This is a genomic window from Streptomyces sp. NRRL F-5123, assembly GCF_000721495.1.
Lineage (GTDB): Bacteria > Actinomycetota > Actinomycetes > Streptomycetales > Streptomycetaceae > Actinacidiphila.
Genome location: NZ_JOHY01000034.1, coordinates 57,672 through 115,342 on the forward strand (window position 1 = coordinate 57,672; position 57,671 = coordinate 115,342).

Annotated in this window: 49 protein-coding genes and 2 pseudogenes (2 of these 51 cut by a window edge); 22 read left to right on the forward strand and 29 right to left on the reverse strand. The window is 73.3% G+C overall.

From position 1 onward, the window contains the following. The 3 genes from IH54_RS0124280 to IH54_RS0124290 all read right to left on the reverse strand — a co-directional run. Window positions 1–294, reverse strand: the beginning of a protein-coding gene (locus tag IH54_RS0124280; protein WP_043182062.1) for a transglycosylase SLT domain-containing protein. Its footprint begins 402 nt before the window's first position; 294 of the gene's 696 nt are visible here — the first part of the coding sequence; it begins with the start codon at window positions 292–294; its stop codon lies off the left edge, out of view. Between the two features lie 453 nt (window positions 295–747). Continuing rightward, window positions 748–2,067 carry a PhoH family protein gene (locus tag IH54_RS0124285; RefSeq protein WP_031520423.1) on the reverse strand — a complete coding sequence of 440 codons (1,320 nt, stop codon included), beginning with the start codon at window positions 2,065–2,067 and terminating at the stop codon, window positions 748–750. Window positions 2,068–2,325: 258 nt separating this feature from the next. Beyond that, window positions 2,326–3,087 (reverse strand): isoprenyl transferase, encoded by a 762-nt coding sequence (locus IH54_RS0124290; protein WP_031520425.1) that lies wholly within the window; start codon window positions 3,085–3,087, stop codon window positions 2,326–2,328. A gap of 163 nt (window positions 3,088–3,250) precedes the next feature. Between IH54_RS0124290 and mgrA the strand changes: the two genes are divergently transcribed. Beyond that, window positions 3,251–4,279 carry an L-glyceraldehyde 3-phosphate reductase gene (gene mgrA / locus IH54_RS0124295; protein ID WP_031520426.1) on the forward strand — a complete coding sequence of 343 codons (1,029 nt, stop codon included), beginning with the start codon at window positions 3,251–3,253 and terminating at the stop codon, window positions 4,277–4,279. A gap of 63 nt (window positions 4,280–4,342) precedes the next feature. On the opposite strand, the gene IH54_RS0124300 is transcribed toward mgrA, so the two are convergent. Next, the gene (locus tag IH54_RS0124300; protein WP_031520428.1) at window positions 4,343–5,071 is read right to left on the reverse strand and encodes a prepilin peptidase; all 729 of its coding nucleotides are present in this window, start codon (window positions 5,069–5,071) and stop codon (window positions 4,343–4,345) included. Between the two features lie 69 nt (window positions 5,072–5,140). On the opposite strand from IH54_RS0124300, the gene IH54_RS0124305 reads away from it, so the two are divergent. Continuing rightward, window positions 5,141–5,563, forward strand: coding sequence for a DUF192 domain-containing protein (locus tag IH54_RS0124305; RefSeq protein ID WP_043182064.1), 423 nt, complete (start codon window positions 5,141–5,143; stop codon window positions 5,561–5,563). 86 nt (window positions 5,564–5,649) lie between these two features. Beyond that, entirely contained in the window at window positions 5,650–6,408 is a 759-nt protein-coding gene (locus tag IH54_RS40160; RefSeq protein WP_234343773.1) for a GNAT family N-acetyltransferase, read from the forward strand. A 157-nt stretch (window positions 6,409–6,565) separates the two neighbouring features. On the opposite strand, the gene IH54_RS0124315 is transcribed toward IH54_RS40160, so the two are convergent. The 11 genes from IH54_RS0124315 to IH54_RS0124365 form a co-directional block, all read right to left on the reverse strand. Beyond that, complete coding sequence (locus IH54_RS0124315; protein WP_043182067.1) at window positions 6,566–7,240, reverse strand: OmpA family protein; 675 nt, start codon at window positions 7,238–7,240, stop codon at window positions 6,566–6,568. A gap of 5 nt (window positions 7,241–7,245) precedes the next feature. After that, window positions 7,246–7,833, reverse strand: coding sequence for a hypothetical protein (locus tag IH54_RS0124320; RefSeq protein ID WP_031520436.1), 588 nt, complete (start codon window positions 7,831–7,833; stop codon window positions 7,246–7,248). A 34-nt stretch (window positions 7,834–7,867) separates the two neighbouring features. Continuing rightward, entirely contained in the window at window positions 7,868–8,449 is a 582-nt protein-coding gene (locus IH54_RS45660) for a pilus assembly protein TadG-related protein (protein ID WP_031520562.1), read from the reverse strand. 8 nt (window positions 8,450–8,457) lie between these two features. Beyond that, window positions 8,458–8,709, reverse strand: a complete 252-nt coding sequence (locus IH54_RS0124330) for a hypothetical protein (protein ID WP_234343775.1) — start codon at window positions 8,707–8,709, stop codon at window positions 8,458–8,460. Between the two features lie 318 nt (window positions 8,710–9,027). Beyond that, on the reverse strand, window positions 9,028–9,948 hold the full coding sequence (locus IH54_RS0124335; protein ID WP_078862485.1) for a type II secretion system F family protein: 921 nt from the start codon (window positions 9,946–9,948) through the stop codon (window positions 9,028–9,030). After that, a complete protein-coding gene (locus IH54_RS0124340) occupies window positions 9,945–10,874 on the reverse strand; it encodes a type II secretion system F family protein (RefSeq protein WP_031520442.1) in 930 nt (309 codons plus the stop codon). The genes IH54_RS0124335 and IH54_RS0124340 overlap by 4 nt, the downstream gene beginning before the upstream one ends. A gap of 104 nt (window positions 10,875–10,978) precedes the next feature. Next, window positions 10,979–12,313 (reverse strand): CpaF family protein, encoded by a 1,335-nt coding sequence (locus IH54_RS0124345; protein WP_031520444.1) that lies wholly within the window; start codon window positions 12,311–12,313, stop codon window positions 10,979–10,981. Then, window positions 12,310–12,657, reverse strand: coding sequence for a TadE/TadG family type IV pilus assembly protein (locus IH54_RS0124350; RefSeq protein WP_234343777.1), 348 nt, complete (start codon window positions 12,655–12,657; stop codon window positions 12,310–12,312). Before IH54_RS0124350 ends, IH54_RS0124345 begins: the two co-directional genes overlap by 4 nt. A 446-nt stretch (window positions 12,658–13,103) precedes the next feature. Further along, complete coding sequence (locus tag IH54_RS0124355; protein WP_031520449.1) at window positions 13,104–14,726, reverse strand: AAA family ATPase; 1,623 nt, start codon at window positions 14,724–14,726, stop codon at window positions 13,104–13,106. Next, entirely contained in the window at window positions 14,723–15,451 is a 729-nt protein-coding gene (cpaB, locus tag IH54_RS0124360; RefSeq protein ID WP_031520452.1) for a Flp pilus assembly protein CpaB, read from the reverse strand. Before cpaB ends, IH54_RS0124355 begins: the two co-directional genes overlap by 4 nt. A gap of 12 nt (window positions 15,452–15,463) precedes the next feature. Further along, window positions 15,464–16,312: a hypothetical protein gene (locus IH54_RS0124365; RefSeq protein ID WP_199923451.1), complete on the reverse strand. Its 849-nt coding sequence runs from the start codon at window positions 16,310–16,312 to the stop codon at window positions 15,464–15,466. Window positions 16,313–16,556: 244 nt separating this feature from the next. On the opposite strand from IH54_RS0124365, the gene IH54_RS0124370 reads away from it, so the two are divergent. Then, window positions 16,557–17,960, forward strand: coding sequence for a chitinase (locus IH54_RS0124370; protein WP_420711799.1), 1,404 nt, complete (start codon window positions 16,557–16,559; stop codon window positions 17,958–17,960). Window positions 17,961–18,160: 200 nt separating this feature from the next. Here IH54_RS0124370 and IH54_RS0124375 read toward each other — a convergent pair whose 3' ends face one another. Genes IH54_RS0124375 through IH54_RS0124385 form a run of 3 tightly spaced genes read right to left on the reverse strand, consistent with a single transcriptional unit; the run spans window position 18,161 to window position 20,399 of the window. Next, complete coding sequence (locus tag IH54_RS0124375) at window positions 18,161–18,583, reverse strand: RidA family protein (protein ID WP_031520458.1); 423 nt, start codon at window positions 18,581–18,583, stop codon at window positions 18,161–18,163. Next, complete coding sequence (locus tag IH54_RS0124380) at window positions 18,583–19,365, reverse strand: IclR family transcriptional regulator (RefSeq protein WP_031520460.1); 783 nt, start codon at window positions 19,363–19,365, stop codon at window positions 18,583–18,585. The genes IH54_RS0124375 and IH54_RS0124380 overlap by 1 nt, the downstream gene beginning before the upstream one ends. After that, window positions 19,362–20,399 (reverse strand): sugar kinase, encoded by a 1,038-nt coding sequence (locus IH54_RS0124385; protein ID WP_267965224.1) that lies wholly within the window; start codon window positions 20,397–20,399, stop codon window positions 19,362–19,364. The genes IH54_RS0124380 and IH54_RS0124385 overlap by 4 nt, the downstream gene beginning before the upstream one ends. 122 nt (window positions 20,400–20,521) lie before the next feature. On the opposite strand from IH54_RS0124385, the gene IH54_RS0124390 reads away from it, so the two are divergent. The 3 genes from IH54_RS0124390 to IH54_RS0124400 all read left to right on the forward strand — a co-directional run bounded on the left by IH54_RS0124390 (window position 20,522) and on the right by IH54_RS0124400 (window position 25,341). After that, window positions 20,522–21,802: an alanine racemase gene (locus tag IH54_RS0124390; protein ID WP_031520465.1), complete on the forward strand. Its 1,281-nt coding sequence runs from the start codon at window positions 20,522–20,524 to the stop codon at window positions 21,800–21,802. Between the two features lie 641 nt (window positions 21,803–22,443). Continuing rightward, entirely contained in the window at window positions 22,444–24,045 is a 1,602-nt protein-coding gene (locus tag IH54_RS0124395; protein WP_031520467.1) for an N-acyl-D-amino-acid deacylase family protein, read from the forward strand. Between the two features lie 84 nt (window positions 24,046–24,129). After that, a complete protein-coding gene (locus tag IH54_RS0124400) occupies window positions 24,130–25,341 on the forward strand; it encodes a pyridoxal phosphate-dependent aminotransferase (RefSeq protein ID WP_031520469.1) in 1,212 nt (403 codons plus the stop codon). Window positions 25,342–25,414: 73 nt separating this feature from the next. On the opposite strand, the gene IH54_RS0124405 is transcribed toward IH54_RS0124400, so the two are convergent. Beyond that, the gene (locus tag IH54_RS0124405; protein ID WP_031520471.1) at window positions 25,415–27,274 is read right to left on the reverse strand and encodes a phosphoenolpyruvate carboxykinase (GTP); all 1,860 of its coding nucleotides are present in this window, start codon (window positions 27,272–27,274) and stop codon (window positions 25,415–25,417) included. Between the two features lie 330 nt (window positions 27,275–27,604). Between IH54_RS0124405 and trhA the strand changes: the two genes are divergently transcribed. The 3 genes from trhA to IH54_RS43555 all read left to right on the forward strand — a co-directional run bounded on the left by trhA (window position 27,605) and on the right by IH54_RS43555 (window position 30,718). After that, entirely contained in the window at window positions 27,605–28,276 is a 672-nt protein-coding gene (gene trhA, locus IH54_RS0124410) for a PAQR family membrane homeostasis protein TrhA (RefSeq protein ID WP_052397810.1), read from the forward strand. A gap of 134 nt (window positions 28,277–28,410) precedes the next feature. Then, on the forward strand, window positions 28,411–30,069 hold the full coding sequence (locus IH54_RS0124415) for an MFS transporter (RefSeq protein ID WP_078862489.1): 1,659 nt from the start codon (window positions 28,411–28,413) through the stop codon (window positions 30,067–30,069). A gap of 4 nt (window positions 30,070–30,073) precedes the next feature. After that, a complete protein-coding gene (locus IH54_RS43555; protein WP_199923452.1) occupies window positions 30,074–30,718 on the forward strand; it encodes a TetR/AcrR family transcriptional regulator in 645 nt (214 codons plus the stop codon). Between the two features lie 216 nt (window positions 30,719–30,934). On the opposite strand, the pseudogene IH54_RS0124420 reads toward IH54_RS43555, so the two are convergent. After that, window positions 30,935–32,761, reverse strand: a pseudogene (locus IH54_RS0124420) (thioredoxin domain-containing protein); the annotation flags it as partial. A 133-nt stretch (window positions 32,762–32,894) separates the two neighbouring features. On the opposite strand from IH54_RS0124420, the gene IH54_RS0124425 reads away from it, so the two are divergent. The 4 genes from IH54_RS0124425 (at window position 32,895) to IH54_RS0124440 (ending at window position 39,226) form a co-directional block, all read left to right on the forward strand. Continuing rightward, window positions 32,895–33,452 (forward strand): Uma2 family endonuclease, encoded by a 558-nt coding sequence (locus IH54_RS0124425; RefSeq protein WP_420711800.1) that lies wholly within the window; start codon window positions 32,895–32,897, stop codon window positions 33,450–33,452. A 135-nt stretch (window positions 33,453–33,587) separates the two neighbouring features. Next, window positions 33,588–33,935 (forward strand): YciI family protein, encoded by a 348-nt coding sequence (locus tag IH54_RS0124430; RefSeq protein WP_199923453.1) that lies wholly within the window; start codon window positions 33,588–33,590, stop codon window positions 33,933–33,935. Window positions 33,936–33,994: 59 nt separating this feature from the next. Next, entirely contained in the window at window positions 33,995–35,287 is a 1,293-nt protein-coding gene (locus IH54_RS0124435) for an RNA polymerase sigma factor (protein ID WP_031520486.1), read from the forward strand. A 462-nt stretch (window positions 35,288–35,749) separates the two neighbouring features. Continuing rightward, window positions 35,750–39,226, forward strand: a complete 3,477-nt coding sequence (locus IH54_RS0124440) for a tetratricopeptide repeat protein (protein ID WP_031520488.1) — start codon at window positions 35,750–35,752, stop codon at window positions 39,224–39,226. Window positions 39,227–39,538: 312 nt separating this feature from the next. On the opposite strand, the gene IH54_RS0124445 is transcribed toward IH54_RS0124440, so the two are convergent. Both IH54_RS0124445 and mca read right to left on the reverse strand, forming a co-directional pair. Beyond that, a complete protein-coding gene (locus IH54_RS0124445) occupies window positions 39,539–39,784 on the reverse strand; it encodes a hypothetical protein (RefSeq protein ID WP_234343780.1) in 246 nt (81 codons plus the stop codon). A 15-nt stretch (window positions 39,785–39,799) separates the two neighbouring features. After that, complete coding sequence (gene mca / locus IH54_RS0124450) at window positions 39,800–40,672, reverse strand: mycothiol conjugate amidase Mca (RefSeq protein WP_031520492.1); 873 nt, start codon at window positions 40,670–40,672, stop codon at window positions 39,800–39,802. 124 nt (window positions 40,673–40,796) lie between these two features. Here mca and IH54_RS0124455 point away from each other — a divergent pair, with 124 nt between their 5' ends. Then, window positions 40,797–41,225, forward strand: coding sequence for a DUF4307 domain-containing protein (locus tag IH54_RS0124455; RefSeq protein WP_031520494.1), 429 nt, complete (start codon window positions 40,797–40,799; stop codon window positions 41,223–41,225). A 179-nt stretch (window positions 41,226–41,404) separates the two neighbouring features. After that, complete coding sequence (greA, locus tag IH54_RS0124460; protein ID WP_031520497.1) at window positions 41,405–41,902, forward strand: transcription elongation factor GreA; 498 nt, start codon at window positions 41,405–41,407, stop codon at window positions 41,900–41,902. An 87-nt stretch (window positions 41,903–41,989) separates the two neighbouring features. Here the strand turns inward: greA and IH54_RS0124465 are convergent, their stop codons facing one another. From IH54_RS0124465 to ilvA, 3 genes are all read right to left on the reverse strand, one after another. Continuing rightward, window positions 41,990–42,844, reverse strand: coding sequence for an ABC transporter permease (locus tag IH54_RS0124465; RefSeq protein WP_031520499.1), 855 nt, complete (start codon window positions 42,842–42,844; stop codon window positions 41,990–41,992). Further along, the gene (locus tag IH54_RS0124470) at window positions 42,841–43,890 is read right to left on the reverse strand and encodes an ATP-binding cassette domain-containing protein (RefSeq protein WP_052397811.1); all 1,050 of its coding nucleotides are present in this window, start codon (window positions 43,888–43,890) and stop codon (window positions 42,841–42,843) included. The genes IH54_RS0124465 and IH54_RS0124470 overlap by 4 nt, the downstream gene beginning before the upstream one ends. 256 nt (window positions 43,891–44,146) lie before the next feature. Continuing rightward, a complete protein-coding gene (gene ilvA, locus IH54_RS0124475; protein WP_031520505.1) occupies window positions 44,147–45,376 on the reverse strand; it encodes a threonine ammonia-lyase in 1,230 nt (409 codons plus the stop codon). A gap of 283 nt (window positions 45,377–45,659) precedes the next feature. Between ilvA and IH54_RS0124480 the strand changes: the two genes are divergently transcribed. The 3 genes from IH54_RS0124480 to IH54_RS46280 all read left to right on the forward strand — a co-directional run bounded on the left by IH54_RS0124480 (window position 45,660) and on the right by IH54_RS46280 (window position 47,193). Beyond that, window positions 45,660–46,193, forward strand: a complete 534-nt coding sequence (locus IH54_RS0124480; RefSeq protein ID WP_052397812.1) for a MarR family winged helix-turn-helix transcriptional regulator — start codon at window positions 45,660–45,662, stop codon at window positions 46,191–46,193. Window positions 46,194–46,342: 149 nt separating this feature from the next. After that, complete coding sequence (locus IH54_RS46275; RefSeq protein ID WP_063762365.1) at window positions 46,343–46,882, forward strand: sigma factor-like helix-turn-helix DNA-binding protein; 540 nt, start codon at window positions 46,343–46,345, stop codon at window positions 46,880–46,882. Then, on the forward strand, window positions 46,879–47,193 hold the full coding sequence (locus IH54_RS46280; protein WP_063762366.1) for a hypothetical protein: 315 nt from the start codon (window positions 46,879–46,881) through the stop codon (window positions 47,191–47,193). Before IH54_RS46275 ends, IH54_RS46280 begins: the two co-directional genes overlap by 4 nt. A 36-nt stretch (window positions 47,194–47,229) precedes the next feature. Here IH54_RS46280 and IH54_RS0124495 read toward each other — a convergent pair whose 3' ends face one another. From IH54_RS0124495 to IH54_RS0124505, 3 genes and pseudogenes are all read right to left on the reverse strand, one after another. Continuing rightward, window positions 47,230–48,393: a cystathionine gamma-synthase gene (locus IH54_RS0124495; RefSeq protein ID WP_031520514.1), complete on the reverse strand. Its 1,164-nt coding sequence runs from the start codon at window positions 48,391–48,393 to the stop codon at window positions 47,230–47,232. Further along, window positions 48,390–51,074, reverse strand: a complete 2,685-nt coding sequence (locus tag IH54_RS0124500) for a YfhO family protein (RefSeq protein WP_234343794.1) — start codon at window positions 51,072–51,074, stop codon at window positions 48,390–48,392. Before IH54_RS0124500 ends, IH54_RS0124495 begins: the two co-directional genes overlap by 4 nt. A 243-nt stretch (window positions 51,075–51,317) precedes the next feature. After that, window positions 51,318–53,243 (reverse strand): annotated as a pseudogene (locus tag IH54_RS0124505) (glycosyl hydrolase family 28-related protein); the annotation flags it as partial. Window positions 53,244–53,653: 410 nt separating this feature from the next. Between IH54_RS0124505 and IH54_RS0124510 the strand changes: the two are divergent. Then, window positions 53,654–54,691 (forward strand): phosphatase PAP2 family protein, encoded by a 1,038-nt coding sequence (locus IH54_RS0124510; protein WP_234343783.1) that lies wholly within the window; start codon window positions 53,654–53,656, stop codon window positions 54,689–54,691. A 206-nt stretch (window positions 54,692–54,897) separates the two neighbouring features. Further along, window positions 54,898–56,448: a histidine ammonia-lyase gene (hutH, locus tag IH54_RS0124515; RefSeq protein WP_078862492.1), complete on the forward strand. Its 1,551-nt coding sequence runs from the start codon at window positions 54,898–54,900 to the stop codon at window positions 56,446–56,448. Window positions 56,449–56,504: 56 nt separating this feature from the next. On the opposite strand, the gene IH54_RS0124520 is transcribed toward hutH, so the two are convergent. Beyond that, window positions 56,505–56,807 carry a hypothetical protein gene (locus tag IH54_RS0124520; RefSeq protein WP_031520522.1) on the reverse strand — a complete coding sequence of 101 codons (303 nt, stop codon included), beginning with the start codon at window positions 56,805–56,807 and terminating at the stop codon, window positions 56,505–56,507. Between the two features lie 395 nt (window positions 56,808–57,202). Between IH54_RS0124520 and IH54_RS0124525 the strand changes: the two genes are divergently transcribed. Then, window positions 57,203–57,671, forward strand: partial view of a L,D-transpeptidase gene (locus IH54_RS0124525; RefSeq protein ID WP_052397825.1) — the 5' end (the start) only. The gene runs 797 nt beyond the window's last position; the window shows 469 of its 1,266 coding nt (coding positions 1–469); it begins with the start codon at window positions 57,203–57,205; its stop codon lies off the right edge, out of view.

A 57,671-nucleotide genomic window follows, 5' to 3' on the forward strand; every position in this document is an offset into this window, starting at 1 on the left:
GTCCTTGGCCGCCTGCACGCGGGCTGCCTGCTCCGCGCCCTGCCGCGCATGCGCGTCGGCAGCGTCCGACTGGGCCTGTACCTGCTCAGTCAACGACGCCTGCTGGACCTGCTGTCCAGCCGGGATGTCTGCGAGGAGGGTCGTCGTCCCGGCAGCCTCGACGGGTTCGTTGGACCCGCCCTGATCGGCGCCCGACGCGACGCCCACGACGGCGCCCACAGTGGTGACCGCAGTGGCTGACGCCACCGCGAATCCCCGGACCGAGATCCGGCTCACACGGTTTCCTTCCGGCATCGCCCGCTTGGTGACCGCACGGACGAAATCGTGCCCCTGGCGCTGCCCCCTGGTCCGGTCCGCCGTACGGGCCGGTCGGTCACGGGGGTCTGGCCCGGTGCGAAGTCCGTAGCGGATTCGCGTGGTGCTCGGGCGGCTCATGGCGGTCGATGTTGACTTGTCCGGTGGTGCGAACCCGTTCCCCGAGGGGTAGGGGCGTGCCATGAGCGGGGCCTGACAGCCTCACACCCTGCCGTACGCAGACGCCGCGCGGCAATTTCCGGTTGAGTGGCAAAGCTCACATCGGCTAATGCGCGCCGATTTCCGGACGCGGAAGCGGTGAAACGCTAGGCTGCTGCGCCCCTTTCGCGGGGCGCAGCAGCTTCACTTCCGCTCAGATGCGGGCCAAACGGGACCAACGGCCGTACGGAGGCCGCAGGAAGACCGCGTCAGCGGCCGGCCCGCCGCGACGGCTCAGCCGACGCCGTCCTCCAGCATCTCCGTCACGAGGGCGGCGATGGGGGACCGTTCGGAACGCGTGAGCGTCACGTGGGCGAACAGCGGGTGTCCCTTCAGCTTCTCGACCACGGCCACCACGCCGTCGTACCGCCCCACCCGCAGGTTGTCGCGCTGCGCCACGTCGTGGGTCAGGACGACCCGCGAGCCGGAGCCGACGCGGGAGAGCACCGTCAGCAGCACGTTTCGCTCCAGCGACTGCGCCTCGTCGACGATCACGAACGCGTCGTGCAGCGAACGGCCGCGGATGTGGGTGAGCGGCAGCACCTCCAGCATGCCGCGGGCCACGACCTCCTCGATGACCTCCTTGGAGGTGACCGCGGACAGCGTGTCGAAGACCGCCTGCGCCCACGGGCTCATCTTCTCGGCCTCGGTGCCCGGCAGGTAGCCCAGCTCCTGGCCGCCCACCGCGTACAGCGGCCGGAAGACCATCACCTTGCGGTGCTGGCGGCGCTCCAGCACGGCCTCCAGGCCCGCGCACAGCGCGAGCGCGGACTTGCCCGTGCCGGCCCGGCCGCCCATCGAGACGATGCCGATCTCCGGGTCCAGCAGCAGATCCAGGGCGACGCGCTGCTCGGCGCTGCGGCCGTGGATGCCGAACGCCTCCCGGTCGCCGCGCACGAGCTTCACGCGCCCGTCGGCGGTGACCCGGCCCAGCGCCTTGCCGCGCTCGGACTGGAGCACCAGGCCGGTGTGCACGGGCAGTTCGGTCGCCTCCGGGAGCACGATCGACTCCTGCGCGAACAGCGCGTCCACGTCCTCGGCGCCCACCAGCAGCTCGGCCATGCCCGTCCAGCCGGAGGTGATCGCCAGCTCCGCGCGGTACTCCTCGGCCAGCAGGCCGACGGAGGACGCCTTGACCCGCAGCGGCAGGTCCTTGGAGACGACGGTGACGTCGTACCCCTCGGCCTGGAGGTTGCGGGCGACGGCGAGGATCCGCGAGTCGTTGTCACCGAGCCGGAAACCCGCGGGGAGGACCCCGGGATCGGAGTGGTTCAGCTCGACGCGGAGCGTGCCACCGAAGTCGCCGATCGGGATCGGCGCGTCCAGCCGTCCGTGGCGGATCCGGAGCTCGTCGAGCAACCGCAGGGCCTGGCGGGCGAAGTACCCCAGCTCGGGGTGGTGGCGCTTGGCCTCCAACTCCGTCACCACGACGACCGGGAGCACGACCTCGTGCTCGTCGAATCGGGTGAAGGCATTGGGGTCTGCGAGCAGCACGCTGGTGTCGAGTACGTACGTGCGCCGGTCGTGAACACGGCGATTCTTGCTGGTCACCACGTGTGGACGAACCCCCTCGGGGAGAGGTGAGGCTGCAATCCGGCAGCCGCTGGCCGGATGCCGGTCTGCCAGTGGTATGCCCTGGAAATCCGGTACCCATGCGGATGCATATGACAGTCATCCGACGGTCATGATCCGGTCACGGTCCGCTCACCGGCGCCGCGGCGCCGGGCCGGTCGCGACAGATGTCACGGTAACTCCGCACGTCCCGACCACAACAGCCGTTTTTGTCCTGGTCAGCGGAGGGATGCCCGCCGGTTACGCGCCGTAGCGGCGGTGCCGGGCGGCGTAGTCGCGCAGCGCCCGCAGGAAGTCCACCTTGCGGAAGGCGGGCCAGAAGACCTCGCAGAAGTAGTACTCGGAGTGCGCGCTCTGCCAGAGCATGAAACCGGACAGCCGCTGCTCGCCCGAGGTGCGGATCACCAGGTCGGGGTCCGGCTGGCCGCGGGTGTAGAGGTGCTCCGAGATGTGCTCGACGTCCAGGATCTCGGCGAGGTCCTCGATCGTGGTGCCGCGGCTCGCGTGCTCGTACAGCAGCGAACGCACCGCGTCGGCGATCTCCTGCCGGCCGCCGTAGCCGACGGCGACGTTCACCAGCAGGCCGTCGATGCCGTGGGTGTCCTGCTCGGCCTCCTTCAGCACCGCGGCCGTACGGTCCGGCAGCAGGTCCATCGTGCCCACGTGGTGCACCCGCCAGCGGCCGGTCGCCGCCAGGCCCGCGACGCAGTCCTCGATGATGCCCAGCAGCGGGACGAGCTCCTCCTGCGGGCGGTCGAAGTTGTCGGTGGACAGCAGCCACAGCGTGACCACCTCGACACCGGTCTCCTCGCACCAGCCCAGCATCTCGGCGATCTTGTCCGCGCCCGCCTGGTGACCCTGCTCCGCGGTGCCGCCGGCCGCCTTCGCCCAGCGCCGGTTGCCGTCGAGGATCACACCGATGTGCTTGGGGGCCTGCGCCACGTCGAGCCGGCGCTCCACCCTGCGGGAGTACAGCCCGTACACCAGGTCGCGCAGCTTCATCGCGTACCAGCCCCTCCTGCGCATCGTCGCCGGGCGCCAGGGTACTGCCCGAAAGGCCGTCCGGACGAACCGGGTGGCGGCGCGGCCGCGGCCCCCGGACGGCACGTACGACCAGATGGCACCGCACAGTAAGCGGTTAAACCGGCCGTGATAGGGAGAACCCGTGAACATCAGAAACCTCTACCGCGCCGCCGACGAGCGCTACGCCGGCATGGAGTACCGCAGGACCGGCCGCAGCGGGCTCAAGCTGCCCGCGATCTCGCTCGGCCTGTGGCACAACTTCGGCGACGACCGCACCCTCGACTCGCAGCGCGCGATCCTGCGCCGCGCCTTCGACCTCGGCGTCACGCACTTCGACCTCGCCAACAACTACGGACCGCCCTACGGCGGCGCCGAGGCCAACTTCGGCACCCTCTTCGCCCAGGACTTCCGCCCCTACCGCGACGAGCTGGTCATCTCCACCAAGGCCGGCTACGACATGTGGCCCGGCCCGTACGGCGAATGGGGCTCGCGCAAGTACCTGCTCTCCTCGCTCGACCAGTCGCTGGGCCGCATGGGCCTGGACTACGTCGACATCTTCTACTCCCACCGCTTCGACCCGGAGACCCCGCTGGAGGAGACGATGGGCGCGCTCGCGTCCGCCGTCCAGCAGGGCAAGGCGCTGTACGTCGGCATCTCGTCGTACGGCCCCGAGCAGACCAGGGAGGCCGCGCGGATCCTGCGCGGCATGGGGGTGCCCGCGCTCATCCACCAGCCGTCGTACTCGATGATCAACCGGTGGATCGAGACGGAGGGGCTGCTCGACGTCCTGGAGGAGGAGGGCATGGGCTGCATCGGCTTCGTGCCGCTCGCCCAGGGCCTGCTCACCGACCGCTACCTCGGCGGCATCCCGCAGGGCTCGCGCGCGGCGCAGGGCAAGTCGCTCGACCCCTCGCTCGTCAACGACGAGACGATCGCGCGGCTGCGGGCCCTCAACGAGGTCGCGGCCGGCCGCGGCCAGTCGCTCGCGCAGCTCGCGCTGTCGTGGGTCCTGCGCGACCCGCGGGTCACGTCCGCGCTGATCGGCGCGTCGTCGGTGGCCCAGCTGGAGGCGAACGTCGCCGCCGTCGGCTCGTCGCCCCTCACCCCGGAAGAGCTGGCGGAGATCGACCGCCACGCCGTCGAGCCCGAGGGCGTCAACCTCTGGGGCTGACGTCCCGGCCCGGCGGGGTGCCCCACGGGGTGGCCCCGCCGGGCTGCGCGGTGCCGCGGCGCGTCAGGTCAGGAGCAGGGCCACCGCGGAGCCCATCAGCATGAAAGGGCCGAAGGGGATCGGGGTCTTGCGGTTGGCGCGGCCGGTGGCCAGGAGGGCGAGGCCCACGACCGCGCCCAGCAGGAAGGCCGCGAGCGTGCCGGTGACGACGGCGGACCAGCCGTACCAGCCGAGGGCCAGGCCCAGCGTGGGGGCGAGCTTGACGTCGCCGAAGCCCATGCCCGCCGGGTTGATGAGGAAGAGCACCATATAGAGGACGCCGAGCGCGGCGCCGCCCAGCAGCGCCCGCGTCCACGACCCCTCGTGCGAGGGCAGCAGCGCCGCGCCGCCCAGCAGCACCGCCGTACCGCCCAGCGCGGGCAGCGTCAGGACGTCGGGGAGCCGGAAGACGCGCAGGTCCACCAGCGCGAGGGCCAGCCCCACGGGCACCAGCAGCAGCCACACCGCCAGCTCCGGGTGCGCCCCGGCCACCGCCGCGATCCCGGCGCACAGCGCTCCGCACAGCACAGCCGGGGCCAGGCCCCCGGCGGACATCCGCCCGGGGCCGTCGCACCCGGCGCAGTGGGCGGGCCCCACCCAGCCGCGCGGCCCGGCGGGCAGCGGGTGCCCGGCGCGGCAGCCCGCGGCCCACGGCTCCCCGGACGGCACCGCGAGCCGGTGCGCGGCCCGCGGCAGCAGCAGCCCGCTCGCCATTCCCCATACGGCCGCGGCCACGATCGGATAGACATGCACGAACGCCGACCGTACACGCCCGGCCCTCCCCGGGGGACGGGGGTCGGGCGGCAGTCCGAGGGAGGGCCCATGCACCGGCGTTGGCGCGACGGCGCCGCCACCCTGCGCACCCCGCAGGCCGACGTGCCGCTGCGCGTCGCCGCCTCCTACCGCGCCCGCACCCGCGGCCTGCTCGGCGCGGACGGCGTCGAGGGCGCGCTGCTGCTCACCCCGGCGTCGAGCGTGCACACGGTGCGGATGCGCTTCGCGATCGACGTGGCCTACCTCGACCGCCGGCTGCGGGTGCTCGCCGTCCGCACGATGTCCCCCGGCCGGGTCGGGCGCCCCCGCCTGCTGGCCCGGCACGTCCTGGAGGCGGAGGCCGGGGCTTTCGCGCGGTGGGGGGTGCGGCGCGGGGTGCGGGTCGAGGTGGTGGCGGAAAACGGGACGGGGACAGAGGGCGGCGCGGGGGACGGGGCCGGTGCCGGTGCCGAGAGGCGCAAGATGAGCTGACGATCAGCGGCGCTGACGGTTACCGCCGTCTCACATTGCGGCAAACCACCGTGCACGCTCCCCCGCCCGGCTGATAGGCATGCAGAATGCACATCGGATCGGCCACCGGAACGGCCGTCACAGACGAGATCGCCTCATACGACCCGCTTCCCTCCGACGACGAGCTGTGCCGCTGGGCGGCGCGTGACCGCGAGACCGCGCGGGTTTTCCGGCGGGGAGCGGCCGTCGCGGTCGCCGCGCCCGGACTGTCGATGCGCGACCGGCTCGTGGTGACCGGACCGCCCGCGGAGGCGATACCCCTCGCGCGGGACGTCGCCGGAGAGGTCGGCCGCGGCTACCGCCTGTTCGGCGACCGGGGTCTCGTCGACGCCCTCGTGCACGCCGAACCCGCCCTGCGCCCCACTGCCGGCTTCGGCTGGATGCACCGCACGGGCTCCCCCGCCGTCCCGCCGGACGGCTCCGCGCGCTGGCTGCCGCCCGCCGCCGCACCCGGCGTCACCGCGCTGCTCGACCAGGCCTTCCCCGACTCCTACGCCTACCCCGGCCGCCCCGGCGCCGCCGACCGCTGGGCCGGCGTCCCGGCGGAGGACTCCGGCGAGCCCCTCGCGGTCGCGGCGCTCGCCTGGTGCGCCCCCACCGTGGGCCTGCTCGCGGGCGTCGCCACCGCCCCGGCCGCGCGCGGGCGCGGGCTGGGCCGCCGGGTGTGCGCGTTCGTGCTCGCCGAAGCGCTCGCCGCGTACGGCACGGCCGCGCTCGTCGTCGACGACGACAACACCGCCGCCCTGCGCCTCTACCGCTCCCTCGGCCTCGGCTACCGCCCGCTGCGGGCCGCGTCCTTCGGCTGAGCGGGGGGCGGAGGGCGGAGGGCGGAGGGCGGAGGGACGGGGAGGCGCGCGGACGAAGAAGCGGGCAAAGAAAACGGGCCGGTTCGCAGGGGGGGAGAGCGAACCGGCCCGAGGGGGGGAGTTACACCGTACCGCGTCTCGGCCCGCATCCCGCACGTTACGCGGCAGGAGGAGTGAAGGTGATTTCCACGCGGCGGTTCTGCTGGCGGCCGGATTCGGTGGAATTGTCCGCTATGGGATAGTCCTCGCCGTAGCCGCGGACCTGAAATGTGTGGGACGAGTCACCGGCGCCGGCGAGTGCCGCGGCCAGCACCTGGTAGACCGCCTGTGCGCGCTGTCGCGAGAGCGTCACACCGTGCTCGCTGCTCCCCAGGTCGTCCGTGAATCCGAAGACACGGATGGGTGACGTGACGTGCCGGGCGTTGATGTCCGTCGCGATCGCCTGGATACGGGACGTCGCCGCGGCGGAGAGCTTCGCGCTGTTCTTCGCGAAGGCGACCTCCGACTGGAGCGCGTAGGTGACCGTCGCGTTCGACGTCTCCTCGCGCTGCTCCGGCTGGTCCGCGGCCACCGAGGACTCGTCCGACACCGACACGATGTCCAGCACCTTCGCCGGCGCGAGCTTCGACCCCTCGGGCAGCCGGAGGTTCGGCGAGCCCGCGTCGATGTGCTCCGGCGCCCCCGGGCTCGCGTCCCCGGCCGCGGGCGGCGCGGTGGGCGTCCCGGTGTCGGCGGTGGCCGCGCCCGCCGCGGGCGCGACGGCCACGGCGGTGCCGCCGGCCAGCAGGACGACGCTGAGCGTGATGCTTGCGGCTGCCGCCGCGGGCTTCATACGGATCACCCCTCGGAGATGGTGATTTTGGCGGGGGGCATGGTGGGGAGTTCGAAGTCCACCTGCGTGGTCGTCTCCGGCGGTGCCGGGAACTGCGCGAAGAAGGGCCGGGTCTCCTCGGGCTCGATGTCGACGAGGCCCATGGTGCACAGGCACATCCCGCCGGTGTCCCGGAGGACGTAGTACCGCTTCTTCCCCGCTGGGTCGACGAGGACGGCGCCCGCCACGGAGGGACCGGAGGGCACCAGTTCGGTCTCCGGGCCGCGCCAGTCGACGGCGTCGAACGCTTCGTCCCCGTTGTTGGTGACCGTGCCCTGGACGGTGACGAAGCCGCCGGAGTCGCGACTCGCCGAGTTGATCGTGATCGTCATCCCCGCCTCCCCCTTGACCTGGGCGAGCACCGTGGTCGGCGTGGCCGAGGGCGTGTCGCCCGCGGACGCGGTCGCCTTGCCGCCGCTTTTCGCGGCCGACGTGTCCGACTTCGCGGGGGGCTTGTCGTCGTTGCCGCCCGATCCGCCGCCGCAGCCCGCCAGCACGACCGCCGCCGTCGCCGTCAGCGCCACGGCGAGCGGCGCTTGGTGCCGCTTCCTCATCGTTCCCCGTTCCCTCACCGCTGGACCGACCGCCTCACTTGCTCAGATGAACCGTGTAGAGAGCCGACAGGTCGAGTACGAACCCGCCCGCCGTCGGATCGACCGTCAGGCTGCCCTGGTCGCAGGCCAGCCGGACGGCGGTGCCGTCGAGCCCGTCGAGGGAGCAGCGCGGTTCCACCACCGCCGTCGCCTCGGCCGTCGGGTAGACGTCCTCGCTGCCCTTCACCACCGAACTGCCCACCGACGAGCGCGAGGTGACCTTCACCGTGAAGCCGAAGTCCGCGCCGGGAGCGAGACCGCAGTCGTCCACCTCGGCGCCGTTGTCCGCGGCGAAGGCGGAAGCCTTGCCGCACGCGGCGGCGACGTCCTGCGGCGAGTGCGCGAGCAGCGCCTTGAGCGCCTGCGGATCTCCGGAACCGAGAGCGGTCAGCACAGCGTCGTGCAGCGCGTCCCTGCCCTCGCGCGCCGCGGCGAGCGCGGCGGCATCCGCCGCCGTCTGCGTCGTGTTCCTGGACACCGCCGCCTGTCCCACTGCGAAGTAGGCGAACGCCAGGAAGAAGAGCGCCGTCAGGGCCACGATGTAGATCCCGACCGTCTGGCCGTCGTCCCCCCGCAGGCCCGCTGCTACTTGCCGCCGCCGGAGATCTTGCGGATGGACTTGAGAATCGCCTTCTGGATGGCGTCGCCGATGCTGGTGGTCGCCAGCACCCCGATGATCACCGCGATCACCACCGCGATCCCGAGGTACTCGAACGACGTCTGGCCGCGGTCCGAGCGGGCGGTCAGACGGGCCGAGAGGCGTTCGGTCGCACTCTCCGTGCGGGTGCGGAGCCAGATCTCGGCGGTGGTGTAGCGCTGGAGTGCCCACCTGGTCATGATTGTTCGCCCCATCCTTTGTCACCTGGCTGGTGATACGTGCGGCGGTGGCCGTGGGGTGCCCGTCGGGGTCGGGGGTGGTGGTCACGGTGCACCGCCTCTCGCTGGTGGTCGGTTGTCGTCCGCAGCGGGTCAATCCGGATTGCAGGTGCAAATATGGTTGCGAATGCAAAGGTACACCCGAACCTCGGGCATTCGCAGCCGGTCGTGCGCCAATCGCCCACCGTGTGACCCGGCGGACAAGTGGCCCCTACAGCATGGCGGTTGCTCACCGCCTGTCGCAGCATGATCACCGTTTCCGGCACCGCCCACTCCACTTCATTCACCGCCGCCGCCGAAGATGTCGCCGAAGTGGATCTGCGAGCCGATGAGGGTGCCGGAGATCAGCAGGATCATCGTGGCGGGAACGAGGAGCACGGTGATCACGCCAGTGGCGCGGGGGACCATACGGGCCGCGCGGCGGCGGGCGCTCTGGGCCTCGGTGCGGCGCATGTCGGTCGCGATCTGGAGAAGGGTGCGGGCGATGGGCGCGCCGAGTTCCTCGCCCTGCTGGAGGGCGGTGACGAACTGGCCGACCTGGTCGCTGCGGTTGCGCTTGCGGAGCTGGTCGAAGGCGTCGCGGCGGCTGACGCCGACGTCCATCTGGCGCAGGGCGATGCGGATCTCGTCGGACCAGGGGCCTTCGTAGACGGCGTTGACGCGTTCCAGCGCCTGCCGGAAGCCGAGGCCGGCGCTCACGACGACGGCGAGGACGTCGAGGAAGTCGGGCAGGGTGCGCTCGATGTCGTCGCGGCGGCGGCGGATGGCGAGCCAGAGGCCGAGGTCGGCCCAGAACCAGCCGTAGGCGAGCAGCAGCAGGGCCAGGAACCAGCTGCCGCGGGTGATGAGCAGCAGGGCGGTGAGACCGCCGAGGAAGCCGTGGACCGCGCGCCGCGCGGCGTACCGCTCGACGGTCAACCCGTGCGGGTGGCCCGCGTGTTCGATGCGGGCGCGCATCTTCGCGACGCGGGCGGGTCCCATGAGCCGCATCACCAGCGGGGCCCAGCGGATGCCGAGCCGGTCGACGGCGTTGCCGGCGCGGGTGGTGCGGGTGCTGCCGACCTCCAGGGCGAGCGCGAGGTCGTCGGGGAGCTTGGCGTCGGAGCGCAGCAGGCCCACCGCGTGGACGACGCCGACCGCGCAGGCGGCCAGCGCGAGGGCCAGCCCGAGGCCGGCGAGGGTCATGGTGCTGGTGCTCATATGTCGATCCTCGACATCCGGCGGATCAGGGCGAAGCCGACGACGTACAGCCCGAGCGAGATCAGGACGCAGATCCGGCCGACGGTGGAGCCGGTCATGGCGCTCAGCGAGCCGGGCATGACGCGGTCCAGCAGGAAGAGCGAGCCGAGGCCGATGACCGGTACGGCGTAGGCGGTGACGGTGACCTGGGACATCTGGGTACGGATCTCGCGCCGGGTCTCCTTGCGCTCCTCCAGGGTGACGGTGAGGTTGCGCAGCGACTCGACGACCGAGCCGCCGGCCCGGCTGGAGAGCACGAGCGTGGAGACCAGGACGACCAGCTCGCGGCTCGGCAGCCGCTGCTGCAGCTCGCCGAGCGCGTCCTCGACGGAGTGGCCGAGGGCCATCGCGTCGGCGACCTGCCGCAGCTCCTCGCCCGCGGGCGCGTCCAGCTCCTCCGCGGCCATCGACACGGCGGTGCGCAGTGCCAGCCCGGCCTGCGTGGCGTTGGCCAGCACGCGGGCCAGGTCCGGGAGTTGGGCGATGAAGCGCTCGGTGCGCACCCGGCGGCGCCATTCCAGGAAGGAGTACGCGGTCCAGCCCGCGACGAGCGCGGCTATCGGCCCGAAGAACGGTGCGAAGACCACCCACGCGGCGACCCACGCCCCGGCCACGACGCCGATCGAGGCGGCCGTGAACTGCCCCGGCGTGAGGTCGGTGCCGGTCGCGGCGAGCTGCCCGGCGAGCCTGCGGCCCCATGCGTAGCCTCGCACCAGGCGGTCGAGCCGCGCGAAGGGCACGGTCGAGCCGCGCGCCTCGCCCGCGGCGCCCAGCTCGGCGGCGAGCCGTTCGACGAGCGCGGCCCGGTCGGCGCGGCCCCCGCGCCACGCGTGCAGGCCCCACACCGCGAGCAGCAGGGCGAGCAGCGTGACGCCCAGCACCAGCAGCGGATAGGGGCCCGCGGCGAAGTTGCGCCCCCCGGCGGCGGCTTGCGAGCGGACGCCCTCCGGTGGAGCGCCGGTCGCCGACGCCACGAGGGCCTGGAACGCGCTCACTTGGCCTCCCGGCTGTCGAGTTCGAGTTCGCTCTCGCCCACCCCGAAGGCGGCGGGCACGTGTTCGCCGGCGAGGTAGAGCCGCTCGCCGATCTCCCGTGGCACGGGCCGGTGTTCGTACCAGCCGCGGACGATGCGGTCGACGCCGAGCGGCTCGGCGCGGAAGCGGGACGCGGAGGTGAGCCGGAAGACGTCGCGGCCGCGCGAGGACAGCACGGCGATCTCGGCGATGCGGCGCGTGCCGTCGATGTGCCGGTTCAGCTGCACGATGACGTCGACGGCGCTGTTGATCTGGTCGCGCAGTGCCTCGTAGGGGATCTTGACCTCGCTCATCGACGCCAGCGTCTGCAGCCGCAGCACCGCGTCCTCCGCGGAGTTGGCGTGCACGGTGGCCAACGACCCGTCGTGGCCGGTGGACATGGCCTGCAGCATGTCCAGGGTCTCACCGCCGCGGACCTCGCCGACGATGATCCGGTCGGGGCGCATGCGCAGGCTGTTGCGCACCAGGTCCCGGATGGTGACCCGGCCTTCGCCCTCGACGTTGGGCGGGCGCGACTCCAGCCGGATCACGTGCTCCTGCTGGAGCTGGAGTTCGGCGGCGTCCTCGACGGTGATGATCCGCTCACCGTCCGGGATCAGCCCGGAGAGGGCGTTCAGCAGCGTCGTCTTGCCCGAGCCCGTACCGCCGCTCACGATGATGTTGCACTTCGCGCGGACCAGCGAGGCGAGCAGCAGCAGCATGTGCTCGTCGAGCGTGCCGAGCCCGATGAGCTCCTTGAGCGTGTACGCGCGTGGGAAGCGGCGGATGGTGAGCGTCGGCCCGGTCAGGGCCAGCGGCGGGATGATGACGTTGACGCGCTCGCCGGACGGCAGGCGCGCGTCGACCATCGGATTCGACTCGTCCACCCGGCGGTTGACCGTCGACACGATGCGCTCGATCGTCTGCAGCAGCTGCTCGGCGGACGAGAAGCGGGCGGCTACCTGCTCGATGCGGCCGCCGCGCTCGACGTAGATGCGGTCCGGGCCGTTCACCATGATCTCGGTGATCGACGCGTCCTCCAGCAGCGGCTCCAGGATGCCGAGGCCCAGCGCCTCGTCCACGACCCGGCGGATCAGCGCGGCGCGCTCGGCGGTCGACTGCACCGGGCCCTCGCGGCTGATGATGTGCCCGAGCACCCGCTCCAGCCGTGCCCGGCGCTCGGCGGGCGCGAGCGTCGACATCTCGGCGAGGTCGATCTCCTGGAGCAGCTTGGCCCGGTAGACCGCGACGAGGTGACTCTCCTGCGTCTGCGGGGTGGGCTCGTCGGCGGCGAGGCGCGCACGCAGGCTCATGGGGCGGTGTCCTCCCTCGGCATGGTCGCTGACCGCGACACGGGCCCGAACAGGTGCACTCCGGGAAGCACGGAGGGCACGTCGACCTTCGCGGTGGCGGTGTACGAGTCAGGGGACGTCCCCCAGCCGATCCTGACGGTCAGCCAGTCGCTGACGGCCGCGCCCCCGGCCTGCGTCCCCGCGCCCGTGCCCCCGTCCGGCGGCGGCAGCGCGGCGGTACGCGCTGCCGCGCGGGCCGCCGTCCCCGCCTGTTCGCCGCAGTAGGCGACAAGGCCCAGCTGGATCCCCGCGAGGGCGATGAGCAGCAGGAACGGGAGCATCCCGAGGTATTCCAGCGAGGCCACGCCCCTCTCCCCCGTCCGCCGGCCACGCCCGCCAAGGCCGCGGCTGAGCCGCGGGCCGAGCTTCCCGCCCGCGGCAGGCGGTACGCCGGGGGTGCGGCTGCGCCGCGGGGCGGGCGTCCGGGGGCGCGTGGGGGCACCTCCCCGGCGAAGCGCCGGGGGAGAACTGCGCGCCCGGCGCAGACGGCGCCGCACTCCGCCACCGACCGAAAGGGGCAGTTCGGTCCTCCCCCAGAACGTCGCCTGGGCGGTGCCCCCTGGACCGCCGGCCGGTGGTGGGTTGCTCGTGCAGTTCTCCCCCAGGGCTTCGCCCGGGAGGTACCACGCGTCCCTCAAAACGCCCGCCCGGCAGCGCAGCCGTGCCGTGGGAGTTGCCCCGCCGCGCAGCCGCGGCCCCGGGGCGGTCGCCCGGCGACGACAAACGCTCACCGCCCTGCGCAGCAGATACCTCATCCCGCGGGCCGTTCGCGGGGGATGCGGGCGTGGCCGTGGATCTTCGCCGGGAAGTCGATCGCGCCCGGGAAGAGGACCGGCACCTTCAGCGTCACCGTCACCGACACCGTGCCGTCCGAGGTGGAGGTTTTGACGTCCGCGGAGTCGGCCCACGCGCCGGGCAGGTCGGACGCGGCAGCCTCCTCCGCCGCGGACTGCGGGTCCGCGGCGACCGCGGCGGCGCGCGCGGCCTCGTCCGCCGCGTTGCCCGCGAGGGTGAAGGTGTAGCCCGCGAGGACGGCCTGCCACACCAGGATGAGGGTGACGAGGATGATCGGCGTCATCCCGAGGGTCTCCAGGGTCACCTGGCCCCGGTCGCCCCGGTCGCCTTTCCCCGTACCGGACGCGGCCGCGTCCTTGCGTTCGCGGCGGGACTTCTTGCCCCGCGGAGCGGGAAGCGTCGCGCCGGTGACGACGCCGATCTCGCCGGCGAGGGACCAGATGCCGGCCTTGACGGTGGAGCGGGCGTCGAGGTCGTGGAGGCGGCCCGCGTCGATGACGGGCTGGAGCTCGCGGAAGGCGGCGGGGACGACCGACGCGGCGATGCGGGTGCCGGTGATACGGCCGACCAGGGTGGGCTGGATCTCGGTGGTGCGGGTGTGGCGGTTGACGACCGCGACCGTGTCCTGGGGCTTGCGGATCTGCAGCCGGTCCCACAGCCGCACCATGCGTTTGGCGGCGCGTACGGCGACGACGTCGGGGGTGGTGACGAGCACCGCGGTGTCGGCGACCTCGACGGCGACCGCGTTCGCGCCGGTGATCTGGGTGCCGCAGTCGACGACGACGACCTCGTAGCGCTGCCGCAGGGCGGTGAGGACGAGGCGGGCGGCACGATCGGTGACCTCCTCGCCGCGCTCCCCGTCGGCGGGGGCGAGGAGCAGGGCGAGGCCGGACTCGTGGACGTACATGGCGTCCTGCAGGACGCGCGAGGAGACGTCGGAGATGCCGGCGAGGTCGGCGACGGAGCGGCGGAACTGCACGTCGAGGTAGGAGGCGATGTCGCCGCCCTGGAGGTCGAGGTCGACCAGCGCGGTGGAGCGGCCGGAGGCGAGCGCGGCGAGGGCGACGTGGACGGCGGTGACGGTCGTGCCGACGCCACCCTTGGCGCCCGCGACGGCCACCACGGTGCCGCCCGCGACGGCGGGCAGTGCGGCGGCGCGCTGTGGGCCGAGGTGCCGGCGCACGCCGCCGGCCCAGGTCGCGGCGGCCTCCACGCGGGCGCCCAACTCGTCGTAGGCGAGCGGGAGTCCGACGACACCGCGGGCCCCGGAGTTCATCGCGGCGGCGAGCGCGGCGGGGCCGGTGTCGGGGGTGAGCAGGACGACGCCGACCGCGGGGAAGCGCAGCGCGATGTCGCGGACCAGGTCCAGGGCGGGCATCGGGCCGATCGTCTCGTGGACGATGACGACTTCGGGCAGCTCGTCGAGACCCGCCTCGGCGGCGCGCGCGAGCAGGTCGAGCAGCGAGCCGGAGTCGGGCAGCGCGGGGGCCGGTTCCGCGCCGGGGAGCTGGGCGAGCAGGCCGAGGAGGGCGCGGGCGGCGTCCTGGTCGGAGGTGCCGGCGACGATGCGGATGGTCACGGGCGGGCACCTCCCGCGCCCGCGGTGTCGCCAGCCAGCGTGTAGTTGCGGGACGCGGCGGGCGGGGCGGCGGTGTCGCCGGGCGCGACCAGGGCGAGCCGGACGTGCTCGGCGAACGACTCGGCGTAGGCGACGCGTTGGGCGTCCTCGGCGTCGAGGGCGAAGGTGATGGGGACGCCCTCGGTGGACTGCCGCTGGGACTCGGCGTTCTTGTCGAAGGCCTTGATCTCGCCGACGTCGACGACCTGCGCGCCGGCGACGATGATGCGCGAGACGTCCGGCGCGGCGTCGGTCTTTCCGGCGAAGGTGGCGAAGATGTTGACCCGCGCGCCCGGGGTGATCTTGCCGGCGACGCCGGTCTCGGCGTCGATCATGATGGCGATCTCCATCTGGCCGGGCTTGAGCTGGGGGCGCGGCGCGACCATGTCGGTCTGCAGCAGCGAGCCCTTGGTGAGCGCGACCGCGGCGATCTTGCCGCGCACCTGCGCGAGGTCGCGGACCGCGGTGCCCGGCAGCCAGCGCGAGGGGACCTGGACCTGGCGCACGTCGGAGGCGTCGAGCTGCTGGTAGGCGGGTACGTCGGTGGTCAGCTCGTACGCGGTGACCTTCGAACCGACCTCGGAGCGCGCATCGTTGACGACCGCGAGCACTCCCGCGAAGGCGGCGACCGCGCAGACGGCGGAGACCACCAGCAGGACGACGCCACGGCGCTGACGTGAGTTCATGTGCGGTCGCACCTATCGCTTGTGGGGTTCGAGTTGGGGGCGGCGCGGGGTCTCCACGGACCGCCCTCGCGGGTTCGCGGCGTGCTTGGCCGGGCCGTGCCGGTCGGCCAGCCGGGTGGCGCAGAACAGGCACTGGTCGCCGATGACTTCGAGCCCGCACCAGGTGCAGGTGTCGCGCCGCACCGAGGTGACGAGCTGGTAGAGCATGCCGACGTCGGCGATGTAGGCGGTGAACTCGACGAGCTTGCCGGTGCCCCACCAGCGGGCGGAGTCCGGCGGCAGCGGTACCTCGCGGACGTGCTGCGAGCGCCACGCCGCGGCCAGCGGGCCGGTGATCCAGCCCGGGTCGAGGCCCTTGCCGGCGAGCGCGAGCTGCGTCATGTACCCGGGTCCGGGCGGTACGGCTGCCGGGTCGGCCTCGCCGACGTACGGCTCGGGGTGTGCGAGGACGGCGAAGTGCCGCCCGGGGACGAGGGACTTGACGTGGCTGCCGACGCCGACCGGCACCCGGTCGAGCTTGGCGACGGAGCCGAGCAGCGCGCCGGAGTGCAGGTAGTACGACAGCAGCCGGGCGGCGCCGGCCAGCACGCCGGGCCCGAGGTCGGTGCCGGAGAGCTGGCGCAGCTGCTCGCCGAGCAGGACGCGGGCCAGCGGCGGCAGGGCGAGCGGCACGATGGCCAGCCGGTCGGCCTCCAGGGCTGACCGGACGGTGTGCAGCCGGCGGCGGGCGGCGTCGTCGACCTCGGCGGGTGCGAGCGCGACGACGTGGCCGTACGCGTCGAGCGCGGCGGCGACGTGGGCGACGTGCTGCTCCAGCGGTAGCGCGAGGTCGTCGGAGGTGACCGTGATGACACTCGGCATCCGGAACCTCCCCCTTTCCGCCTGAACGGCCCCCTCGGCCTGGCGTTTTACGGTCGTCAGCTTATCGATGGGTAGCGGGTCGGGTGCGCAAAGTTGCGTATCGGGACAGGCGAACACCGGCTGTCGGCAAGAGGTCTTGACAACCCAATTGGTCTGGACCAACTTTCTCCCTTACCGGGACCACCCCGGTTCTTTCCCTTCGCGCTCCCACTACCCCCCAACTCCTTGCCCCCAGGAGGCAGTCGTGGAACGTGCATCGCACGCGAATAACGCGGGCCGTGCCCATCGCAGAACGTCCACCAGGCAGCGCACCGTCGCCGTGCTGAGCGCGGCGACCGTGGTCGGCGCGGCGGCGGCGTTCGCCGTCAACGGCAGCGCCAGCGCCGCGACCACCAACCTGGTCGCCAACTCCGGCTTCGAGAGCGGACTTTCCGGCTGGAACTGCACCGCCGGCAGCGGCTCGGCCGTCGCCGCCCCGGTGCACGCCGGCTCCGGCGCGCTCAAGGGCACCCCGGCCGGCTCGGACAACGCCCAGTGCTCGCAGACCGTGAGCGTCAAGCCCAACTCCCAGTACACGCTGAGCGCGTACGTCCAGGGCAGCTACGTCTACATCGGCGCGACCGGCACCGGCGGCACCGACCCGTCCACCTGGACGCCGGGCGCCTCCTCGCCGCCCACCACCGCACCCACGACTCCCCCGACCACGCCCCCGACCACCCCGCCCACGACTCCCCCGACGACGCCGCCCACCACGCCTCCGGCAGGGAACCTGCCCAAGCACCTGGTCACCGGCTACTGGCAGAACTTCAACAACGGCGCGACCGTCCAGACCGTCGCGCAGGTGCAGAGCCAGTACGACATCATCGCCGTCGCCTTCGCCGACGCGACCGGCACGCCCGGCGCGGTCTCCTTCACCCTCGACCCGTCGCTCAACTACAGCGCGGCGCAGTTCAAGGCCGACATCGCCGCCAAGCAGGCGGCGGGCAAGAAGGTCATCGTCTCGGTCGGCGGCCAGAACGGCACGATCTCCGTGCGGGACTCGGCCTCGGCGACCAACTTCGCCAACAGCGTCTGGTCGCTGATGCAGACGTACGGCTTCAACGGCGTCGACATCGACCTGGAGAACGGCATCGACTCCACCTACATGCCGCAGGCGCTGCGCGCGCTGAGCGCCAAGGCGGGCTCGGGCCTGATCATCACGATGGCGCCGCAGACGATCGACATGCTGTCGGCGGGCAGTGACTACCTGGCCACCGCGCTGAAGGTCAAGGACATCCTGACCATCGTCAACACGCAGTACTACAACAGCGGTTCGATGAACGGCTGCGACGGCGGCGTGTACAGCCAGGGCTCGGTGGACTTCATCACCACCCTCGCCTGCACCGCGATCCAGGCGGGCCTGTCCCCGTCGCAGGTCGGCATCGGCACCCCGGCGTCCACCAGCGCGGCGGGCTCCGGCTACGTGAGCCCGAGCGTCGTCAACAACGCCCTCGACTGCCTCGCGAAGGGCACGGGCTGCGGCACGTTCAAGCCGTCCACCACGTGGCCGGGCATCGGCGGCGCGATGACCTGGTCCACGAACTGGGACGCTTCCGCCGGCAACACGTGGTCCAACGGCGTCGGCCCGCACGTCCACGCCCTCCCGTAGTCCGGAGGACATGAGGGGCGCGGGGAACTGCGCGCGCAACCCACCACCGGCCGGTGGTCCGGCACGAACCGAACTGCCCCTTCGGGCCGGTGACGACGTGCAGGCAGTCGGTGGCTGGTCGCGCAGTTCCCCGCGCCCCTGAAAAACGCTCACCGCCCTCCGCGGAGGGCGGCCCGGGGCCGGCCGCGGCCGGGTGGGCGTCAGCCCAGGACGGCCAGTGCGTCGATCTCGACGAGCAGGCCCGCCGGGAGGCCGACGTACACCGTCGTGCGGGCGGCGGGCGGCTGGGCCAGCGCGGCGAAATACTCGTCGTACAGGGCGTTGAACTCGGCGAAGTGGGCGGTGTCCGTCAGGTACACCCGGACCATCACCGCGTCCTCCCAGGAGGCGCCGCCCGCTTCCAGGACGGCCTGGACGTTGGCGAGGGTCTGGAGGACCTGGGCGCGCAGGTCGGGGCCCGCCGGGGTGGGCGGGCGGCCCTCCTGCGCGGGCAGGAAGCCGACCTGGCCCGCGACCTGGAGGATGCCGCCCTTGCGCACGCCGTGCGAGAACCTCGCCGGCGGGACGGTGTGCGTCGGCGGCGTGATCGCCGTCTTCACGTGGGCCTCGGGCACTTCGCTCATCAGGTGGCGCCTTTCTGGGGTGCGGTCAGTGGTGGGGGCGGCGTGACGCCGGACAGCTCCGCCCCGACGGCCTCGGCGGTGCGCAGGATCAGTGGCCGCAGCCGCAGCAACTCCTCCGCACCGACCACGACGTTGGGCGCGGAGACGGACATGGCCGCGCACACCCGGCCGTCCGGCCCGCGGACGGGGGCGCCGACGCAGTTGATGGACTCCTCGTGGCCGCCCAGGTCGCTCGCCCAGCCCTGCTCGCGCACGCGGGCCAGCTCGGCGAGGAAGGCGGCGGCGTCCGGAGTCGAACGCGGTGTGTAGCGCGGGTAGTCGAGGTGCTCGGCGACGTCCCGCCGCTCGGGCTCGGGCAGGTCGGCGAGCAGCAGCTTGGCGACGGCGGCGACGGTGATGGCGACCGGGCGGCCGATGCGCGAGTACATCCGCACCGGGTAGCGGCTCTCGACCTTGTCGATGTAGACGACCTCGCCCTGCTCGTAGACGGCGAGGTGCACGGTGTGGCCGGTCTGCGCGTTGAGGGCGGCCAGGTGCGGGTGGGCGATGCCGCGGATGTCGAGGGATTCGACGGCCTGCTGGGCGAGCGCGAAGAGCCGGGCGCCGAGCCGGTAGCGCTGGTCCTGCTGGCGGTAGACCATGCCGTGCTCGTGCAGCGTGCGCAGCAGCCGCAGCGCGGTGGACTTGTGCACGTCGAGCCGGGTGGCGACCTGCTCCAGGCTCGCCGGTCCCTCGGCGAGCAGCGGCAGGATGGTCAGCGCCCGGTCGACGGTCTGGCTCACCGCGCCACCTCCTCCAGCAGGTCGTCGGCCCGGTCCGTCCAGCCGGGGCCGAGTCGCAGTCTGCCCCATGCGCTGTCGCCGAGGGCGGCGAGGGCGTCGGTGTGCCCGCGCGAGGGCGGTACGGCCAGGTCACCGGGCACGGTGAGGGCCGCGGCGGCGAGCAGGTGCCCGTGCCGCAGCCGGTCGCGCAGCGGCAGCCCGCGCAGCGTCGCGGACAGGAAACCCGCGGCGAAGGCGTCGCCCGCGCCGACGTGCGCGACGACGTCCACGGCCGGCGCGGGCACGTGCACGCGCGTCCCCCCACTGAAGGCCGTGGCGCCGCCCGCACCCTGCTTGACCACGACGGTCGCCGGCTCCGGCAGCGCGGCCCGCACCGCGTCGGCGTCCGGCAGGCCCCACGCGGCCTGTGCCTCGTCCTCGCCGACGAACACCAGGTCGCACCCCCTGGCGAGTTCGGCGAGCAGCCACGGGTCGGCGCCGTGCCACAGCGCGGGGCGGTGGTTGACGTCGAACGAGACGAGCGGTCGGCCCGGCTCGCGGTGCGTGAGCCGCCGCATCAGCGCCTTGCAGGTCGCCGACAGGGCGCAGGTGATGCCGGTCAGGTGCAGCACGCGCCCGGCCCACACGTCGCGCCGCTGCACCAGCGCGGGCGACAGCGCGGAGGCGGCCGAGCCCTTGCGGTAGTAGACGACCTCGGCGCGCCCCGGAACGGCGTCCAGCGTCGTGGCGCGCTCGCCCGCCGTACGGAAGTAGATGCCCGTGGGCCGGTGCGGGTCGCGCTGCACCGCGCCGACGTCCACCCCCGCCCCGGCGATCGTCTCGACGAGATGATCGCCGAAGCCGTCACTGCCGACCCGGCTGACCCACCGCGCCGTGTGCCCGGCGCGGGCCAGCGTGCAGGCGACGTTGGACTCCGCGCCTCCGATGCCCCGCTCGAACGCGGGTACGTCGGCCAGCGGCCCACCCGTACTCGGCACGAAGGTGACCATGGACTCGCCCAGGCATACGACGTCGAGGCTCGGCGTCACGCTCACGTTCACTTCCCCTCGGGTCTGCCGCCGTTGACCAGGCGCAGGACCGGATGTTAGACAGCTCGAATCACGATACGCAATGACCGTTGCACATGATGCAACGTCTTTCAGGGTACGGAGAGCGCATGGACGACGCTGCCGCAACAGTCGCCGAACGGGTCGCCGCGCTGCGCGACGAGCGGATCGACCACCGCTTCAAGGGGCTGCCGCCCGACGCGGACGGGCTCACCGTCGGTGAACTCACCGACCAGCGCCGCACGCTCACCGGCGGCGGCTTCAGCACCCCCCTGCTGGTCCTGTCCGCCGAAGCCCTGGACCACAACCTCGCCGCCCTCGAACGCTGGACGACCGACCACGGGCTCGCCTTCGCCCCCCACGGCAAGACGTCCATGGCACCCCGCCTCTTCGCCCGCCAGCTCGACCACGGGGCCTGGGGCATCACCGTGGCCGTACCCCACCAGCTCCGCGTGGCCCGCGCGTTCGGCATCCCGCGGGTCTTCCTCGCCAACGAGCTGGTCGACCCCGCGGCCCTCCGCCGGCTCGCCGCCGACCTCGACGCGGACCCCGGCTTCGACTTCGTCTGCTACGTCGACTCCCCCCACGGCGTGGCCCTCATGGACGCGGCCCTCGCCGGTGCCCGCCGCCCCGTCGACGTCGTCGTCGAACTCGGCGCGGGCGAGGGCGCGCGCACCGGCGTCCGCACCGAAGAGGAAGCCGTCGCCGTCGCCGAGGCGACCGCCGCCGCGGCCCACCTGCGGCTCGTCGGCGTCGCCGGCTACGAGGGCGAGGTCCCCGCCGCCGACCCCGCCCGCGTCCGCGCCTGGCTCCGCCGCCTCACCGCCCTCGCCGCCTCCCTCGACAGCGCCGGGGCCTTCGCCGACGCCGAGCGCGTCATCGTCAGCGCGGGGGGCTCCGCCTGGTTCGACGCCGTCGCCGAGGTGTTCGCCGACCTGCCCGTTCTCTCCCGGCCCGTCCTCCCCCTGCTCCGTTCCGGGGCGTACGTCACCCACGACGACCAGCACTACGCCCGCATCACCCCCTTCACCCGCGTCCCCGGCCACCTCGAACCCGCCTTCCGCCTCTGGGCCCAGGTCGTCTCCCGCCCCACCCCCACGCAGGCCTTCCTCAACGCGGGCAAGCGCGACGCCCCCTACGACCTCGGCCTCCCCACCCCGCTCACCGTCCGCACGCCCTCGGGGCTCCGCCCCGCCCCCTCCGCCCTCCGCGTCACCGGCATCTCCGACCAGCACCTCTGGCTCGACGTCCCCCCCGCCGACCCCCTCGAGGTCGGCGACCTCGTGAGCCTCGGCGTCTCCCACCCCTGCACCACCTTCGACAAATGGCCCCTCATCCCCGTCGCCACGGAGTCCGGCACGGTCACGGAATACGTCCGCACGTTCTTCTAGGCCCCCCGCCGGTGGGGCTGCCCGCGCCTGCCGGCGCCGGGTGTTTCCCACCCCCACCACCCGTGCAGGTGGAAGCGACAACTTCTGTCCACCTGCGGGGCTGCCCCGCCGTCGGGGGCTGACCCGCCGTGCCCGGCAGCCGCCCGGGCGGCGAGGGCCCGTGCGGGTAGGACGTCGGCTTTCTGCCCACCTGCGGGGCGCATTCGCCGTCGGGGGCGAACCGCAGTCCCTGCAACATCACCCCCACCGGCGTGCAGCCGCCGACGAGACGCCGGGAGGGGGACGATCACCCCACCCACCCCCGCCCCCACCGGCGTGCAGCCGCCCACGAGACCTGGGAGGGGGACGATCCGGGGGTGCCCCCGCAGGAATGCGCACCCCGTCCGGCACCGGACACATCATGACGTCAGACGCGCATTCCGAGGAGGTACCCCCGGAGTGGCACCCGACCCCACCCACCCGCCAGGGACGCGATGCCCCGCCGGGTGACACCAGGGGCGCGGGGCTGCATCTGATGTGCGGCTGGCGCCGCGTGGGCGCGACCAGCCCCCACCGGCGGGAAGGTCGCGCAGCCCACCGCACCACGCAGAACGTAGCGCCCCCCGCCCAGCCCCCGGCAAGGGCAACGTATGGTCTGGACCATGGACCTGGTGATACGCGGAGCGCACGTCATCGACGGCACCGGCGCGCACGCCGGATACCCCGCCGACGTCGCCATCGCAGAAGGCCGCATCACCGAAATCCGCCCCCCGGGCGTCAAGAGCGCAAAGCTCTCCGCCAGGAGGACCCTCGACGCCACCGGCCTCGCCCTCGCCCCCGGCTTCATCGACATGCACGCCCACAGCGACCTCGCCCTCCTCTCCGACCCGGCCCACGAAGCCAAGACGGCGCAGGGCGTCACCCTCGAAGTCCTCGGCCAGGACGGCCTGTCCTACGCGCCCGCCGACGACCGCACCCTCGACACGCTGCGCACCCTCATCGCGGGGTGGAACGGCGACGGCTCGGACGTGACGTTCGACTGGCGCACGGTCGGCGGCTACCTCGACCGCCTCGACGCGGGCGTCGCCGTCAACGCCGCGTACCTCGTCCCGCAGGGCACCGTGCGGATGACGGCGGTCGGCTGGGAGGACCGCCCGGCCGCCCCGGACGAGCTCATGACGATGAAGCGCCTGGTGGCGGAGGGAATGGCCCAGGGCGCCGTCGGCATGTCGGCGGGCCTGACGTACACACCCGGCATGTACGCCCCCGACGCCGAGCTGGCCGAGCTCTGCCGGGTGGTCGCCGCCCACGGCGGCTACTTCTGCCCGCACCACCGCTCCTACGGCGCGGGCACCCTCCGCGCGTACGAGGAGATGCTCGCGATCGCCCGGGAGACGCACTGCCCCCTGCACCTGGCGCACGCGACGATGAACTTCGGCGAGAACGCCGGCCGCGCGGCCGACCTGCTGGCCCTGCTGGACGCCGCCGCGGCGGACGGCGCCGACGTGACGCTGGACACGTACCCCTACACCGCGGGCTGCACCACGCTCGCCGCGCTGCTGCCGAGCTGGGCGGCGGTCGGCGGCCCGGACGCGACGCTCGCCCGGCTCCGCGACGAGCCCACCGCGGAGCGGATCCGGCACGCCCTGGAGGTGGAGGGCTCGGACGGCTGCCACGGTGTACCGGTCGACTGGTCGACGGTCGAGGTGTCCGGCACCGCCGACCCCGCGCTCGCGCCCCGCGTCGGCACCCGGCTCGACGGCTGGCCCGCGGCCCGCGCGCTGCTGCTGGCCGACCGGCTGGGGACGACGATCCTGCAGCACGTCGGCGACGAGCGGAACGTCCGCACGGTGATGCGGCACCCCGCGCACACCGGCGGCTCGGACGGCATCCTGCACGGCGCGAAGCCGCACCCGCGCGCGTACGGCACCTTCCCGCACTACCTCGGCCACTACGTGCGCGAGCTGGGTGTGCTGAGCCTCGAGGAGTGCGTGGCGCATCTCACCGGGCGCCCGGCGGCGCGGCTGCGGCTCCCGGACCGCGGCCTGGTCCGCGAGGGCTACCGCGCCGACCTCGTCCTCTTCGACCCGGAGACGGTCGCGGCGGGCGCCACGTACGACCACCCGCGCCGCCCCCCGACCGGCGTCCCGTACGTCCTGATCGACGGCCGCTTCGTCGTCGCGGACGGCCGCAGGACCGACGTCCTCGCGGGCCGCTCGGTGCGCGGCACGGGCCGCCGCCCGTCCCGCGGCGCGGGCGGCTGAGCCCGCGGCCAGGGCGTTCGCGGCGTCGCCCGGGTGGCGAAAAACACCGCGCGGCCCGCGTAACACCGCCGTAAGGTGACCGGCATGCAGGTGATCCAGTCGACGAAGCTCGCAAATGTCTGTTACGAGATCCGGGGCCCGGTTCTTGAGGAGGCGATGCGGCTCGAGGCTGCCGGTCACCGCATCCTCAAGCTCAACACGGGCAACCCGGCCCCCTTCGGTTTCGAGTGTCCTCCCGAGATCCTGGAGGACATGCTCCGGCAGCTGAAGGACGCGCACGGCTACGGGGACGCCAAGGGGCTGCTGAGCGCGCGCCGGGCGGTGATGCAGCACTACCAGACCAAGGGCGTCCCGCTGGACGTCGAGGACATCTACCTCGGCAACGGCGTGTCCGAGCTGATCCAGATGTCGATGCAGGCGCTGCTCGACGACGGCGACGAGGTGCTGGTCCCGGCGCCCGACTACCCGCTGTGGACGGCCTCGGTCTCGCTCGCCGGCGGCACCGCCGTCCACTACCGCTGCGACGAGCAGGCCGACTGGATGCCGGACCTCGCCGACATCGAGCGCAAGGTGACCGACCGCACCAAGGCGATCGTCATCATCAACCCGAACAACCCGACCGGCGCGGTCTACGACGACGAGCTGCTGCGCGGCCTCACGGACATCGCGCGCCGGCACCGGCTGGTCGTGTGCTCGGACGAGATCTACGACAAGATCCTCTACGACGACGCCACCCACACCCCGACCGCCGCGATCGCCCCCGACCTGCTGACGCTCACCTTCAACGGCCTGTCCAAGGCCTACCGGGTGGCGGGCTACCGCAGCGGCTGGCTCGCGGTGTGCGGGCCCAAGTCGAACGCCTCCAGCTACATCGAGGGCCTGACGATCCTGGCGAACATGCGGCTGTGCGCGAACATGCCCGCGCAGCACGCGATCGCGACCGCGCTCGGCGGCCACCAGTCGATCAACTCCCTCGTCCTCCCCGGCGGCCGCCTGCGCGCGCAGCGCGACGCGACGTACGAGGCCCTGACCTCGATCCCCGGTGTGACGTGCGTCAAGCCGAAGGGCGCGCTGTACGCCTTCCCGCGCCTGGACCCGCAGGTCTACAAGATCAAGGACGACCGCCAGATGGTCCTCGACCTGCTGCGGGCCGAAAAGATCATGATCGTCCACGGCACGGGCTTCAACTGGATGGAACCCGATCACTTCCGCATCGTCACCCTCCCCCGCGCGGAGGACCTGACCGAGGCGATCGGCCGTATCGGCCGGTTCCTGGACGGCTACTCGCAGCCCTGAGCGCTGCCGCGCGGGGTGAGCGTTTTCAGGGGCGCGTGGGGGTACCTCCCACGCGCCCCTGATCGCTCGGGCCCTACGCAGTAGCGAGGCGCGCGACCAGCGCCTCGTACTCCGCCCAGAGCTCGGGTGGCATGTGCTCGCCGAAGGCGGAGAGGTGCGGCGGGATCAGGGAGGCCTCCTCCCGCCACGTCTCCGGGTCCACCGTCAGCAGCAGCTCCAGGTCCTCGGGGGACAGGCCCAGGCCCTCGACGTCGAGGGCGCCCGGCGCGGGGAGGACGCCGATGGGGGTGCGGACGCCGTCCGCCGTACCCTCCAGGCGCTCCACCACCCACTTCAGCACGCGCGCGTTCTCGCCGAAGCCGGGCCACACGAAGCGGCCGGCCGCGTCCTTGCGGAACCAGTTCACGTAGTAGATCCTCGGCAGCTTCGCCGGGTCGTGGGCGCGGCCCACCTCCAGCCAGTGCGCGAAGTAGTCGCCCATGTTGTAGCCGCAGAAGGGCAGCATCGCGAACGGGTCCCGGCGCAGTTCGCCGACCTTGCCCTCGGCCGCGGCGGTCTTCTCGCTGGAGATGTTCGCGCCGAGGAAGACGCCGTGCTGCCAGTCGAAGGACTCCGTGACGAGCGGCACCGCGGTGGCGCGGCGGCCGCCGAAGAGGATCGCGGAGATCGGGACGCCGCGCGGGTCCTCCCACTCGGGCGCGATGATCGGGCACTGGCTCGCGGGGACGGTGAAGCGCGCGTTGGGATGCGCGGCGGGCGTGCCGGACGCGGGGGTCCAGTCGTTGCCCTTCCAGTCGGTGAGGTGGGCGGGGGCCTGTTCGGTCATGCCCTCCCACCACACGTCGCCGTCGTCGGTGCGGGCCACGTTGGTGAAGACGGTGTTGGCGTACATCGTCTTCATGGCGTTGGCGTTGGTGTGCTCGCCGGTGCCGGGGGCGACACCGAAGAAGCCGGCCTCGGGGTTGATCGCATAGAGCCGGCCGTCGTCGCCGAAGCGCATCCAGGCGATGTCGTCGCCGATCGTCTCGACCGACCAGCCGGAGACGGTGGGCTCCAGCATCGCCAGGTTGGTCTTGCCGCAGGCGGACGGGAAGGCCGCGGCGACGTAGCGGGACTCCCCGCGCGGCGGGGTGAGCTTGAGGATGAGCATGTGCTCGGCGAGCCAGCCCTCGTCGCGGGCCATGACGGATGCGATGCGCAGCGCGTAGCACTTCTTGCCGAGCAGCGCGTTGCCGCCGTAGCCGGAGCCGTACGACCAGATCTCGCGGTCCTCGGGGAAGTGCGAGATGTACTTGGTGGTGTTGCAGGGCCAGGGCACGTCGGCCTGGCCGGGGGCGAGCGGGGCGCCGACGGAGTGGACGGCCTTGACGAAGGCGCCGTCGCTGCCGAGCTGCTCCAGGACGGCGCTGCCCATGCGGGTCATGGTGCGCATCGAGGCGGCGACGTACGCCGAGTCGGTGATCTCGACGCCCATCGCGGACAGCGGTGAGCCGAGCGGGCCCATGCAGAAGGGCACGACGTACATCGTCCGCCCGCGCATCGCCCCGCGGAAGAGCCCTCCCCCGGAGCCTTCGGCCCGGGAGGTGCCCCCAGCTCCACCCGTGAAGACCTCGCGCATCTCGGCGGGGTCCTTCCAGTGGTTGGTGGGGCCGGCGTCCTGCTCCCGCTGCGAGCAGATGAACGTACGGTCCTCGACGCGGGCGACGTCCGAGGGGTCGGACGCCGCGTGGTACGAGTTCGGCCGCAGGGTCGGGTCGAGCCGGGTGAAGGTGCCCTTGGCGACGAGTTCCGCCGCGAGCAGGTCGTACTCGGCCTGCGAGCCGTCGCACCAGACGACCTCGTCGGGCTGGGTGAGCTCGGCGATGTCGCCGACCCAGCGGATCAGTTCCTGGTGGTTGGTGGGAGCCGCACTGTCACGGTTGCCGCGCGCCACGATCGCTCCGTCCCGCCGGGTCCGCACAGACCGGCGTGAGAGGTGAGGGTGTTGGTTCGGCCCCTTGGGGGCTGCGGCCCGGACGCGTGCGTGCCCGCCCCTGCACGGGGTCGCGGGCGCCCGTCCGGTACCGACCGCACTCATATGAGTGTGATCCCGCTCAGTCGAGTCTGTCCAGAGCGCCGGGGGTGAGCCACACCACGCGACAACAGCTCCCCGAACGGCCGATCGCGGGCCCCGGACGGCCGATGCGACGCGGGCCTTCGGCGGGCAACCTACGGTGGCGTAGGTAGCATTGACGCCATGAGCGCCGTCGATCAGACTGCTGAAATGCCCGCCGAAGTCGATGCACTCGATACGTCGAAATCTGTAAAGCCCAAGCTCAGAGGGTGGTTGCACGCCGGAATGTTCCCGGCCGTGCTCATCTCGGGCGTCGCGCTGACCGCCTTCGCCCAGAGCACCAGAGGGCGCATCGCATGCGCAATCTTCACGGTGTCGGCGTGCGCACTCTTCGGCGTGAGCGCGCTTTACCACCGGGGGAACTGGGGGCCGCGGGTCTCCGGAATTTTGCGCCGGCTTGACCATGCGAACATCTTCCTGATCATCGCGGGCACCTACACACCGCTGGCGATACTGCTGCTGCCGGGCGGAACGTCCCATCTGCTGCTGTGGCTGGTGTGGGCGGGCGCGCTCGCGGGGATCGCCTTCCGGGTCTTCTGGGTCGGCGCGCCACGGTGGCTGTACACGCCCTGCTACATCGCGCTCGGCTGGGTCGCCGTCTTCTTCCTGCCGGACTTCCTGCGCACCGGCGGCGTCGCGGTGATGGTCTGCGTGATCGTCGGCGGCGTCCTGTACAGCACGGGCGCGGCGGTCTACGGCTTCAAGCGGCCGAACCCGTCACCGCGCTGGTTCGGCTTCCACGAGGTCTTCCACTCCTTCACGCTGGCGGCGTTCATCGTCCACTACATCGGCATCTCGCTCGTCGCCTACCAGCACGGCTAGCCGCGCGGACGGCCGCGGCGGCGCTCCTCGACAGGCCCGCACCCCCCTGGGGGGTGCGGGCCTTCGTCATGCGAGTTACTCTTTTTTGAGAGTCACTGTCATTTGAGTCTCACTCGCATCGCAGGAGCTTCGCCATGCCCTCCTCCGCTCCCCCGTCCCCGTCCGCTCCCCCGTCCCCGTCCTCACCGTCCTCACCGCCCTCCCCGCCGCAGCCGGATCCGCGGCGCTGGCTCGCGCTCGTCGCACTGGCCCTGAGCATGCTCGTGCTCAGCTTCGACACCACGATCCTCAACGTCGCCCTGCCGACGATGGCCGACGAGATCGGCGCCACCACCGGCGACATGCAGTGGATCGTCGACTCCTACACCGTCGTCTTCGCCGCCGCGATGCTGCCCGCCGGGCTCCTCGGCGACCGCTTCGGACGGCGCCGGATGCTCATCGCCGGGCTCGCGGTCTTCCTCGCCGGGTCGGTCCTGGGCTCGCTGGTCGGCAGCCCCGGCGGGGTCATCGTCGCCCGCACGGTGATGGGCCTCGGCGGCGCCTTCGTCATGCCGCTCGCGCTCTCCGTGATCCCCGGGCTGTTCGGCCCCGCCGAGCGGCCCCGGGCCGTGGCGATCGCCAGCACCGCGGTCGCCTTCGGCATGCCGCTCGGGCCGATCATCGGCGGTGCGCTGCTGAAGAGCTTCTGGTGGGGCTCGGTCTTCCTGGTCAACATCCCGCTGGTCGCACTCGCCATCGTCGCGTGCGTGTGGCTGCTGCCCGAAACCCGCGACCCGGCCGCCCCGCGCGTGCGCGTCACCAGCACCTTCTGCGCCGCCGCGGGGCTCGGCGCGCTCGTCTACGGCATCATCGAGGCGCCCGGCCGCGGCTGGGGCGACCCGGTGGTGGCCGCCGCGCTCGCCACGGGGGCGCTGCTGCTGGCCGTCCTCGTGCTGCGCGAGCGCCGGGTGGCGCGACCGATGCTGGACATGAGCCTGCTGCGGCAGCGCGGCTTCCTGTGGAACGCCGTCGCCGCCACGCTGGTGAGCTTCATCCTCACCGGCATGGTCTTCGTGCTGCCCTCGTACCTGCAGAGCGCCCTCGGCCATGACGCGCTCGGCACGGGGCTGCGGCTGCTGCCGATGATGGGCGGGCTGACGGTCGCCGCCCGGCTCGCCCCCGCGCTCGTCGCGAAGTCGGGCCCGCGCCCGGTGATCACCGCGGGCCTGCTGGTGCTCGCCGCGGGCGGCTTCCTCGGCGCCACCACCTCCACGGGGGACGGCTACGGGCGGATCGCGGTGTGGCTGGCCGTCGCCGGGGCGGGGCTGGGGCTCAGCGTCGTCCCGTCCATGAACGGCGCGCTCGGCGCGCTCCCCCGCGAGCGCGCCGGCAGCGGGTCCGGGCTGCTCCAGACGCTGCGGCAGACGGGCGCGGCCGTGGGCGTCGCTGTCCTCGGCAGCGTCCTGGCCGCGGCCTACCGCAGCCGTCTCGACACGGCGGGCCTGTCGCCGGACGCCGCGCACGCGGCCCGCGAGTCGCTGGTCGGCGCGCACGCGGTGGCCGTACGTACCGGGCACCAGGCCCTCGCCGCGTCGGCGGACGCGGCCTACGCGCACGGCATGGACGTCGCGCTCGCCGTGTGCGGGGCGGCCGCGCTGGCGGCTGGACTGCTGCTGGCGGCCCTCCTGCCGAACCCGCGGCCGGGGCGGGCGGACACGAAGGCGGCGGAGGGCGCGTCCGCTTCGCCGGGCGCGGAGGGCGCTGCGGGCGCGGCCGGGGCGCTCGCCGAGCCGCGGGCGGATGCCCGACAATGAGCACATGCCGCCCTACCCCTGCGACGACGCCCCCTCCACCGCCCCGCCCCGGCCCCCCAGCCTGCGCGAACGCAAGAAGGCGGCGACCCGGCAGGCGATCCGCAGGGCGGCCTACCGGCTCTTCGCGGAGCAGGGCTACGACGCCACGCCCGTGGACCGGATCGCCGCTGAGGCGGACGTCTCACCGAGCACGGTCTTCCGGTACTTCCCCACCAAGGAGGACATCGTCCTGACGGACGACTACGACGCCGAGATGGCGGAGGTCCTGCGCGCCCGCCCGCTCGACGAGCGTCCCCTCGCGTCCGTGCGGCACGTCATGCACGCCGTCCTCGGCCGGGCGATGCGGGATCCGGACGGCCGCGAGGAGCTGATCCGGCGCGAGGAACTCGTCCGGGACGTCCCCGCGATCCGCGCCCGCGCGCACGAGAGCATGTCCGCGACCGGCCGGCTGCTCGGCGGCATCATCGCCGAGCGCACCGGCCGGCGGGCGGACGATCTGGAGGTCCGGGTCTTCGCGGCGGCCGTCTTCGCGGCGCTGCACGAGGCGACGATGTACTGGCTGGAGCACGACCGCGACGAGGACTTCGTCCTGCTCCTCGACCGCACCCTGGCGATGCTGCGGCACGGCCTGGACCTGCGGACCCCTTGACAACTGCCGCCCTACGCGGCCCCGCTCGCCGCGCACGCCCGTCCCGCCGCACGGCGGTGTGCGGCAGTGGCACCGGCCCGCACCGGCCTCGGCCGCACCCGCCGCCGAAGTGCTGGTGCTGTGACCGGGAGGGTTCACCGGCTTGCGACGCCCGGCACGGCACCTCGCTGCGTTGCCGCATCGACCGAGCAGGCCCGCTACGAGGCCGATCCGGTCGGCGGTGAGCGGATCGCCGGTGCCGCCCACGACGGCGACCTCGCGCGGCCCGTCGAGTGCGGCCTCCGCGACGGCCAGGCCCCAGCCGATGAACCGCGGCGCGCGCCCCGCGAGCGCGCCGACCACGCCGAGCGCCCGCTCGGCGGCACTGCGGTGCGGCTCCGCGCCGGTGTGCGCGGCGTACGACAGCAGCGCCCCGGCCGCCGCGGTCCAGCCCGAGGGCGTGGCGTTGTCGGTGGGGTCCTGCGGGCGCCGGATGAGGGTCTCGGCGTCGTCGGCGGTGTCGTAGAGGGTGCCGTCGTCGCCGGTGAAGTGGTGGAGGACGGAGTCCAGCAGCAGCCCGGCGAAGTCGAGCCAGACGCCCTCGCCGGTCACCGAGGAGAGCGCGAGGAAGCCCTCGGCGACGTCCGCGTAGTCCTCCAGCACGCCGTCGTTGGCGCCCGCGACGCCGTCCCGCGAGGTGCGGGTGAGGCGGCCGCGTCCGTCCATGTGCACGCGCACCAGCAGGTCGGCCGCGTCCACCGCCGCCTGCACGAGGTCGGTGCGGTCGAAGTACGCCCCCGTCTCGGCGAGCGCCGCGATGGCCAGCCCGTTCCAGGCGGCGACCACCTTGTCGTCCCGCCCCGGCCGCGCCCGCCGGGCCCGCGCGCCGAGCAGCCGTTCGCGTACGGACGCGACGCGGGCGGCGTCCACCACCCCGCCGCCCTGCGGGAGTTGCAGCACGGAGGCGCCCTCCTCGAAGGTGCCCTCGTCGGTGACGCCGAAGTAGTCGGCGGCGAACTTCCCGTCAGCCTCGCCCAGCTCGGCCGCGAGCTGCTCGGGCGTCCAGACGTAGTAGGCGCCTTCGGCGTGCCGGCCGCTGCCGTCGTCGCTGTCGGCGTCCAGCGCGGACGCGAAGCCGCCCTCGTCGGTGGCGAGTTCGCCGACGATGAAGTCCGCGGTCTCCAGGGCGATCCGCCGGGCCAGGTCCGAGCCGGTGGCGCGCCACAGATGCGCGTAAACCCTCGCCAACAGGGCGTTGTCGTACAGCATCTTCTCGAAGTGGGGCACGACCCACTCCCGGTCCACGCTGTAGCGGGCGAAGCCGCCGCCGAGCTGGTCGTAAATGCCACCGCGGGCCATCGCCTCGCACGTGTCCCGCGCCATCTGCAGCGCGCCCTCCGCGCCGGTGCGCGCGTGGTGCCGCAGCAGGAACTCCAGCGCCATGGACGGCGGGAATTTCGGCGCCCCGCCGAACCCGCCCCGCCGCGCGTCGTACTCCCGCGTCAGCCCCAGCAGCGCGGCCCCCATCTCCGCCTCGCCGGGCAGCCCGTGGGCGTCGTACACCGGCCCCCGGTCGGCGAGGTCCCGCACGATCCGCCCCGCGACGTCCGCGACCTCCTCCCGCCGGTCCCGCCACGCCGCCACCACCCCGCGCAGCACCTCCATGAAGGCCGGCATGCCCTGCCGCGGCTTCGGCGGGAAGTAGGTCCCGAAGTAGAACGGCTCCCCCTCCGCCGTCAGGAACACCGTCATCGGCCACCCCCCCTGCCCGGTGGCCGCCTGCACCGCCTCCATGTACACCGCGTCGACGTCCGGCCGCTCCTCCCGGTCGACCTTGACGGACACGAAGTGCTCGTTGAGATACGCCGCGGTCGCCTCGTCCTCGAACGACTCGTGCGCCATCACATGGCACCAGTGGCAGGCCGAATACCCCACACTCAGCAGCACCGGCACCCCCCGCCGCCGCGCCTCCCCGAACGCCTCGGGCCCCCACGGCCACCAGTCCACCGGGTTGTCGGCATGCTGCAACAGATAGGGCGACGTGGCGTCCCCGAGTCGATTCACGCGGCCACCCTCTCACGCCCCCCGCCCGGGGCGCCGCCCTTGCCGCACGGTGTTGCAACCCCGCGTCCCGTAGCCTGGTCCGGACAGCAGGGTGCCCGCTCGGCGACGGAGGAGGTACGCCGTGAGCGCGGGGATGATCACGCCGGCATGGATGCACGAGCTGGTGACCGCCGAGCAGTACGAATCCTGGTCGCCCGAGCAGTGCGCCGGTATCGAGGTCGTGGACGGAATCGTCGTCGTGAGCCCGAGCGTGTCCAAGTGGCACAACCGCCTCGCCCGTATCCTCGCCAACGCACTCGACGCGGCGGGCGGTGCCGAGTGGAACGCGGACACGGACTTCGACGTCCGCCTCCAGGACGTCCCGCTGATCAACCGGCGCCCCGACGTCGTGGTCTACCGGGCGGACACCATCGACGTCACGCCGACCCGGCCGGCGCACGTGCTGCTGCTGGTCGAGGTCGTCTCCCCCGGTTCGGAGACCACCGACCGGGTGGTCAAGCTCCAGCAGTACGCCCGCGCGGGTGTTCCCTTCTACTGGCGGATCGAGCAGTCCGCGGGCACGGTGCCGCTGGTGTACACCTACCTGCTGGACCAGGCGAGCGACACCTACCGGGAGGGCGAGGTCTTCACCGGCGTGGTCAAGGCGGCCGTCCCCTTCGCCGTGGACATCGACCTCACGAACCTGGGCTGACCCGGCCGGAAAAATTTTCTCCCGCCGTGTCGAAACGGCCGGGTCCCGTTCGACGCACTGGTGAGGGCGCGGGAGAGCGCCCCCCGGCCGGAGGCCGGAGCACCGAGCGGAACCCAGGAGAACACTGTGCGTTACATGATGCTGCTGCGGCTCGACCCCACCAAGGCGCCCAGCGAGGGGCCCAGCCCGGAGCTGATGGAGGAGATGGGGAAGCTGCTGGAGGACATGGCCAAGGCGGGGGTCATGCTCGACACCGGGGGGCTGCGGGCCAGCGAGCCGGCGTCGGTGATCCGGCAGGTCAAGGGGAAGCAGACGGTGCTGGACGGGCCGTTCACCGAGGCCAAGGAGGTCATCGGGGGGTACGCGATCATCCAGGCCAAGTCGCTGGAGGAGGCCACCCAGTGGGCCTCGCGCTTCCTCGCCATCCACGGCGACGAGTGGGAGATCGAGGCCGAGGTGCGGCTCGTGGAGGAGCCCGAGTAGCGCGCGACGCGGGGCGTCGGCTTTGCGCCGGCGCCCCGCGGCTGCTGTCATGGGTGCCCATGACAGCAGCCGAGGACCAGCAAGCGCGGCGCGCGGTCGAAGCCGTCTGGCGCATCGAGTCGCCGCGGCTGGTCGCGGGGCTCACCCGGCTCGTCCACGACATCGGCGTCGCCGAGGAACTCGCACAGGACGCGCTGGTCGCCGCGCTGGAGCAGTGGCCGCACGAGGGCGTGCCGCGCAACCCCGGCGCCTGGCTCATGACCACCGCGAAGCGCCGCGGCATCGACCTCGTCCGCCGCAACGAGGCCTTCGCCCGCAAGCTGCGGCTGCTCGGCCACGAGCTGGAGATCGCCCAGGGCGCGGCCGTCTTCGAGCAGCCCGCGGACACCGGCGAGGCCATCGAGGACGACCTGCTGCGGCTCGTCTTCGTCGCCTGCCACCCCGTGCTGTCCCGCGAGGCGCGCCTCGCCCTCACCCTCCGGCTGCTCGGCGGGCTCACCACCGACGAGATCGCCCGCGCCTTCCTCGTCGCCGAACCCACCGTCGCCCAGCGCATCGTGCGCGCCAAACGCACCCTCGCCAAGGAGAAGGTGCCCTTCGAGGTGCCGTACGGGGCCGAGCTCGCGGAGCGGCTCGCGTCCGTACTGGAGGTCGTCTACCTCATCTTCAACGAGGGCTACTCCGCGACCGCCGGGGACGACTGGATGCGGCCCGCGCTCTGCGAGGACGCCCTGCGGCTGGCCCGCGTGCTCCAGGGGCTGCTGCCCGCCGAGCCCGAAGTCCACGGGCTCGCCGCGCTGCTGGAGGTCCAGGCCTCCCGGTCCGCCGCCCGCACCGCGCCCGACGGCACCCCCGTCACCCTCCTGGAGCAGGACCGCAGACGGTGGGACCGGCTCCTCATCCACCGCGGCTTCGCCGCACTCGCCCGCGCCGACGCCGCCGCCCGCGCACGCGGCACCGATCCCGGGCCCTACGCGCTCCAGGCCGCCATCGCCGCGTGCCACGCCCAGGCGGTCCGGGCCGAGGACACGGACTGGGCCCGCATCGCCGACCTCTACCGCGCGCTGGGCGCTGCGGCGCCCTCCCCCGTGGTCGAGCTCAACCGGGCGGTCGCCGTCGGCATGGCGGACGGCCCCGCCGCCGGCCTCGCCCTCGCGGACGCGGTCGCCGCGGACGGGGCTCTTGACGACTACCACCTGCTGCCCAGCGTCCGGGGCGACCTCCTCGCCCGACTCGGCCGCACGTCCGCCGCCCGCGCCGAATTCGCCAGGGCCGCCGCTCTCACCCGCAACTCCGCCGAGCGCGCCCTCCTCCTCCGCCGCGCCGCCACCCTCCCCTCCGGGGAGGAGTAGGAGCCTCCCCACCTGTGGGGGTGCCCGCGCCCCTGCACGTACGTCGGCGGCTTCCCCGCCGCGGGGGTTTCCCGCGCCTGGCGGCGCGGGTGTTTCCCACCCCCACCACCCGTGCAGGTAGTAGCGACAGCTTCTGTCCACCTGTGGGACGACTCGCCGTCGGGGGCGAACCGCAGTCCCCCGCACACTCACCCCCACCGGCAGGCAGCCGCCAACGAGACCCCGGGAGGGGGACGATCCGGGGGTGCCCCCGCAGGAGTGGGGGCACCTCCCAGGCGAAGCCATGGGGGAGAACTGCGCGAGCAACCCCCACCGGCGGAAGCTCGCGCAACAACCGCACCGCGCGGAACGAAGCGTCCCCACGTAACAGACTTGGGACGAATCCGGGCCCGAGCCACGCGCTTGGCGCGCACCGTGAGCGGGCACGAAACCCACTCGACCAACCATCCGGGGGAGGATGCTGTGCCGGAGTCACGTATCGCGCTGCGGGAGACGGACCGCGCCGCGGCCGAGCGGCTGTTGGCGCGGGTGGCAGCGGAGCTGGGCGCCGCGGACACCGCGCCGCAGGTGCGCGCCGCGCGGGAGCGGTTCGACGAGATCACGGGCGCCGCGGCGGGCGAGTACGCCGCGTACCGGCGAGCGCTGGAGGCGGGCCCCGCGGGGCACCCGGCACCGCGCGGGGCGGCCGGCGCGGGCGGGCGGACGGCGGGCGGCGTGGCCACCGGAGTGGCCGCGCTGACCGCGTTCGGGGTGGACGTGGGGCAGGGCCTCTCCTTGGGCGCCGCTCTGGCGACGGGCGCGGCGGTCGGAGCCGCGGGCGTCGCGGCGCTCGGGACGGCGGCGGCCCGCGGCCGGGCGGCCCGGCGCGCGGCGAGCGCCGACGAACGCACCGCACCCGGCGGCGCGGAGCAGCTGCGCCTGTTGTGGCTCGCGGCCCTGGAGCGCCGCGGCATCCGCCCCTTCCTCGAAGCGGAGGCGGAGGCAGCGGCGGCAGCCCCCACCGGAACCCCCACCGGATCCCCCACCAGCGCCTCCACCCCCTCCCCCCGCGGCGCCGAAGACCGTCCGGCACCCTCCACGAAGGGCACGGGCAGGAGCGGCCTGCCCGAGCAGCCCTCACCCCCCTCGGCAGCCGAGGACGGGGGCGGCGGCCCCACGAGCCCCGAACCCGCCGCCGGGAGGCACCCGGCCGCGAAGAAGTCCACCCCCCTCGTGCAGCTCGTGCGCACTGCCACGGACCTGCCCAAGGGGCGCCGCCCCGGCGGCCCGGGTGCGGACCGCAGTGCCGCGGCCCGCACCCGGGCCGTACTGGACGGGTCGTTCGGGCAGCTTCCCGTCGTGGACGGGCCTTTCGCGGGCCGCGAGGAGGACCTCGCGTTCATCACGCGCGCGGTCCAGCACTCCCGCGCCCAGGTCGCCGTCCAGCCCACCGTGGTGGTGCTGCACGGCGACCCGGGCAGCGGCCGCACGTCGCTCGCGGTGCGCGCGGCACGGCAGTTGAAGGACCAGTTCCGCGGCGCGTGCGTCGTGGACCTGCGGGGCGCGGACGAGTCGCGTACCGCCCTTCCGACGCGGGACGCGCTGCTGCACCTGCTCAACCGGCTGGGCGCGCCACGCGAGCAGCTGCTCTTCCGGGACCGCCAGGACCGGCAGGACAACCAGCAGCATCTGCGCCGGCTGAGCGAGCAGTACCAGCAGCATCTGACCGGCGTGCCGGTCGTGATCGTGCTGGACGACGCCACCGACGCCGCGCAGGTCCAGGCGCTCGTGCCGGAGCGTTCGGAGAGCCTGGTGCTGGTGACCGCGCGCGAGCCGCTGGTACTGGACCTGCCGGAAGCGCGGGTCCACCACCGGGTGGTGGGCCCGCTGTCGCCCGCGGGCACGCACGCGCTGCTGCGCGGGCTGGCCGAGCCCGCGGGCCTGGAGGCGCCGGGCGCCACGCAGGCCGAGCGGATCGGCGCGCTGTGCGCGGGCCTGCCGCTGGCGTTGCGGATCGCGGGCGCCGCGCTCGCCGACCACCAGGGATACGACCAACTCGCCGGCGACATCGAGATGTTCGGCCCGCAGCCCGCGGTGGACCGGATACTGGCGCTGCGCTACCACGACCAGCCCGAGCCCAACCGCCGCCTGCTGCGGCGGCTCGCGCTCGCCGGCCGCTCCAGCTTCGGAGCCGCGGCGGCGGCCGCGCTGCTGGCCACCGACGACCAGGAGGCGGGCCGGCGGCTCGCCGAACTGGCGGCGGCCGGGCTGGTGGACCATGTGCGCGGCAGCCGCTACCGCCCGCACGACCTGGTGCGGGCCTTCGCGGCGGCGCGGCTGCTGGACGAGGAGGACCCGGCGGAGCGGGCGGCCGCGCACGAGCGGCTGATCATCTCGTACGCCGACCTGGCCAACACGGTGGTGCGGCTGGTGGAGGGCAAGACCTCGACGCGCGCCGGGCGCTTCGGGCAGTACGGGTTCGCGTCGCTGGAGGCGGCGCTGCGCTGGCTGGACGAGGAGTCCAGCTTCATCACGGCGGCGCTGCGCGAGACCGAGGGCGTCGACCGGGCGGCGGTGCAGTCGCTGCTGGGGGCCCTGTGCGACTACTGCCTGCTGCGCGGCGACCTCTACCGGCTGGGCGAGATCAGCGAGCTGGCGCAGGCGCAGCAGGCCAGGACGTCCCGCGACGGCCAGGACGAGGACCGCTCGGTGCTGGTGCGCTCGGTGCAGTGGCGCACGGGCATCGCGGCCCGGCAGCTCGGCGAGCTGGACCGCGCCAAGTCGACGCTGAGCACCGTGGTGGACCTGTACTTCGAGGCGCAGCACCCGGCGGGCGCCGCCCGCGCGCTGGACAGCCTGGGCATCACCCTGCACCACCAGGGCAACCTGCGCGAGGCCGAGGTGAAGCTGCGCGAGGCGCTGGCGATCCAGCAGACCCCGGAGCTGGAGGAGGACCGGGCCTGGACGATGCACGCGCTGGCCGCGGTGCTGCGCGACATGGGGCAGCTCGCGGGCGCGCTGGAGCTGCTGCACGAGTCGCTGGAGCTGCACCGGGCCAACGAGAGCGTGCAGGGCCAGGCGTGGGCGCACCTCCAGCTCGGCCAGGTGTATCTGCTGCTCGGCCGCCTCGACCGGGGCGAGCGCGAGCTGCGCGCCGCGGGCCAGGCGTACGCGCAGGCCCGCGACCCGCGCGGCACCGCCTGGACGACGACCCAGCTCGCCCGGGCCCGGCTGCTGCGCGGCGAGGCGCGCGAGGCGTCCGCCGACCTCGACGCCGCGGTCCAGCGGCACCGCGCGAGCGAGGACGCCCGCGGCGAGGCCTGGTCGCTGTACTACCTGGGCCTGGCGCTGGAGGAGAACGGCAGCACGGACGCGGCGCTGCGCACGCTGGAGCGCTCCCGGACGATGTTCTCCCGGATGCGGGACGTGTACGGGCTGGCGTGCGCCCGGCACAATTCCGCCCGCGTCACCCGCGACCAGCGGGCCGCCCGTACCGGAAACCTGCGCAACAGCGGCTTCGCGCGGCAGCTGCTGCAGGACGCCCGGCAGGACTTCCGCCGGATCGGCGTGGAGCACGGCGAGGCGTGGTGTTGCGTGGAGCTGGCGGTCATCGACGCGGGCAACGAGCGGCTCGTCGAGGCGCTGACCCTGCTGGAGGAGGCGCAGGGGCTCTTCGCCTCGGTCGGCGACCGGCGCGGGCGGGACTGGGCGGTGTTCCTGCGCGCGACCGTCCTCCCGCTGCTCTCCCCGGAGGGTACGCAGCAGGCCCTCGCCGATCTGCACGGGCTTGCCGCGCGCGAGCCGTACCAGGGGCGGGACCTCGACATGGACGGCTACGCCGCCGCGTACGCGCTCCTCCTGGAGCGCGGCTCCATCTCGCCCGGCGACCCCTGGGAGGCGTGGCGCCTCACCATGACCCCCGGCCGCGCGGCCCGCATGATCATGGCCGTCCCAACCTAGGGGGGTACGTGTGCCCGCGCCGGGCCGGCGTTTTCAGGGCGCGCCCCCGCCGCGCCGGGCACACGTTTTCAGGGGCGCGTGGGGGTATCTCCCAGGCGAAGCTCTGGGGGAGAACTGCGCGAGCAACCCTCCCCCACAGCTTCGCCTGGGGGTACCCCCATCTCGCTTCGCTCGCGGCCGGTGGTCCGGTACGAGACCGAACCGCCCCTTCGGGCCGGTGACGACCCGCGCCCGGGTGGGGGCTGGGCGGTACCCCACGCGCCCCTGGAGTGCCGCCCTGCGCAAGGGCAGCCCCGCCCGGGAGCCCGCGGGTCAGGACCCGGGCGTCCTGGGGGCCGGGGTGGAGACGCGGTCAACCGCCGGAGGCGCTTCCTCCTCCTCGAAGTCGATCTTCTTCATCTGCTTGCCCATGTTCTTCATGAGGAACCACAACCCCGCGGCAATCGCAGCGAAGATCACGAATCCGAGGAGCCCCGGCGTCACCTTGTCCTGGTTCACCTCGGCGAGGTGAACCAGGGGGTGGCCGGAGACGGCGTGGGAGGCCTGGGATGCAATCACGCTCCCCATTGTCGCCTAGGCCTCCCGGATGCCTGCAAAGAGGTCGTCCTCGGGGAGGGAGACGTCCACGCGGGACTTCGCGAGCTCGTAGTCCTCGTAGGGCCAGACCTCCTGCTGGAGGTCCATCGGGACGCGGAACCAGCCGCCGTCGGGGTCGATCTGGGTGGCGTGCGCGAGCAGCGCCTTGTCGCGGGTCTCGAAGAACTCCGCGCAGGGCACGTGGGTGGAGATGTTCCGCTCGGGGCGGGCGAACTCCTCCCAGCGCTTGAGCCACTCGCCGTAGGGGGATTCCATGCCGCGCGCTTCCAGGGCCTCGTGCAGGGCGAGGGTGCGGGGCTTGTTGAAGCCCTGGTTGTAGTAGAGCTTGAGCGGCGTCCAGGGCTCGCCGGCCTCGGGGTAGCGCTCGGGGTCGCCGGCGGCGTCGAACGCGACCATGCTGATCTTGTGGGTCATGATGTGGTCGGGGTGCGGGTAGCCGCCGTTCTCGTCGTACGTCGTGATGACGTGCGGGCGGAATTCGCGGATCAGCTTCACCAGCGCGCCGGCCGCCTCGTCGACGTCCACGAGGCCGAAGCAGCCCTCGGGCAGCGGCGGCAGCGGGTCGCCCTCGGGCAGGCCCGAGTCGACGAAGCCGAGCCAGGACTGCTTGACGCCCAGGATCTCGCGGGCCAGGTCCATCTCGCGGGCCCGCACCTCGTGGATGTGCTCCTCGATGTAGGGGTCACCCTGGAGCTTGGGGTTGAGCACCGAGCCGCGCTCGCCCCCGGTGCAGGTGGCCACCAGCACGTCCACCCCTTCTGACACGTACTTGGCCATCGTGGCGGCACCCTTGCTCGACTCGTCGTCGGGGTGAGCGTGTACGGCCATCAGTCGAAGCTGCTCAGTCAAGGCTGCTGTCCTCAAAGTCCGGTGATCCGTTGAACCCCCTCGGTCGGCGGAGAGGGCACGCCTCCTATAGTGACCGAGCGGGGGGACCAATAATTCCGCGGGCCGGTGAACGGGAGTGACGATCATGACGGCTGTGCAGGCCGGTACGACCGGTACCCCGACCCCGCCCGCGGGCCGCTACGGGCCCGGCGCGGACGCGCGGGCCGACCGCAAGCTGCGGATCGCGGCGATCGTGGCGGGCGTGCTCGTCGCCGCCGGCGTCGGCTGGTACGGCTACGACACGCTGTCGGGTGACAAGGTCAGCGCGCAGGTGGTGGCCTTCGAGGCGGTGTCCGACCAGGAGGTGCAGATCCACCTGGAGGTCCACAAGGGCACGGACACCGTCACGGTGTGCACGCTGCGCTCGGTGGACGCCGACCACAACGAGGTCGGCCGCAAGGACGTCCGCATCGACCGGCACGCCAAGGACGTGGACACCCTGGTCACGGTGCGTACCACCGCCCGCGGCGAGACCGGCGAGCTGCTCGGCTGCAGCAGCCCGTCCGGCAGCTGAACGAGGTCCTGACGGGCCCGCCGGAGGGCCCGGTACGGGGTCGGCGGGCTGACGCTTTCTGACGCGTTCGGCGGACTTATCCGCTCCCGTCCGTCGCCGGTAATTGTTAGGCTCGTGGTTTCGTCCCGGCTACCGGTGGCAATGCAATTCTTCACGACAGCACCGACGAGGAGCACTCTGTGACCCAGACCAGCGACAACGTCACCTGGCTGACTCAGGCGGCGTACGACCAGCTCAAGGCCGAGCTGGCCCATCTGTCTGGTCCGGCGCGCGCCGAGATCGTCGCCAAGATCGAGGAAGCCCGCCAGGAAGGCGATCTCAAGGAGAACGCCGGTTACCACGCGGCGCGCGAGGACCAGGGCAAGCTGGAGCTGCGCATCCGGCAGCTCAACCAGATCCTGGAGACGGCCAAGGTCGGCGAGGCCCCGGCGGACGACGGTGTCGTCGCCCCGGGCATGGTGGTCACGATCGCCTTCGACGGCGACCCCGACGACACCCTGACCTTCCTGCTGGGCTCGCGCGAGGGCATCTCCAGCGACCTGGAGACGTATTCGCCGCAGTCGCCGCTGGGCCGCGGCGTGGCGGGCAGGCGCGCGGGCGAGGACGCCACGTACGAGCTGCCGAACGGCAAGTCGGCGTCGGTGAAGATCCTGGAGGTCAAGCCCTACCGGGGCTGACACGCGGGGACGGAAGACGTACGGGAGCCCCCGGCGGCCAGGCCGCCGGGGGCTCCCGTGTGTCCGCCGGGGGTGTCCCGTACGGCGTTACGCCGTCGCGGAGCGGTACTTGTGGACCGCCCAGGTGCGGAAGACGGCGATGATGACCACCGACCAGATCAGCGACGCCCACACCGGGTGCTCCATCGGCCAGGCGCCGGACCGGCTCACGCCCGGGTTGCCGAAGAGCACACGGCAGGCCTGGACGGTCGCGCTGAACGGGTTCCAGTCGGCGACCGGCTGCAGCCAGCCCGGCATCTGCGAGGAGTCCACGAAGGCGTTGGACACGAAGGTGACCGGGAAGAGCCAGATCAGGCCGCCGGAGGTGGCCGCCTCCGGGCTGCGCACGGACAGGCCGATGAGCGCGCCGATCCAGGAGAACGCGTAGCCGAGGAGCAGCAGCAGCGCGAAGGCGCCGAACATCCTGCCCACCCCGTTGTGGATGCGCCAGCCGACCAGCAGGCCGACGCACGCGAGCACCACCACGGTGAGCGCGGTCTGCACCGAGTCCGCGAGGGTGCGGCCGGTGAGGACCGCGCCGCGGGACATCGGCAGCGAGCGGAAGCGGTCGATGAGGCCCTTGCTCATGTCGTCGGCGATACCGGCGCCGGCGCCCGCGGTGGCGAAGGTGACGGTCTGCGCGAAGATGCCCGCCATGAGGAAGTTGCGGTAGGCGGTGGGACTGAGGGAGCCGCCGACGGCGACGGAGCCGCCGAAGACGTAGCTGAACAGCACCACGAACATGATCGGCTGGACGAGGCCGAAGATCACGACCTCGGGGATGCGCATCATCCGCAGCAGGTTGCGCTTGGCCACCACGAGCGAGTCGTGCGCGGACTGCACGATGCCGCCGCGCGGCCGGGGCGCGAGGGTCAGCTGCGGGGTCTCGGTCGCGGCGCTCACTTGGCGCCCTCCTTCACGGTGCTGCCGGAGGCGTCGGCGCCGTCCTCGGGACCGGACCCGGACCCGGACACGTCTGCGGACTCCTCGCCGTCGCCGTTCTCGGGCACCTCTGCGGCGTGGCCGGTGAGGGAGATGAAGACGTCGTCGAGCGTCGGGCGGCGCAGGCCGATGTCGTCGATCTCGATGCCCTGGGTGTCCAGGTCGCGGATGATCTCGGCGAGCAGCTTGGCGCCGCCGGTGATCGGGATGGTGATCTTGCGGGTGTGCTGCTCGATCTTGGCGTCGCCCTTGCCGTGCTGGCGCAGGGCGCGGGCGGCGTCCTCGATGCGCTCGCGGTCGTGCACGACGACCTCGACGCGCTCCCCGCCGGTCTGCGCCTTGAGCTGGTCGGACGTGCCGCGGGCGATGACCTTGCCGTGGTCGATGACGCAGATGTCGTGGGCCAGGTGGTCGGCCTCCTCCAGGTACTGCGTGGTGAGCAGCATGGTGGTGCCGCCCGCGACCAGGTCCTCCATGACCTCCCACAGCTGCTGGCGGTTGCGCGGGTCGAGGCCGGTGCTCGGCTCGTCCATGAACATCACCGGCGGGCTGACCACGAGGGCGGCGGCCAGGTCCAGCCGGCGGCGCATACCGCCGGAGTAGGTCTTGGAGATGCGGTTGGCGGCGTCGGCGAGGTTGAAGCGCTCCAGCAGCTCGTCGGCCCGCCGCCGGGCGGCCTTGGCGCTGAGCTGGTAGAGCTCGCCGACCATCTGGAGGTTCTCCCGGCCGGTGAGGAACTCGTCGACGGCGGCGAACTGGCCCGACAGGCCGATGTGCCGGCGGACCTCGTTGGGGTGCTTGACCACGTCGATACCGGCAACGGTCGCGGTGCCGCTGTCCGGCTGCAGAAGGGTGGTCAGGACGCGGACGGCGGTGGTCTTCCCCGCCCCGTTGGGCCCGAGCAAACCGAGGACCGTGCCTTCCGGCACGTCAAGGTCCACTCCCCCCAGTGCCCTGACATCGCCGAAGGTCTTGACCAGACCCTCGGCATGGATGGCGCCCGGCATTTTTCGCTCCCGTCACTTGCGTGTACTTGGTGCGTGAGCCCTCGAGGTGCCCGGAGGGCTGCGACTGGCTGATTCGCTTGTACGGCTGTACGGCTGTACGACCGGTCGGCCGGCCGAAACTCATCGGCACCGGGTGCGCCGGTGCCGTCCACGGACGACCGGGGCGGCCTTTTCGCGATACACCGCGAGAATGCCAGACGCGATATATCGCGTCAACCCTGGCGCGTACACGTCCGGCAGCGGACCGTCGCGGGAGTCAGGCGATCACCACGTACCCGGCGTCCTCCAGCGCCGCGCCGACCGCGGCGCAGTGCTCGGGACCCTTGGTCTCCAGGTGCAGTTCGACCTCCGCCTCGGTGAGCCCGAGCCGCGGGTCGGTCCGCACATGACTGACGTCGAGCACGTTAGCGTCCACCACTGACAACACCCCCAGAAGCGTCGCGAGCGCCCCCGGCCGGTCCGTCAGCCGCAGCCGCAGCGACAGGTAGCGGCCCGCCGCCGACATGCCGTGCCGCAGGATGCGCTGCAGCAGCAGCGGGTCGACGTTGCCGCCCGACAGCACCGCGACGACCGGCCCCTCGTACGCGTCCGGCGCGGCCAGCAGCGCCGCGACCGGGCTCGCCCCGGCGGGCTCGACGACCAGCTTGGCGCGCTCCAGGCACAGCAGCAGCGCCGACGACAGCTCGTCCTCCGAGACCGTGACGACGTCGTCGACCAGGTCCCTGATCAGCGCGAACGGTACGTCACCCGGGCGGCCGACCATGATGCCGTCGGCCATCGTGGCCACCTGGCCGAGCGCGACCGGGCGGCCCGCCTGGAGCGAGGGCGGGTACGCGGCGGCGCCCGCCGCCTGCACGCCGACGATCCGCACGTCCGGCCGCAGCGCCTTGACCGCGACCGCGATGCCCGCCGCGAAACCGCCGCCGCCGACGCCCACCACGATCGTGCGCACCTCGGGGCACTGCTCCAGGATCTCCAGGCCCACCGTGCCCTGCCCGGCGATGATGTCCGGGTGGTCGAAGGGGTGGATGAAGACCGCGCCGGTCTCCTCGGCGTAGCGGATCGCGGCGCGCAGCGTCTCGTCGACGACCGTGCCGTGCAGCCGCACCTCCGCCCCGTAGTCGCGGGTCGCGGCGACCTTCGGCAGCGGGGCGCCGACCGGCATGAAGACGGTCGAGCGCACCCCGAGGAGCGAGGCGGCGAGCGCGACGCCCTGCGCGTGGTTGCCGGCGCTGGCCGCGACCACGCCGGCCGCGCGCTCCTCGGGGCGCAGGCCCGCGATCCGCACGTACGCGCCGCGGATCTTGAAGGAGCCGGTGCGCTGGAGGTTCTCGCACTTGAGGTGGACGGGCGAGCCGATGAGGGACGACAGATGCCGGCTGCTTTCCAGCGCGGTCATCCGGGCCACGCCGGAGAGCATCTTGTGGGCGCCGCGCACGTCGTCGAGGGTGATCGGGTGGGGCGCGGCGGAAACCGGTCGGTCCATACGACCAGTCTCGCAGCCGCCTGCGCGCGCGGCGCGCAGGGTTGGGGGACACGCCCGGGGGCAGGGGTGCGCCGCGGGCCGCACAGCAGGGTCAGAACCCGGTTGCGGTTTGTGCGTGCGGGGTAACTGGGGCGGCCCGGCCGCGTACTCTTCATCCCAACTTCCCGCTCCTTCGAGCGTCTTATCCTCCGTACGACCCTCCGCACCACCCCGGCGCCACCCCCGCACCATCCCGCAGCATCCGTCCCTCTTGTTGAATCGACAGAACGCGAGCTTCAAGGTCATGTCCAAACCGACGGAGACCTCGACCGAACTCCTGGAGCGCCTCCAGCACCAGGTGGCCCTCTTCGCGCGCCGCGCCGAGCAGACCCGGCTCGGCGGCGTAGGCAAGGCCCGCAACTCCATGGACCGCGCCGCCTACCTGCTGCTCAACCGGCTCGACCGGGAGGGACCGATGGGCGTCAAGGCGCTCGCGGAGTCCATGGGCATCGACTCCTCGACGGTCACCCGGCAGGTGGCCCCGCTGGTCGACACCGGCCTGGTCAAGCGCACGTCGCACCCCGACGACGGGCGGGCCGTGGTGCTCGCGGTCTCCCCGCGCGGCCGTGCCCGGCTGGACGACGTACGCGACTCGCGCCGCCGCCTGATGGCCCAGGTCACCGAGGGCTGGACGGACCAGGAACGGGAGCTTTTCACCGCGCTGCTCATCCGCTTCAACGCCGGGCTCGCCGACTGGCACGCCGGGCTGTCCCGCGGTGACGACGACCCTGCGGTGCAGGGCGCGGCCAGCGGGGCGGGCGGGGTCGCCGGGGCGTGAGCCGGCCGGGCTGCGTGCGGGGCCCGCGGGGTCTGCGGGGCCGGACGTGCGCCGGTCGCGCATCGGTCGCGTACCGGGGTGGCATCCGGTCGCAAGGGGGACGGGCAGAGGTCTTGACCCGGAACACCCGGTTGCCGTCCCATGGCCGCGTGGGGAAGCGCCGGGCGGCAGCTGAGACCCGACGAGACGCCGAGTTCGCGGCGTTCACCGCCGGGGCGGCAGGACGGCTGCTGCACACCGCGACCCTGCTCACCGGCGACCGCGAGCAGGCCGAGCGGCTGCTCGGCGCGACCTTGGCCCGCACCTACGCGGACTGGCTGCGGATGCGCTCCGACGACCCCTACGACCAGGCCCGGGCCGAGTTGGTGCGGCGCTTCGCGTCCCGCCCGTTCTGGCGCAGGCCGCGCGGCGGGGTGCTGAACCGGCTGACCCCGCAGGAGCGGATGATCGTCACGATGCGCTACTTCGAGGGCGTCGCCGAGGAGCAGACCGCCGCGCAACTGGGGCTGCCCACCGACCGCGTCCGGGCGATCTGCGCCCGCGCCGCCGCGACCCTGCGCAGCCGCCCACCGGGCCCGCCGCCGCGCAGCGTCGCCGAGGCCCGCTCGGGCGACGGCCCGGGCGGCCCCCCGAGCGACCTCCCGGGCGGCACGCGCCCGCACCGCGAGGTGCACGGAGCGGCCCGGTGAGCCCGGCGCGCAACCGGCGCGACGACGAGGTGCGCAGGCTGCTCGACACCCCGCACCCGATCGTGCCCGCGGGCCTGGTCGCGGAGGCGACCGCGCGGGGACGGCGCACGGTACGCCGCCGCCGGGTGCTGGCCCGCGCCCTGTGGGTGCTGCTGGCGGCCGCGGTGGCGGCCGGGATCGTCCTCGCGGTCCTGTACTGGCCGGACGATCCCGGCGGGGGCGGCGGCACCGGCGACGGCACGTGGTGGGGGCAGACGGTCACGGCGCGCATCCCGCCGCCGCTGTTACCCCGTCTGCCCCGCGTGCCGTGAGGCGGATTCCCGGCTCGGAACACCGGCCCCTCGACGTCAGCCCAGCGCCTGCGTGAGGTCGGCCAGCAGGTCGTCGGCGGACTCGATGCCGACCGACAGCCGTACCAGGTCCGCGGGCACTTCGAGGGCGGAGCCCGCCGCCGAGGCGTGCGTCATCCGGCCCGGGTGCTCGATGAGCGACTCGACGCCACCGAGCGACTCGCCCAGCGTGAAGAGCCCGGCCCGGTTGCACACCTCGACCGCCGCCTCCTCGCCGCCCGCGACGCGGAAGGACACCATCCCGCCGAAGGCCCGCATCTGCTTGGCCGCGATCTCGTGGCCCGGGTGCTCCGGCAGGCCCGGGTAGAGGACGTGGGTGACCTTCGGATGGGCCGTCAGCAGCTCGACGACGCGGGCGGCGTTGGCACTGTGCCGGTCCATGCGCACCGCGAGCGTCTTGATGCCGCGCATGACGAGCCAGGCGTCGAACGGCCCGGCCACCGCGCCCATCGCGTTCTGGTGGTAGGCGAGTTCGTCGCCGAGCGTGGCGTCGGAGGTGACCAGGGCGCCGCCGACGACGTCGGAGTGGCCGCCCATGTACTTGGTCGTGGAGTGCACGACGACGTCCGCGCCGAGCGCGAGCGGCTGCTGCAGGTACGGGCTGGCGAAGGTGTTGTCGACCACCAGCCGCACGCCCGCCTGCCGGGCGACCCCGGCGAGCGCGGCGATGTCGGAGACGCCCAGCAGCGGGTTGGACGGCGTCTCGACCCAGATGACCTTGGTCTCCGGCCGCAGCGCGGCGCGCACCGCCTGGATGTCGGAGGTGTCGGCGACCGACCAGGACACGCCCCAGCGCTCCACGACCCGGGAGAAGAGCCGGAAGGTGCCGCCGTACGCGTCGTTGGGGATCACGACGTGGTCGCCGGGGGCCAGGACCGTACGCAGCAGGCAGTCCTCCGCGGCGAGGCCGGAAGCGAAGGCGAGCCCGCGGCGGCCGCCTTCGAGGGCCGCGAGGTTGGCTTCGAGCGCGGTCCTGGTCGGATTCGCCGACCGGCTGTACTCGTAGCCGCCCCGCAGCCCGCCGACGCCGTCCTGCTTGTACGTCGACACCTGGTAGATCGGGGTGACGACGGCGCCGGTGGCGGCGTCCGCGGGCTGCCCGGCGTGGATGGCCAGGGTCTCGAACTGGCCGCCGTGCTGATCGGTGTGGTGATCGCTCATGCCGCCGAGGGTAGTGCCCCGGCCGCCCCGTCCCGGCGCTTCACCCGCCGGTACCACAGCCCCGTCGCGATCAGGGCGACGAGTGCCGCGCCGCCGGCCGCGCCGCCGAGCTTGAGGCCGGGCGGGGTGAAGTCGCAGGCCAGCGTGGTGGCCTTGCCGTCCAGCGGCACCGCGACGAGGCCGAGGTACTTGTGGGCGGGCTTGGCCGGGCCACCGCCGGCCGAGCAGCTCCAGCCCTCGATCCGGGGGACGGCGACGAGCGCGGTGCCCGTGCTGCCCGCCGGGAGGGTGGCCGAGAGGTGGTGGCCGTCGATGTGCACGGCGGTCGCCCCGGTGGCCGTGAGCTTCTGCACGGCGGCGGTGAGGCGCCCGCGGTCCAGGCAGCCGAGGGGCTGCTCCGGGAGCCGCAGGTGGCCGAAGAAGCTCAGCGCGACCTCGGCGCGGCCGGAGGCGGGGACGGTGCCGACGGGCACCATCGGGGCGCGGACGGCGGGCAGGTGGCCGTCCACGCCGACCGGCGCGGCGCCGCCGAGCGCCGCGGTGCCCTTGTACTGCGGGGCCCAGAAGTAGACCGGGGAGCCGGGCGCGCAGGTCGCGGTGAGCAGCGCCTTGCCGGTACCGGTGTCGGTGCGGGTGACGTGCGGCTGGTCGTAGACGGTGGCGCCGAGCAGGAGTTCCTGGTTGCTGAAGGCGGAGTCGGTCCACTGCGGGGCCGTACGGGCGAGGTCCAGGTCCGGCCGGACGGTGACCAGCGGCGGGACCGGGGTGGTGGTGGACGTTGTGGTGGCGCGCGGCAGTTCGGTGCTGCTGGGCTTCGCGGTGGGGGTGGAGTGCATGCGGGTGCCGATGGAGAAGATCGCGTCGGTGACCGGGTTGTCGAGCGTCACCGGGTGGCGGCCCTTGGCGTAGTGGCCGAAGCCCAGCTCGGACAGCGTCCAGGAGGTGATGTCGGAGGTGAGGCTGCTGTAGTACTCGGCGCCCTGGCCGCCGACGACCAGTTCGTCGTTGCCGCCGGGTACGTCGCCGGGGTCGGTGCGCGAGCGCGGCCAGTCGTCCTTGGCGGCGACCTCCGCGGCCATGTCCTGCTGGGCCGGGCCGAGCCGCGGCGTCCAGGACACCTCCTTGAGCTGGTCCTTGACGACCCGGCTCGCGGACACCGCGGACTCCCCGCCCTGCGCGAGCAGCAGCAGGACGACGGCGGCTGCCGGCAGCGCCCGCGCGCCCCACCCGTACCGCTGCCGGAGCAGCAGCGCGGCGGCGGCGGCAAGCCCGAGGACCAGGGCGAGCGCGAAGACGCGGTAGGTCCAGCGGTCGTCGGCCTGGCGGCCGTGCCCGGCGAGCGCGATGAGCAGCACCAGGGCGGTGCCGCCGAGCAGCGCCGGCAGCGCGGGCAGCCCGTCGGCGGCGGACAGCCACCCGGCGATCAGCAGCAGCCCGCACAGCACGAAGGTCTGTCGGTAGGGCACGCCGTTGGGTGAGGCCCCGGCGTGCCAGACCAGGTGGGTGGGCTCCCAGTTGAGCGACAGCGTCACGAGCACCGCGGCGGCCGACCACCAGGCCCGTACGCGTACGGCGACCGCCCGGTTGAAGGGCAGGGTCAGGGCGAGTACGAGCGCGGGGGTGCCGATGTAGAGGGCGGGGGTCGCGGTGCTGGTCGTCGCGGGCAGGAAGCGGGCGGCGATGTCGGCCCAGGCGGCGGGCTCGAAGGTCACCTTCGGGGTCGGGTCGGCGACCTTGGTGGCCTTGTAGATCACCAGCACCAGCGGGGCGGCGAGCCCGACGCCGATGAGCATCCCGCGGGCCGCGTGCAGCAGCGTGAGCAGCCGCTTGCGGGCGGTCTCGCTCCCTTCCGCGGTGAAGAGGCGTACCAGCAGCACGATCGCGGCGCCGAGGGTGGCCATGTAGGCGGTGTAGAAGTTCGACACCCACGCGAGCGCGACGACCAGCGGGGCGATGACCGGGCGGCGGGCGGTGCGCGCCCACTCGCCGACCAGGCACAGCATCGGGAAGGCGAACAGGCCGTCGAGCCACATCGGCACGACCGCGCCGTTGTCGAGCGTCCATCCGGACAGCGCGTACGCGGCGCCGAGCAGCGCGGCGAGCGGCCAGGGCCCGCGGCGCAGCCGCAGCAGCAGCACCGCCATCGCGGCTCCGGCCGCGGTGACCTTGGCGACGGTGATGACGTAGAGCGCCAGCTCCGGGCGGTCGGCCGGGAAGAGCACGACCATGAGGTCGAAGGGGCTGCTCAGGTAGGTGCCGATGTCGCCGAGGAAGTTCGTGCCGAAGCCGGAGTTCCAGTTGACGAAGAGGTCGCCGTCGGCGCCGCCGAGCAGCACCTTGCGCCAGTACACGTGGTAGGGCAGGTACTGGTTGCCGAGGTCGACGACGTTGCGGGTGTGCGAGCCGAGCGGGTAGCTGCCGGCGAGCGCGCCGCCGAGGCAGAAGAGCACGCAGGCCAGCACCGCGGCCCCCGCGCCCGCCCGCAGCGCGACGCTGCCCCGGGCCCACGCGCGCAGCCGCCCGCCTGCGGCTTGCGGCGGGCGGGCTGCCGGGCCTGCGGGATTCTCCTGGGCCGATACGGCCTCGGCTGCGGACACGGGTCCTCCGGGTTGTGGTGCGCTGCGCGTGGTACGTCCGGCCCGCGGGTCCTGTCGCCGCACGGGTGCGACCAGCCATCCCACACCGGCCCGGCGACACCGCCTCGACCACGGGGCGAACCCCGGGGCGCGACCGGGTGAACGCCGGGAATCGCCGGATGTCCCGGGTACGCGCGAGCCGCCGGCCGCCCGGGTGTCAGGGACCCGGGCGGCCGGCGGCCGGTTCGCCCCAGTGCTGTGACCGGGAGGGTTTGCCGGTAGCTTGCGGCGTCCGGTGCGGTGCGTCGCAAGGCGCCGGATCGGCCTCGTAGTGGGCCTACTCGGTCGACCCGCCGGGGTGAAGTTGAACGAGCCGCAGTTGTTGACGCCCACGGCCCCGACGTTGCGGGCATCGACGTTCTCGAAGGTCGCGCCGCCCGCGGACCGGGCACTGAGTACGGAGGTGCCGGTGCCGTCGACCTGGATGTCCTTGAAGTGCACGTCGGTGATCGTGTACCGGTCCTTCACCGGGAAGTCGGTGACCAGCATGATCGCGTTGTAGGTGCTGTCGAGGAAGTGGTCGCCGGTCACCTGGATGTCGGCGTCGATGTTCTTCTCCAGCGCGTAGAACCAGATCGCGCCGAGCCCGATGTTCCAGTTCAGCTCGTACGTGCCCGCGCGCACCGTGGTGTTGTCGGTGATCTTCAGCGAGCCGGTGAAGGGCTCGGCGCCGAAGCGGGAGCCGACCTGGATCGCGCTGCCCTCGCGGACGGGGTCGGCGATCAGGTTCGCCGAGACGGTGTTGTCCGTGCCGCCGTAGAGGGCGATGCCGTTGGCGAGGACGGGGGTCTGCACGGTGTTGTGGTCGACGGTGTTGCCCGCGTCCTCGACCTTGTCCGACCACAACGCGAGCGCGTCGTCACCGGTGTTGCGCAGGAAGTTGTTCGAGATGACCGAACGCGTCACGCCGGTGTGGAAGTTGATGCCGTCGGCGATCTGGTCGACGACCACGTTGTTGGTGATCCTCAGATTGCTCATCGGCCCGTCGAACCACATGCCGACCTTGGTGTGCTGGATGTACAGGCCGTCGATCGTGGAGTTGCTGAGCGCGCCGCCGACGCCGTTGACCTGGTCGGTGTCGATGCGCTCGCGGACGTCGCCCTCGATCGCGAAACCGGACAGGTGGACGTCCGAACTGCCGCCCTGCGCCGCGTCCTTGCCGTAGAAACCGACCCCGGTGTGCACAGATCCTCCCCCAGGCCCTTCGGGCTGGGAGGTACCCCCAGGGGCGGGCGTGGCGAGGTCCACTTGGTGGCCCTTGAGGATCGTGTACCAGCTGCCCGCGCCCTCGATCGTGACGTGGTCGACGACGATGTGCCGGCTGACCTGGTACGTGCCCGGCGGGATGTAGACCTTGAGGTGGGCGCGCTGCGCGAACGCGACGGCCTTGTCGATCGCCGCCGCCGAGTCGCGGTGCCCGGTCGGGTCGGCGCCGAACAGCAGCACGTCGGCCGCCGGCAGATCCACCTTCGGCGGCGCGACGAGCTGCGAGTCCAGCAGGTCGACCGTGGTGGCCGCGGCCCCGGCGGGCACGGACAGCCGCACCTTCTCGCCCGCCTTGTACGTACGGCCCAGCAGCAGCCGCTGCTCGTCGTAGAAGTGGTTGGGCCGGAAGGGCTTGGCGAAGACCGGCGCCGGGGTGGTGTCCTGCGGGACGCAGCCGCACTCGGTGACCCAGTAGTCCGGGTGCAGGATGTCGGCGCCCGGGTCGTTCGAGAACGGGTAGAGGTTGTAGAGCCAGGCGTACTGCGAGGTCAGCGTCATGGTCCTCGTCGTGCCGCCGACGCCCACCTTCAGCGGGGAGGTGAGCCCGCCGCCCTCGGGGGCGTCCGGGATGCTGTAGCGCACGTTGATCGCGTTGGCCGCGCTCGGCAGCGTGAACTCGACGTACTGCCCCGGCTGGAGCGTCACCGCGCTGCGGCCCGACGCCTCCGCGGGCAGCGTGTACGCGTCCCTCCCCGGCCCGATGACCGTGCCGTTCGTGACCGCGTTCTCGGCCTCCTGCTCGGCGAAGCCGACGCTCGCACCGCGCCCGGCGGTCAGCGCCGGGTCCAGCGCCGCCCGGGTGACCCGGGCCTTGCCCTGCCCGGCCTGCCCCGCCCCCTTGGCCGCCGCCGCTCCGGCACCCAGCACGCCGAACGCCGCAGCGGTCGCGGTGACCGCCGCGACCGCCACAACGGCTCTTCGCCGCGGGCCTGTTGACCATCTCGCCATCGACAGCTCGATTCTCTCGGGACACCTCGGGTGGGGGTTCCGCCGCGCGCGGGCGGCGGCGGTGAGGGTGAATTTAGGACCCTCCGGACCGACGGCACAAGGTGCGTGCGCTCGGTATTTCGTGTCTGTGCCGAGCAACTTCATGAGATTGCGCAGTTCTTGCGGTCGGAGTTCGGAGCGTTGCGGTGCCGGAGGGGACGGACGGGGGCCGGCGGACGGGAGGGGTTCCAGCCGAAAGCGGACAGCACGGGATGGTTGAGCCGGATCGGTGCGGGATTGACCTCACAGACATTTCGCCGCCGCTTTGGCAGGATGGCCGGAGCAGTCGGACTGGCGTCGGCTCTGCGGGGCAGGCGACGGTGGACGGTACGGCACCGGAGTCAGCAGCGGCGGACGACAGGGGCTGAGGCATGGGTATGGGGAATGCGACGTCGGCGGCGTACGGCACCCGGAGACTCCTCCCCCGACCACCACGCATCCCGCTCCCCGACCGGCTCCCCCACCTCCTCCCGGAGCTGGCACTGCTCGTCGCCGTCCAGGCCGTCTACAAGTACGGGCGGAAGGTCGCCAACGGCCACACCGAGGAGGCGTTCCACCACGCCGACCACGTGTGGTCGTTCGAGCGCGCGGTGCACCTGCCGAGCGAACACTCCGTGCAGCAGCTGCTGCTGCACAGCCACACGCTCGTGCACACCGCCAACTACCTCTACGCGACGGTGCACTTCCCGGCGATGCTGCTCTTCCTGGGCTACATGTTCGTGCGCAGGCGCGCGCACTACCTGTGGATCCGGCGCGCGATCGTCATCCAGACGATGCTGGCGCTGCTCGGCCACCTGCTCTTCCCGCTCGCGCCGCCGCGCATGCTGCCCGGCGACGGCATGATCGACACCGCCGCGGTGTACGGGCCCGCGGTCTACGGCAAGCCCGAGACGCACTCGATGGCGAACCAGTTCGCCGCGATGCCGTCGCTCCACGTCGGCTGGGCCCTGGCGATCGCGGTGGGTCTCATCGCCTCCCACCGCTCCCGCTGGCGCTGGCTGTGGCTGCTGCACCCGCTGCTGACGATGCTCGTCGTGGTCGGCACGGCCAACCACTACTGGCTCGACTGCATCATCGGCTCACTCCTCCTGGGCCTCGCCCTCTCCCTCGTCCCGGGCCCGACCCCGGGCCTGTCCCCCACCGACTCCCACCCCTGGGTGTGGCCCCTGCGCCGGGAGCCGCCCCGACAGGGGGCGGCTGCGCCGCGGGGCGAGCGTTCTCTGCTGCGCAGGGCGGTGAGCGTTCTTGGGGGCGCGTGGGGGCACCTCCCAGGCGAAGCCCTGGGGGAGAACTGCGCGAGCAGCCCCCCACCGGCCGGTGGTCCTGGGGGCGCCTCCCGGGCGGAGGTCCGGGGGAGGACCGAACTGCCCCTTTCGGACGGTGGCGACCCGCGCCACGTACGCGGCTGAGCGCGCATTCCTCCCCCGGGCTCCGCCCGGGAGGTACCCCCACGCGCCCCCTGAACGACGGGCGCCCTGCGCGCGGAGAGCACCCGTCAGGGGCGCGGGGAACTGCGCGACCAGCCCAGCGCCGGCGGAAGATCGCGACGCCCACCGCAAGGGGCACCCCGGAGCGCCCGTGACAGAGCGGGATTCAGTGCTTAGGGTTCGTGAATATGGATATGCACACCGTGCTCATCGGCTCCGAAGGGGCCACCTCCGGAGACGTACTGGCCGTCGCACGCGCCAACGCACAGGTCCGCCTCGCGGAAAGCGCCGTCGGGGCGATGGCCGCGGCCCGCCGCGTCGTGGACGCGCTCGCGGCGAAACCGGAGCCGGTGTACGGCGTGTCCACCGGCTTCGGCGCCCTCGCCGTCCGCCACATCAGCCCCGAGCTGCGCGCGCAGCTCCAGCGCTCGCTGGTGCGCTCGCACGCCGCGGGCATGGGGCCGCGGGTCGAGCGGGAGGTCGTCCGCGCGCTGATGTTCCTGCGGCTCAAGACGCTCGCGTCGGGCCGCACCGGCGTGCGGCCGGTGGTCGCGCAGACGATGGCCGCGCTGCTGAACGCGGGCATCACCCCCGTCGTCCACGAGTACGGCAGCCTCGGCTGCTCCGGCGACCTCGCGCCGCTCGCGCACTGCGCCCAGGTCCTCATGGGCGAGGGCGAGGCGGAGGGCCCGGACGGGCAGGTCCGGCCCGCGGGCGAGCTGCTCGCCGAGCACGGCATCGACCCGGTCGAGCTGCGCGAGAAGGAGGGCCTGGCCCTCATCAACGGCACCGACGGCATGCTCGGCATGCTGGTCATGGCCTGCGCGGACCTCGCCCGCCTCTTCACCTCCGCGGACATCACCGCGGCCCTGACCCTCGAAGCGCTGCTCGGCACGGAGAAGGTGCTCGCGCCCGAGCTGCACGCGATCCGCCCGCACCCGGGCCAGGCGGCGAGCGCGGCGAACATGCTGAAGGTGCTGGCGGGATCGGGCCTGACGGGGCATCACCAGGACGACGCCCCGCGCGTGCAGGACGCGTACTCCGTGCGCTGCGCCCCGCAGGTCGCGGGCGCGGGCCGGGACACCCTCGCGCACGCCCGTACGGTCGCCGACCGCGAGCTGGCGGCGGCCGTCGACAACCCGGTCATTACGGAGGACGGCCGGATCGAGTCGAACGGGAACTTCCACGGCGCCCCCGTCGGCTACGTCCTGGACTTCCTCGCGATCGCCGCCGCCGACCTCGCCTCGATCGCGGAGCGGCGCACCGACCGGCTGCTGGACAAGAACCGCTCGCACGGCCTACCGCCCTTCCTGGCGGACGACCCGGGCGTGGACTCGGGGCTGATGATCGCGCAGTACACGCAGGCCGCGCTGGTCAGCGAGCTGAAGCGGCTCGCGGTGCCCGCGTCCGTGGACTCGATCCCGTCCTCGGCGATGCAGGAGGACCACGTCTCGATGGGCTGGTCGGCGGCGCGCAAGCTGCGCACGGCGGTGGAGGCGCTCGCGCGGGTCGTGGCGGTGGAGATGGTCGCGGCGACCCGGGCGCTGGAGATCAGGGCGATCGGCGGCGGCTCCCCCGCCCCCGCGACGGCGGCGGTGCTGGCGGCGGCGCGCGAGGCCGGGGTGGCGGGCCCGGGCCGGGACCGCTTCCTGGCCCCCGACCTGGAGGCGGCGTACGTGTTCGTACGGTCCGGCGCCCTGGTGAGCGCGGCCGAGCAGGTCACGGGCCCGCTGGCGTAGGGCTCCGGACCCGGACGGGTCACGGGCCGCCGGCGCAAGGCCGCGGCGGAGGGGCGTCAGGGCGTGGTGTCGGGCTCCGGTTCCTCGGCCTGGCGGGCTCGGCGGGTCGACTCGACGAGCAGGCCCGCCCCGACGACGAGGAAGACGGCGCCGCCGATCAGGTACGGCCTGGTGTTGAAGGCCCCGGTGTCGGCGAGGCCCCCGTCCTCGTCCGCCTTCTGCACGTCAGCCGCGGCGGCGTGCGCGGCCGGGGCGGCGGCGGGGGCGTGCTCGGTGCTGGCGCTCGCGGTGGGGACGAAGTACAGCGCGGCAAGGACGGCGCCGGCGGCTGCCACCACGTAAGGGCGGGGCGAGGCCATGGGAACCCCCAGGGGTTGCGACGACGTGACCGTGGCCACCGATCGTAGTGACCTCCGCCACTCCTTGGGAAGCCGCCCCCCGGCACGCCCCCGGGCCCCCGCTCCGTCGGCCTACACCCGCCGCCCCCTCATCGCGGACAGCCCGCACACGCGAGGGCACGTACCGTCACCGCACGCGTGCGATGGAACACAATATCGGACAGAAAGGGTGATTTGCCCCGTCGTGGCTGTTTCCATGGTCGGAAGAAGCCCGCAGGCCGTACCGGCCGCGGGGGACTACTGCCGCATTGGAGAGCTGCGTGACGCCGCCCGAGAACGGATCCGCCCCGACCGAGGCCCCTGCCAAGCACCGCAAGATCACCACCCGCCGCACCCTCGCGGCAGTCGCCGTGCTGATGGGCGGCGCCGTCGCCCTCACCGCGTGCAACAGCGGCGGCGGGAGCCACGCGGACGGCAAGGCGTCCCCCTCGGCGTCGGCGACGTCGTCGGCCCAGGCCCCCTCGTCGTCCCCCTCGGCGACGAGCCAGGCCACCGAGGACGCGGCGGCGGCCAAGCACGCCTCGGCCGCGAAGATCACCATCACCCCGAAGAACGGCTCGACCGGCGCGAAGGTCAGCGGCGCGGTGAAGGTGACCGTCAGCGGCGGCACCCTGAGCAGCGTCACGATGAAGGCCAAGTCCGGGGGCAAGGCCGTGGCCGGCAAGCTGTCCGCGGACAAGAAGACCTGGACGCAGAGCGGCTCGCTCGCGCACAGCACCCAGTACACGGTCTCCGCCGCCGCGAGCGACGCGCAGGGCACGCCCACCGCCGCGACCGCGACCTTCGCGACCGCGGCCGCGAAGCCGTCGACCTTCACCGGCTACT

Coding starts and splice junctions, on each gene's coding strand:
- IH54_RS0124430 (WP_199923453.1), top strand. CDS start 33,588: ATGATGCTGCTGCGGCTCGACCCCACCAAGGCGCCCAGCGAGGGGCCC.
- IH54_RS0124400 (WP_031520469.1), top strand. CDS start 24,130: ATGCAGGTGATCCAGTCGACGAAGCTCGCAAATGTCTGTTACGAGATC.
- IH54_RS0124345 (WP_031520444.1), bottom strand. CDS start 12,313: ATGAGCCTGCGTGCGCGCCTCGCCGCCGACGAGCCCACCCCGCAGACG.
- IH54_RS0124290 (WP_031520425.1), bottom strand. CDS start 3,087: ATGAAGCTGCGCGACCTGGTGTACGGGCTGTACTCCCGCAGGGTGGAG.
- ilvA (WP_031520505.1), bottom strand. CDS start 45,376: ATGGACCGACCGGTTTCCGCCGCGCCCCACCCGATCACCCTCGACGAC.
- IH54_RS0124425 (WP_420711800.1), top strand. CDS start 32,895: ATGATCACGCCGGCATGGATGCACGAGCTGGTGACCGCCGAGCAGTAC.
- trhA (WP_052397810.1), top strand. CDS start 27,605: ATGCCCGCCGAAGTCGATGCACTCGATACGTCGAAATCTGTAAAGCCC.
- IH54_RS0124470 (WP_052397811.1), bottom strand. CDS start 43,890: ATGCCGGGCGCCATCCATGCCGAGGGTCTGGTCAAGACCTTCGGCGAT.
- IH54_RS0124335 (WP_078862485.1), bottom strand. CDS start 9,948: ATGAGCACCAGCACCATGACCCTCGCCGGCCTCGGGCTGGCCCTCGCG.
- IH54_RS0124510 (WP_234343783.1), top strand. CDS start 53,654: ATGGGTATGGGGAATGCGACGTCGGCGGCGTACGGCACCCGGAGACTC.
- IH54_RS0124495 (WP_031520514.1), bottom strand. CDS start 48,393: ATGAGCGATCACCACACCGATCAGCACGGCGGCCAGTTCGAGACCCTG.
- IH54_RS0124395 (WP_031520467.1), top strand. CDS start 22,444: ATGGACCTGGTGATACGCGGAGCGCACGTCATCGACGGCACCGGCGCG.
- IH54_RS0124520 (WP_031520522.1), bottom strand. CDS start 56,807: ATGGCCTCGCCCCGCCCTTACGTGGTGGCAGCCGCCGGCGCCGTCCTT.
- IH54_RS0124455 (WP_031520494.1), top strand. CDS start 40,797: ATGACGGCTGTGCAGGCCGGTACGACCGGTACCCCGACCCCGCCCGCG.
- IH54_RS0124415 (WP_078862489.1), top strand. CDS start 28,411: ATGCCCTCCTCCGCTCCCCCGTCCCCGTCCGCTCCCCCGTCCCCGTCC.
- IH54_RS0124365 (WP_199923451.1), bottom strand. CDS start 16,312: ATGCCGAGTGTCATCACGGTCACCTCCGACGACCTCGCGCTACCGCTG.
- IH54_RS43555 (WP_199923452.1), top strand. CDS start 30,074: ATGCCGCCCTACCCCTGCGACGACGCCCCCTCCACCGCCCCGCCCCGG.
- IH54_RS0124320 (WP_031520436.1), bottom strand. CDS start 7,833: ATGAGGAAGCGGCACCAAGCGCCGCTCGCCGTGGCGCTGACGGCGACG.
- IH54_RS0124480 (WP_052397812.1), top strand. CDS start 45,660: ATGTCCAAACCGACGGAGACCTCGACCGAACTCCTGGAGCGCCTCCAG.
- IH54_RS0124375 (WP_031520458.1), bottom strand. CDS start 18,583: ATGAGCGAAGTGCCCGAGGCCCACGTGAAGACGGCGATCACGCCGCCG.
- IH54_RS0124330 (WP_234343775.1), bottom strand. CDS start 8,709: ATGACCAGGTGGGCACTCCAGCGCTACACCACCGCCGAGATCTGGCTC.
- IH54_RS0124390 (WP_031520465.1), top strand. CDS start 20,522: ATGGACGACGCTGCCGCAACAGTCGCCGAACGGGTCGCCGCGCTGCGC.
- hutH (WP_078862492.1), top strand. CDS start 54,898: ATGGATATGCACACCGTGCTCATCGGCTCCGAAGGGGCCACCTCCGGA.
- cpaB (WP_031520452.1), bottom strand. CDS start 15,451: ATGAACTCACGTCAGCGCCGTGGCGTCGTCCTGCTGGTGGTCTCCGCC.
- IH54_RS0124315 (WP_043182067.1), bottom strand. CDS start 7,240: ATGAAGCCCGCGGCGGCAGCCGCAAGCATCACGCTCAGCGTCGTCCTG.
- IH54_RS0124435 (WP_031520486.1), top strand. CDS start 33,995: ATGACAGCAGCCGAGGACCAGCAAGCGCGGCGCGCGGTCGAAGCCGTC.
- IH54_RS0124305 (WP_043182064.1), top strand. CDS start 5,141: ATGCACCGGCGTTGGCGCGACGGCGCCGCCACCCTGCGCACCCCGCAG.
- IH54_RS40160 (WP_234343773.1), top strand. CDS start 5,650: ATGCACATCGGATCGGCCACCGGAACGGCCGTCACAGACGAGATCGCC.